Origin of the sequence: Cupriavidus sp. YAF13 (assembly GCF_052113425.1) — a bacterium.
Lineage (GTDB): Bacteria > Pseudomonadota > Gammaproteobacteria > Burkholderiales > Burkholderiaceae > Cupriavidus.
The window spans coordinates 1-54,414 of the sequence record NZ_JBFRDD010000043.1 but is presented as its reverse complement, the minus strand read 5'-3'; the positions used below and the strand labels follow the sequence as shown (position 1 = coordinate 54,414).

60 protein-coding genes and 7 pseudogenes (1 of these 67 only partly in view) are annotated in these 54,414 nt (G+C 63.2%); 25 read left to right on the top strand and 42 right to left on the bottom strand.

The genetic code is table 11. The features are described from left to right. On the top strand, positions 1-179 hold the 3' end of the coding sequence (locus AB4061_RS29075; protein WP_441639689.1) for an MBL fold metallo-hydrolase. The gene continues 739 nt to the left of window position 1, outside the view; only the last 179 of its 918 coding nucleotides appear in the window; the start codon falls outside the window, past its left edge; the stop codon is at positions 177-179. A 237-nt stretch (positions 180-416) separates the two neighbouring features. On the opposite strand, the pseudogene AB4061_RS29070 reads toward AB4061_RS29075, so the two are convergent. The 5 genes and pseudogenes from AB4061_RS29070 to AB4061_RS29050 all read right to left on the bottom strand — a co-directional run. Then, positions 417-720, bottom strand: a pseudogene (locus AB4061_RS29070) (catalase/peroxidase HPI); the annotation flags it as partial. Between the two features lie 591 nt (positions 721-1,311). Next, entirely contained in the window at positions 1,312-1,734 is a 423-nt protein-coding gene (locus AB4061_RS29065) for a GNAT family N-acetyltransferase (protein WP_441639688.1), read from the bottom strand. Positions 1,735-1,837: 103 nt separating this feature from the next. After that, positions 1,838-2,092 carry an H-NS family nucleoid-associated regulatory protein gene (locus AB4061_RS29060; RefSeq protein ID WP_441639687.1) on the bottom strand — a complete coding sequence of 85 codons (255 nt, stop codon included), beginning with the start codon at positions 2,090-2,092 and terminating at the stop codon, positions 1,838-1,840. A gap of 50 nt (positions 2,093-2,142) precedes the next feature. Further along, on the bottom strand, positions 2,143-2,571 hold the full coding sequence (locus tag AB4061_RS29055) for a tyrosine-type recombinase/integrase (RefSeq protein ID WP_441639686.1): 429 nt from the start codon (positions 2,569-2,571) through the stop codon (positions 2,143-2,145). Between the two features lie 262 nt (positions 2,572-2,833). Beyond that, positions 2,834-3,142 carry a DUF3892 domain-containing protein gene (locus AB4061_RS29050; RefSeq protein WP_441639685.1) on the bottom strand — a complete coding sequence of 103 codons (309 nt, stop codon included), beginning with the start codon at positions 3,140-3,142 and terminating at the stop codon, positions 2,834-2,836. Positions 3,143-3,874: 732 nt separating this feature from the next. On the opposite strand from AB4061_RS29050, the gene AB4061_RS29045 reads away from it, so the two are divergent. Continuing rightward, positions 3,875-4,282: a macro domain-containing protein gene (locus tag AB4061_RS29045; RefSeq protein ID WP_441639684.1), complete on the top strand. Its 408-nt coding sequence runs from the start codon at positions 3,875-3,877 to the stop codon at positions 4,280-4,282. Positions 4,283-4,960: 678 nt separating this feature from the next. Beyond that, positions 4,961-5,497 (top strand): dihydrofolate reductase family protein, encoded by a 537-nt coding sequence (locus AB4061_RS29040; RefSeq protein ID WP_441639683.1) that lies wholly within the window; start codon positions 4,961-4,963, stop codon positions 5,495-5,497. Between the two features lie 382 nt (positions 5,498-5,879). Here the strand turns inward: AB4061_RS29040 and AB4061_RS29035 are convergent. From AB4061_RS29035 to AB4061_RS29020, 4 genes and pseudogenes are all read right to left on the bottom strand, one after another. After that, a pseudogene (locus AB4061_RS29035) lies at positions 5,880-6,473 on the bottom strand (type IV toxin-antitoxin system AbiEi family antitoxin). Positions 6,474-6,836: 363 nt separating this feature from the next. Further along, on the bottom strand, positions 6,837-7,103 hold the full coding sequence (locus AB4061_RS29030) for a hypothetical protein (RefSeq protein WP_441639682.1): 267 nt from the start codon (positions 7,101-7,103) through the stop codon (positions 6,837-6,839). A gap of 588 nt (positions 7,104-7,691) precedes the next feature. Continuing rightward, entirely contained in the window at positions 7,692-7,832 is a 141-nt protein-coding gene (locus tag AB4061_RS29025; protein WP_441639681.1) for a hypothetical protein, read from the bottom strand. A 127-nt stretch (positions 7,833-7,959) separates the two neighbouring features. Continuing rightward, positions 7,960-8,148, bottom strand: coding sequence for a DUF1016 N-terminal domain-containing protein (locus AB4061_RS29020; protein WP_441639680.1), 189 nt, complete (start codon positions 8,146-8,148; stop codon positions 7,960-7,962). Between the two features lie 529 nt (positions 8,149-8,677). On the opposite strand from AB4061_RS29020, the gene AB4061_RS29015 reads away from it, so the two are divergent. The 3 genes and pseudogenes from AB4061_RS29015 to AB4061_RS29005 all read left to right on the top strand — a co-directional run. After that, positions 8,678-8,878, top strand: coding sequence for a hypothetical protein (locus AB4061_RS29015; protein WP_045237738.1), 201 nt, complete (start codon positions 8,678-8,680; stop codon positions 8,876-8,878). A 302-nt stretch (positions 8,879-9,180) separates the two neighbouring features. Next, positions 9,181-9,489: an EthD family reductase gene (locus tag AB4061_RS29010; protein ID WP_441639679.1), complete on the top strand. Its 309-nt coding sequence runs from the start codon at positions 9,181-9,183 to the stop codon at positions 9,487-9,489. A gap of 275 nt (positions 9,490-9,764) precedes the next feature. Continuing rightward, positions 9,765-9,983 (top strand): annotated as a pseudogene (locus tag AB4061_RS29005) (transposase); the annotation flags it as partial. 63 nt (positions 9,984-10,046) lie between these two features. On the opposite strand, the gene AB4061_RS29000 reads toward AB4061_RS29005, so the two are convergent. The 3 genes from AB4061_RS29000 to AB4061_RS28990 all read right to left on the bottom strand — a co-directional run bounded on the left by AB4061_RS29000 (position 10,047) and on the right by AB4061_RS28990 (position 12,981). Beyond that, the gene (locus AB4061_RS29000) at positions 10,047-11,207 is read right to left on the bottom strand and encodes a hypothetical protein (protein WP_441639678.1); all 1,161 of its coding nucleotides are present in this window, start codon (positions 11,205-11,207) and stop codon (positions 10,047-10,049) included. A 543-nt stretch (positions 11,208-11,750) separates the two neighbouring features. Then, positions 11,751-12,002: a hypothetical protein gene (locus AB4061_RS28995; protein WP_441639677.1), complete on the bottom strand. Its 252-nt coding sequence runs from the start codon at positions 12,000-12,002 to the stop codon at positions 11,751-11,753. A 247-nt stretch (positions 12,003-12,249) separates the two neighbouring features. Further along, positions 12,250-12,981, bottom strand: a complete 732-nt coding sequence (locus AB4061_RS28990) for an IS6 family transposase (protein WP_441639676.1) — start codon at positions 12,979-12,981, stop codon at positions 12,250-12,252. Between the two features lie 42 nt (positions 12,982-13,023). Between AB4061_RS28990 and AB4061_RS28985 the strand changes: the two are divergent. After that, positions 13,024-13,433, top strand: a pseudogene (locus AB4061_RS28985) (IS6 family transposase); the annotation flags it as partial. 39 nt (positions 13,434-13,472) lie between these two features. Here the strand turns inward: AB4061_RS28985 and AB4061_RS28980 are convergent. The 12 genes and pseudogenes from AB4061_RS28980 to AB4061_RS28925 all read right to left on the bottom strand — a co-directional run bounded on the left by AB4061_RS28980 (position 13,473) and on the right by AB4061_RS28925 (position 22,683). Continuing rightward, the gene (locus AB4061_RS28980) at positions 13,473-13,904 is read right to left on the bottom strand and encodes a hypothetical protein (protein WP_441639675.1); all 432 of its coding nucleotides are present in this window, start codon (positions 13,902-13,904) and stop codon (positions 13,473-13,475) included. Between the two features lie 203 nt (positions 13,905-14,107). After that, on the bottom strand, positions 14,108-14,299 hold the full coding sequence (locus AB4061_RS28975) for a DUF2905 domain-containing protein (RefSeq protein WP_441639705.1): 192 nt from the start codon (positions 14,297-14,299) through the stop codon (positions 14,108-14,110). Between the two features lie 142 nt (positions 14,300-14,441). Then, positions 14,442-14,762: a Rieske (2Fe-2S) protein gene (locus AB4061_RS28970; RefSeq protein WP_441639674.1), complete on the bottom strand. Its 321-nt coding sequence runs from the start codon at positions 14,760-14,762 to the stop codon at positions 14,442-14,444. A gap of 1 nt (position 14,763) precedes the next feature. Next, entirely contained in the window at positions 14,764-15,132 is a 369-nt protein-coding gene (locus AB4061_RS28965) for an SUF system Fe-S cluster assembly protein (RefSeq protein WP_441639673.1), read from the bottom strand. A 4-nt stretch (positions 15,133-15,136) separates the two neighbouring features. Next, positions 15,137-15,586 (bottom strand): Fe-S cluster assembly sulfur transfer protein SufU, encoded by a 450-nt coding sequence (gene sufU, locus AB4061_RS28960; protein WP_441639672.1) that lies wholly within the window; start codon positions 15,584-15,586, stop codon positions 15,137-15,139. Continuing rightward, complete coding sequence (locus AB4061_RS28955; RefSeq protein WP_441639671.1) at positions 15,586-16,854, bottom strand: SufS family cysteine desulfurase; 1,269 nt, start codon at positions 16,852-16,854, stop codon at positions 15,586-15,588. The genes sufU and AB4061_RS28955 overlap by 1 nt, the downstream gene beginning before the upstream one ends. Beyond that, positions 16,851-18,182, bottom strand: a complete 1,332-nt coding sequence (sufD, locus tag AB4061_RS28950) for a Fe-S cluster assembly protein SufD (protein WP_441639670.1) — start codon at positions 18,180-18,182, stop codon at positions 16,851-16,853. The genes AB4061_RS28955 and sufD overlap by 4 nt, the downstream gene beginning before the upstream one ends. Next, positions 18,179-18,949: a Fe-S cluster assembly ATPase SufC gene (gene sufC, locus AB4061_RS28945; protein ID WP_441639669.1), complete on the bottom strand. Its 771-nt coding sequence runs from the start codon at positions 18,947-18,949 to the stop codon at positions 18,179-18,181. The genes sufD and sufC overlap by 4 nt, the downstream gene beginning before the upstream one ends. Positions 18,950-19,027: 78 nt before the next feature. Next, positions 19,028-20,476 (bottom strand): Fe-S cluster assembly protein SufB, encoded by a 1,449-nt coding sequence (gene sufB, locus AB4061_RS28940; RefSeq protein WP_441639668.1) that lies wholly within the window; start codon positions 20,474-20,476, stop codon positions 19,028-19,030. Positions 20,477-20,499: 23 nt separating this feature from the next. After that, a complete protein-coding gene (locus AB4061_RS28935) occupies positions 20,500-20,973 on the bottom strand; it encodes an SUF system Fe-S cluster assembly regulator (RefSeq protein WP_441639667.1) in 474 nt (157 codons plus the stop codon). A gap of 256 nt (positions 20,974-21,229) precedes the next feature. Next, a pseudogene (locus AB4061_RS28930) lies at positions 21,230-22,258 on the bottom strand (IS630 family transposase). Positions 22,259-22,518: 260 nt separating this feature from the next. Beyond that, positions 22,519-22,683: an FmdB family zinc ribbon protein gene (locus AB4061_RS28925; RefSeq protein WP_441639666.1), complete on the bottom strand. Its 165-nt coding sequence runs from the start codon at positions 22,681-22,683 to the stop codon at positions 22,519-22,521. A 272-nt stretch (positions 22,684-22,955) separates the two neighbouring features. Between AB4061_RS28925 and AB4061_RS28920 the strand changes: the two genes are divergently transcribed. From AB4061_RS28920 to AB4061_RS28900, 5 genes are all read left to right on the top strand, one after another. Further along, complete coding sequence (locus tag AB4061_RS28920; RefSeq protein WP_441639665.1) at positions 22,956-23,396, top strand: hypothetical protein; 441 nt, start codon at positions 22,956-22,958, stop codon at positions 23,394-23,396. A gap of 227 nt (positions 23,397-23,623) precedes the next feature. After that, positions 23,624-23,818 (top strand): hypothetical protein, encoded by a 195-nt coding sequence (locus AB4061_RS28915; protein ID WP_441639664.1) that lies wholly within the window; start codon positions 23,624-23,626, stop codon positions 23,816-23,818. Between the two features lie 36 nt (positions 23,819-23,854). Next, positions 23,855-24,202, top strand: a complete 348-nt coding sequence (locus AB4061_RS28910; RefSeq protein ID WP_441639663.1) for an MTH938/NDUFAF3 family protein — start codon at positions 23,855-23,857, stop codon at positions 24,200-24,202. Positions 24,203-24,306: 104 nt separating this feature from the next. After that, positions 24,307-25,017 carry an SDR family oxidoreductase gene (locus tag AB4061_RS28905; protein ID WP_441639662.1) on the top strand — a complete coding sequence of 237 codons (711 nt, stop codon included), beginning with the start codon at positions 24,307-24,309 and terminating at the stop codon, positions 25,015-25,017. 91 nt (positions 25,018-25,108) lie between these two features. Further along, on the top strand, positions 25,109-25,357 hold the full coding sequence (locus AB4061_RS28900) for a hypothetical protein (RefSeq protein WP_441639661.1): 249 nt from the start codon (positions 25,109-25,111) through the stop codon (positions 25,355-25,357). A gap of 219 nt (positions 25,358-25,576) precedes the next feature. Here AB4061_RS28900 and AB4061_RS28895 read toward each other — a convergent pair whose 3' ends face one another. From AB4061_RS28895 to AB4061_RS28885, 3 genes are all read right to left on the bottom strand, one after another. Next, a complete protein-coding gene (locus AB4061_RS28895; protein ID WP_441639660.1) occupies positions 25,577-26,269 on the bottom strand; it encodes an IS6 family transposase in 693 nt (230 codons plus the stop codon). A 138-nt stretch (positions 26,270-26,407) separates the two neighbouring features. Further along, positions 26,408-26,710, bottom strand: a complete 303-nt coding sequence (locus AB4061_RS28890) for a Txe/YoeB family addiction module toxin (RefSeq protein ID WP_441639659.1) — start codon at positions 26,708-26,710, stop codon at positions 26,408-26,410. Then, positions 26,664-26,960: a type II toxin-antitoxin system Phd/YefM family antitoxin gene (locus AB4061_RS28885; RefSeq protein WP_441639658.1), complete on the bottom strand. Its 297-nt coding sequence runs from the start codon at positions 26,958-26,960 to the stop codon at positions 26,664-26,666. The genes AB4061_RS28890 and AB4061_RS28885 overlap by 47 nt, the downstream gene beginning before the upstream one ends. Before the next feature lie 261 nt (positions 26,961-27,221). On the opposite strand from AB4061_RS28885, the gene AB4061_RS28880 reads away from it, so the two are divergent. After that, on the top strand, positions 27,222-27,530 hold the full coding sequence (locus tag AB4061_RS28880) for a hypothetical protein (RefSeq protein WP_441639657.1): 309 nt from the start codon (positions 27,222-27,224) through the stop codon (positions 27,528-27,530). 7 nt (positions 27,531-27,537) lie between these two features. Here the strand turns inward: AB4061_RS28880 and ybgF are convergent, their stop codons facing one another. The 7 genes from ybgF to AB4061_RS28845 all read right to left on the bottom strand — a co-directional run bounded on the left by ybgF (position 27,538) and on the right by AB4061_RS28845 (position 32,709). Further along, positions 27,538-28,122: a tol-pal system protein YbgF gene (ybgF, locus tag AB4061_RS28875; protein WP_441639704.1), complete on the bottom strand. Its 585-nt coding sequence runs from the start codon at positions 28,120-28,122 to the stop codon at positions 27,538-27,540. Between the two features lie 132 nt (positions 28,123-28,254). Next, the gene (locus AB4061_RS28870; RefSeq protein WP_441639656.1) at positions 28,255-28,506 is read right to left on the bottom strand and encodes an H-NS histone family protein; all 252 of its coding nucleotides are present in this window, start codon (positions 28,504-28,506) and stop codon (positions 28,255-28,257) included. 53 nt (positions 28,507-28,559) lie between these two features. Continuing rightward, positions 28,560-28,859, bottom strand: coding sequence for a CocE/NonD family hydrolase (locus tag AB4061_RS28865; RefSeq protein WP_441639655.1), 300 nt, complete (start codon positions 28,857-28,859; stop codon positions 28,560-28,562). After that, the gene (locus tag AB4061_RS28860) at positions 28,856-30,202 is read right to left on the bottom strand and encodes an MFS transporter (protein ID WP_441639654.1); all 1,347 of its coding nucleotides are present in this window, start codon (positions 30,200-30,202) and stop codon (positions 28,856-28,858) included. Before AB4061_RS28860 ends, AB4061_RS28865 begins: the two co-directional genes overlap by 4 nt. Before the next feature lie 10 nt (positions 30,203-30,212). Next, positions 30,213-30,497, bottom strand: coding sequence for a hypothetical protein (locus tag AB4061_RS28855; RefSeq protein WP_441639653.1), 285 nt, complete (start codon positions 30,495-30,497; stop codon positions 30,213-30,215). Between the two features lie 284 nt (positions 30,498-30,781). Next, a complete protein-coding gene (locus AB4061_RS28850) occupies positions 30,782-31,936 on the bottom strand; it encodes an ATP-binding protein (RefSeq protein ID WP_441639652.1) in 1,155 nt (384 codons plus the stop codon). A 347-nt stretch (positions 31,937-32,283) separates the two neighbouring features. Beyond that, positions 32,284-32,709: a hypothetical protein gene (locus AB4061_RS28845; RefSeq protein ID WP_441639651.1), complete on the bottom strand. Its 426-nt coding sequence runs from the start codon at positions 32,707-32,709 to the stop codon at positions 32,284-32,286. A 639-nt stretch (positions 32,710-33,348) separates the two neighbouring features. On the opposite strand from AB4061_RS28845, the gene AB4061_RS28840 reads away from it, so the two are divergent. Continuing rightward, the gene (locus tag AB4061_RS28840) at positions 33,349-33,645 is read left to right on the top strand and encodes a hypothetical protein (protein ID WP_441639650.1); all 297 of its coding nucleotides are present in this window, start codon (positions 33,349-33,351) and stop codon (positions 33,643-33,645) included. Between the two features lie 82 nt (positions 33,646-33,727). On the opposite strand, the pseudogene AB4061_RS28835 reads toward AB4061_RS28840, so the two are convergent. The 4 genes and pseudogenes from AB4061_RS28835 to AB4061_RS28820 form a co-directional block, all read right to left on the bottom strand. Continuing rightward, positions 33,728-33,892: pseudogene (locus tag AB4061_RS28835) on the bottom strand (ISKra4-like element ISBte1 family transposase); the annotation flags it as partial. A gap of 21 nt (positions 33,893-33,913) precedes the next feature. Further along, positions 33,914-34,174 carry an H-NS histone family protein gene (locus AB4061_RS28830; RefSeq protein WP_441639649.1) on the bottom strand — a complete coding sequence of 87 codons (261 nt, stop codon included), beginning with the start codon at positions 34,172-34,174 and terminating at the stop codon, positions 33,914-33,916. A gap of 250 nt (positions 34,175-34,424) precedes the next feature. Continuing rightward, positions 34,425-34,838, bottom strand: a pseudogene (locus AB4061_RS28825) (DNA-binding protein); the annotation flags it as partial. Between the two features lie 12 nt (positions 34,839-34,850). After that, a complete protein-coding gene (locus AB4061_RS28820) occupies positions 34,851-35,264 on the bottom strand; it encodes an IS1096 element passenger TnpR family protein (RefSeq protein WP_441639648.1) in 414 nt (137 codons plus the stop codon). Between the two features lie 712 nt (positions 35,265-35,976). Here AB4061_RS28820 and AB4061_RS28815 point away from each other — a divergent pair. The 4 genes from AB4061_RS28815 (at position 35,977) to AB4061_RS28800 (ending at position 38,739) form a co-directional block, all read left to right on the top strand. Next, entirely contained in the window at positions 35,977-36,597 is a 621-nt protein-coding gene (locus tag AB4061_RS28815) for a type IV toxin-antitoxin system AbiEi family antitoxin domain-containing protein (protein WP_441639647.1), read from the top strand. After that, positions 36,590-37,033 carry a nucleotidyl transferase AbiEii/AbiGii toxin family protein gene (locus tag AB4061_RS28810; RefSeq protein WP_441639646.1) on the top strand — a complete coding sequence of 148 codons (444 nt, stop codon included), beginning with the start codon at positions 36,590-36,592 and terminating at the stop codon, positions 37,031-37,033. The genes AB4061_RS28815 and AB4061_RS28810 overlap by 8 nt, the downstream gene beginning before the upstream one ends. Positions 37,034-37,073: 40 nt before the next feature. After that, a protein-coding gene (locus tag AB4061_RS28805) for an IS6 family transposase (protein WP_441639645.1) occupies positions 37,074-37,768 on the top strand; the annotation gives its coding sequence in 2 pieces (ribosomal slippage) (positions 37,074-37,208 and positions 37,211-37,768; 693 coding nt in all). 254 nt (positions 37,769-38,022) lie between these two features. Then, complete coding sequence (locus tag AB4061_RS28800) at positions 38,023-38,739, top strand: DNA alkylation repair protein (protein ID WP_441639644.1); 717 nt, start codon at positions 38,023-38,025, stop codon at positions 38,737-38,739. Positions 38,740-39,024: 285 nt separating this feature from the next. Here the strand turns inward: AB4061_RS28800 and AB4061_RS28795 are convergent, their stop codons facing one another. From AB4061_RS28795 to AB4061_RS28785, 3 genes are read right to left on the bottom strand one after another with little or no spacing between them, the layout of a single operon-like run. Continuing rightward, positions 39,025-39,273: an H-NS histone family protein gene (locus AB4061_RS28795; protein WP_441639643.1), complete on the bottom strand. Its 249-nt coding sequence runs from the start codon at positions 39,271-39,273 to the stop codon at positions 39,025-39,027. A 50-nt stretch (positions 39,274-39,323) separates the two neighbouring features. After that, on the bottom strand, positions 39,324-39,467 hold the full coding sequence (locus AB4061_RS28790) for a hypothetical protein (RefSeq protein ID WP_441639703.1): 144 nt from the start codon (positions 39,465-39,467) through the stop codon (positions 39,324-39,326). Beyond that, complete coding sequence (locus AB4061_RS28785) at positions 39,440-40,264, bottom strand: hypothetical protein (protein ID WP_441639710.1); 825 nt, start codon at positions 40,262-40,264, stop codon at positions 39,440-39,442. Before AB4061_RS28785 ends, AB4061_RS28790 begins: the two co-directional genes overlap by 28 nt. A 216-nt stretch (positions 40,265-40,480) precedes the next feature. Here AB4061_RS28785 and AB4061_RS28780 point away from each other — a divergent pair, with 216 nt between their 5' ends. Continuing rightward, entirely contained in the window at positions 40,481-40,681 is a 201-nt protein-coding gene (locus AB4061_RS28780; RefSeq protein WP_276268231.1) for a hypothetical protein, read from the top strand. A 321-nt stretch (positions 40,682-41,002) separates the two neighbouring features. Beyond that, on the top strand, positions 41,003-41,311 hold the full coding sequence (locus AB4061_RS28775; RefSeq protein ID WP_441639642.1) for an EthD family reductase: 309 nt from the start codon (positions 41,003-41,005) through the stop codon (positions 41,309-41,311). Positions 41,312-41,545: 234 nt separating this feature from the next. Here the strand turns inward: AB4061_RS28775 and AB4061_RS28770 are convergent, their stop codons facing one another. Beyond that, the gene (locus tag AB4061_RS28770; RefSeq protein ID WP_441639702.1) at positions 41,546-41,785 is read right to left on the bottom strand and encodes an H-NS histone family protein; all 240 of its coding nucleotides are present in this window, start codon (positions 41,783-41,785) and stop codon (positions 41,546-41,548) included. Between the two features lie 976 nt (positions 41,786-42,761). Between AB4061_RS28770 and AB4061_RS28765 the strand changes: the two genes are divergently transcribed. The 5 genes from AB4061_RS28765 to AB4061_RS28745 form a co-directional block, all read left to right on the top strand. Further along, entirely contained in the window at positions 42,762-42,983 is a 222-nt protein-coding gene (locus AB4061_RS28765; protein WP_006160788.1) for an MbtH family protein, read from the top strand. 2 nt (positions 42,984-42,985) lie between these two features. Beyond that, on the top strand, positions 42,986-43,720 hold the full coding sequence (locus tag AB4061_RS28760; protein WP_441639641.1) for a thioesterase II family protein: 735 nt from the start codon (positions 42,986-42,988) through the stop codon (positions 43,718-43,720). A gap of 60 nt (positions 43,721-43,780) precedes the next feature. Then, positions 43,781-48,340: a condensation domain-containing protein gene (locus AB4061_RS28755; RefSeq protein ID WP_441639640.1), complete on the top strand. Its 4,560-nt coding sequence runs from the start codon at positions 43,781-43,783 to the stop codon at positions 48,338-48,340. A gap of 3 nt (positions 48,341-48,343) precedes the next feature. Next, positions 48,344-51,538 (top strand): amino acid adenylation domain-containing protein, encoded by a 3,195-nt coding sequence (locus AB4061_RS28750; protein ID WP_441639639.1) that lies wholly within the window; start codon positions 48,344-48,346, stop codon positions 51,536-51,538. An 84-nt stretch (positions 51,539-51,622) separates the two neighbouring features. After that, positions 51,623-54,414, top strand: a 2,792-nt coding sequence (locus AB4061_RS28745; RefSeq protein ID WP_441639638.1) for an amino acid adenylation domain-containing protein, incomplete at its 3' end; no start/stop codon positions are given.

Here is a 54,414-nt window from a genome sequence, read left to right as displayed (position 1 = left end):
TTGGCGGCACGAAGTTCTGGGCAGCGCGGTGGTTGGTTGATGGTGATATTGAACAAACACAAGATGCTGTGGAGCAGATTCGCGCGCTGATAGACAGACATCCAGATATTGTCGTGGTGCCGGCGCACGATGGGCACGTACAGACGTCACTGGGATACTTTCCAGCCTGGGTTGAATGAGCATTTGCCCGCCGGCGCTCGCGATCGCACCTTCTTGCCCTGAACCTCGTACGGAGCCTGGATTTCGGGACGCTCGGAAGGAGCAGCTAAGGTGCTACTCCAGCCACCGATGCGCCTCCTGGCGGCTCTGTGCTCTGCATCACGCTCGCTGCCAGAACCAGGCAGCGATCACGTCTGTTCAAGCCCGGACGGGCGCCGAACGTGGTGCGGCGCCCAGATTTACCCCTTACTTAACGCTCATTTACGCAGATCGAAGCGGCCGAGGTTCAACACCTTGACCCAGGGCAGCGACGAAGTCCTTGACGAACTTATCCGCCACGTCCTCGCTTGCGTAGACTTCGCACAGGGCCCAGAGCTGAGCATGTGAGCCGAACACCAGATCAACCCGCGATCCGGTCAACTTGACCTGCCCCGACTTACGGTCACGTCCCTCGAACACATCCCGGGCGAGCGCCTTCCATTCCACGCCCATGTCGAGCAGGTTGCGGAAGAAGTCGTTGGTCAGCGTTTCCGGGCGGTCGGTGAAGACGCCGTGCGCATCTTTCCCTGTATGGGGTAGCTTTGATTTCGGTGCAATTTGCGACGGTTCGCAAGCCCAGCATCAGTGCGGGAATGCCACCGTAAGTTATTGATTAATATAGAATTTCTGTTTTTCCATCGATCAACCGCAAACGGCGTCATTGCGAACTCGATTTCAGCACGCAGCGCTTGTTTTGGGTGCAGTTTGTGACGGCAGTAGTTGTCCGACGTAGCGCTCAACCGGGAAGCGAAAGACGGCCCGGAGATCGATGCCCTCTAGCCGTGTTCGGGCGATTGGCCCGAATGACTCGGGTGGCCATTTTTCGCGGAGCGTTTATTATTTCAAATTATTGAAAACGGATAAATATCGGAGATCCAAAAATAGCTGGATTGCAGATGTTTTCCTATTATAGGAATTCTGGCTTCTCGCTCTAGAGTCGAAAAATGAATATCCGACACTATATATAAATCCAAATCCGCTCAATTCTTGTCAAATGGAGCGGAGAGAGTAACGCTTTGCGGTCTGCTGCAGACCGAGTCCGGTCTGCGGAGCAGGCTATCATCTTGTCCAGATGAGAAAGTCACAGATAGTCACGACTGGCAAACTCGTAACTTATGCAGATATAAGAAAGTACGGCCCATCAGGTCCAAGCTCCTCTCGGAGAATTTGCCATCCTTGGGATTTGTAGAACTGCAATGCGTTAGCGTTGGCCTTGAGGCATTTGAGCGTCGGTGTGTTAGAGAAATACTTAGTACAGCTCTTCAGGAGCGCTCGACCTACCCCTTGACGTTGGGCCATTGGATGAACAAATAGATTGTGCAAAAAGCTATCAGCTTCCCAGATTGAAGCAAAGCCAAGAATCTCTATTCCTTCGATGGCTACTAGGATTTTCTCACCGCTAGTATGCACATCAAAATCTATCGTTTGGTGTAACTCGACATGATTCCAAAAGAAAGTGGCGTTCCGAGTGATCACATATAAATGTTGTAATGCCTCTCGATCAGCCTCTTTAAATTCACGTATTAAAATACTCATCCTAAATCGATACTAGGGATAAACGTCTGTTCGTGGCCGGATGCGGGCTCGTACATTCTAACCCGCCGGATGGAGCCGCCACCAGCGAGAAGGCAGAGGGCCGCTACGCGCCGACCCGGAAATGCTCCGCCGACTGCCCCGTATTGATGGCCCACTGCAGCCAGGCCGGCATCTCGCCCTGCCCGTCCCATTTCTGCCCTTCGGCGTCGCGGTAGGTGCGCGTTGGCGCGGGTGCCGGAGGCGCCGCCTTCTCGGCGAAGCAGCCGGCCGCCTGCAGGTCGATCAGGGTCAGGCCGTGCCTGGCCATTTGGACACGGATCCAGACCGTGGCTGCGGCGCGCTCAATCTCAAGAGACATAGGTATAACGTTTTGGGAGTCGGAAAGGTCCAACGATTTGGGCCGCACAATCAATCATCATTGCCGGCATTCCACACGGCCTGCGTCGCCGCCATGCGCCGCGCCGCCTCGGTGGTCACGTAGCGCGTTGTGGTGTCGAGCGAGGCGTGGCCCGCATTCTGTTGCACCACCTCGAGCGGCGCCCCGGCCGCCAGCGCATGGGAAATATGTGTATGCCGCAGCCAGTGTGTGCTAGCGGCATCCAGCCGCGCCGCGCGGGTCAGCCAGCCGCAGCGTACCAGCGCAGGCCGTGAAGAATCCCTTGATCTGCTTGGCGAGCGTGACGGTACCGATGCCGGCGTCGGCATCGACGGGGTTAGTGGCGCGCGCGCCCGCCCGCCCAGGTCGGTAGCATAGCCGAGCAAGGCGACCCCGCCCAGGACCCGGTTGGCACCCGGGTCGGCCGGATATCGTGCGCGGCGCTGGCGGATATCATTCATGCGCGAGTGAACCTGGCCTTCGTTGCCGGCATCTCGAACTGATTTTTGGAGATTCGCCGAAGACAGCTTCCGCCATTGGTTTCGAAGTCCAGCACTGGGTAACCTTCAATCCGGCGCTCATAGACAGCGACATCGTGGATTGTTCCAGTGTTGACGTGTTGGACTTTGAAGGAATCCACTTGCTTTCTTTCAATCATAACGCCCTCGGTGCAATTTACTTGCAAGTCAGATGTTGTTTATGCCGCCCATACTGGGTTTCTCGCTACCGCCCCGGTGGTTCTCTCCAGGGACACTCAGGAAGACTAAGCAGATTTACAGGCTGGAGGCCATCGTTCTCCGTCTTGAGATATTTGTGACCATCGTGAAGAGCGACGATCACATAAGTGGAGTAACCACATTCATCGGTCACGTAAAAATTTAAGGTGCCGCTTTCAATCCCAGCGATGGCCGTAGCAAGACTTAATATCCAAGGGCGCCCGTCCCAATTTACACCGCCGATGCTGAGTATGCGCTCATGCACGCCCTGGCGATCGGCCCTTCTAATGCACCGGATGCGATGTCTGGCGGCCATAGTCGTTTCCCTTTCAATTGGACTGGGATCACTCCTCTTGTTACGCGCTTGCAGCAACGTGGTTGCTTTAGAAAATCACCTACCAACGTCCAGAGGGTCCGGTGGTCGGTTCATTTACGCTTCTCTTCAGCCGTGCAAGGCTATGTTCTTTGCCTCGGTCAGTACGAGCCTAAAAGTTGGGAACTGAGCCGTACGGACTCCTGCTGTTTAGAGTTCCATAATGCACATTGGTCCGTTCATGCAATTCCCCTCCTCGGTGGGGATACCACTTATGTGGGGTAGTAGTGAATTCATGAAGTCGGGCCCTGCCGGGTCAAGTTGACTACGAGGGTGCGATCCGCCCTTAGCAGACCCTTGTGGTCCATTGCGAGGCGACAGGGGATTTCAGAGAGATGCCGGGAGTCGATAAGAGGCGTTATACGGCCGTGTGTGAAATATTGCCTAGGGAATCAGGATGTTACGTCCTCCCCCTTTTCATCATCCACCAAACATCGTGAAATGAAGCGGTACATTTCCGCACACGCTGTGCGATGCCTGCGTCGACAGTGCCTGAAGCCCGATTGGTTACCACCCGGTCGGGCTTTTGCATTTTGAAGTGGTGCTGCGCTTGGCAGACACGCTCGTTGGTGGTGCAACAGAATGACGATCGCGTGCGTTGTTCCCTAAGCGGCGCGTCTTCGAGATTGCGGTTCGCGAGTATCGCGGCATGATGTATTCACACAGCTAGTGGCTATGCGTGTTCTGTTTCGTGATCTGGACCCGGACGTCGCGACAGCGCTGGCGTTGGCATTCGCCACGCAGCCGTTGGTCGACGTGTTGTGTGAAGACATTTTCGCTACCCGCGCGGCCGACGCCATTGTCAGCCCGGCGAACAGCCATGGCTGGATGGATGGCGGGATCAATCTGGCCTACATCCAGCGTTTCGGCGATGATTTGGAGCGGCGGCTGCGGCTGATGATCAGGCAGGACCATGCTGGATTGCTGCCGGTCGGGCATGCGCTGGCGAGTAAGACCGATGCGGTCGACATCCCMTGGATGATCAGCGCCCCGACGATGGAAATGCCGATGGCGGTGCCGCGTAGCCTGAATGCCTACAAGGCATTCAGGCTACGCTGCTGCTGGCACGGCAGCATGGTTTGAAGCCCTGCTGTGCCCGGGCTTCTGCACGCTGACCGGTCGCATGGAGCCGGAAGAGGCTGCCGGCCAGATGCGGTGGGCCTGGGACGAGGTAGCGGCTCAACCGGAATGCTCATAGGCCAAGTGCAAATTCGAATACATGAGAACCGGTTGACGGGGTTTTCATGGCTGGTGATGGCTTTGGGGAGTTTCTAGCATTGAAAGCGCTACAACAACCTCTCGAGACGCCATGAAACATCTTATTTTTTCTCTTGCGGCGGCTGCCCTGACGCTGGGCGCAATCGCCCCGGCAGAGGCGTATGACCACCATCATCATTGTCATAAGGTGAGAGTTCATCACCATTGGGAAACACGCTGTCACTGAATGAAACCGCCGCTTGTCTCTGGCCCCGCCTTGGCGGGGCCTTCTCGTTTACGCAGTCTTCAGGTAGTGGGACTGCCGCTGAATCCGGCGCCGCCCAGGACACCCCGACGGGAGTGTGGGTGCTCGCCTCGAGCATCACGCCCGATTTGCCCTCCGCGAGTCGTGCCGCCGGGATTCTTCTTCCGCCTTCAGCGATAATTGCCATTCGAGCGTCGCAAACTTCATGGATTGTGTCTGGCGGGACCGAAGAGTCCGCGCCTACGGGCCGAGGCGCCGGCTAAAGCTTGAGCGCGATCCGACAGAACAATAGATTGACAATGATCACAGGACACGTCTTTATTGCGACCAGCCTTGACGGCTTTATCGCCCGCCCCGATGGAGACATCGACTGGCTTCTGAAACGGGATGAGTCGACAGAAGACCATGGCTATCTGACCTTCATCGCCGACAAAGACGCGATCGTTATGGGCCGAGGCTGCTACGAAAAAATCCTCACGCTGGGCGAATGGGCTTACGACAAGCCCGTTCTGGTGCTGTCCCGGCAATTGGCTGGCGAGCCCGTGCCGGAGAGGCTGCAGGGAAAGGTGCGGTTCGCGGATAGCACGCCCACGGATGCGATGAAGCAGCTGGAGGCTGCGGGCGCGCGTCGCGTGTACGTCGATGGCGGTCAGTTGGTTCAGTCGTTTCTGCGCGACGGATTGATCGCTGATTTGGTGGTCACCACCGTGCCGGTGTTGATCGGGGCAGGCAGACCATTGTTCGGCGCCCTGCCGCGCGACGTCAGTCTGGCGCTTGAATCGAGCCGGCACTTTCCGTCCGGCCTAGTGCAGTCGACTTATCGCGTGCTGTACTAATTTGTGAAGATGCATGATGAGGCTTGTGATCGGTACTATCTCGGTAGACGAGACCGGAATCGCCGCGGCTTGCGCGTGGCTTTGCAACTCCACGCCCCGACTTTCCGCTCGGCCGCGGTGAAGGGCCGCATGAGGACGTCGCCTGATCCTGCCCGTAGGTACTTTGGCCCTTGGCGGGCGACCTGATAGCAAAGACGGTGTTGGATGTCATCCGATACCCGAAAACCTGCGATCCGACTTAGCTCGTCCCGGATCTCGTCGAAGTGTGTCCAGCTCTCGACTGCAAGTGCGATATCAACACCCTTGGTCGCCCGGGTGGCTCTAAGACCATGCAAATGGGTCAGAAGGATATCTCTTGCCGTGGCTCCCACCCCGAAGTGGGTCAGGTCCCGTGCTTTGGGACACCATCCACCGTGCGGAGAATCGCCACAGTAGTCGAGTCGAGCGGCCTGTCAGAATTGATCGAGTACATGCCGGATTTCTGCTTTGCGGCTTTCGCCGCAACTTCCTGGTTCCGGGAACTGAGGCTTGCCGTGCGATCTGCATAAACCGATACGGCCGGGGCTAGCTCTGGCTGCTTTGCGTTGCTACTTTGATGCTCCCAAGACGCATCGAAGATCTCAATGGGGCCGTTTGTCTGCGGACGGAGTCGATGCGTTTGCACGAAGTCCTTCACGCCTTCTCAACTGTGCTCTGGTACCACATATAGCGTCTGGGTTTCGGGTCTGAGATAGGCCGTCACCATCTCGGCTGCGACTTCCCCGCCCCAGTAGACACTCTTCAATTCCGCGAGCGACATGTCCCGCCACCAATCGGGCTCCGGTGCTGCGAAACGCCGAGCGTCAAGTCGCGGCCGGAGAATCGTCGGATAGTTGGTGACCCATTTGTCGAGCAACCGATCGGGTCCCGTCAGGCGCCGACGTGCCGCCGTAGCCGTCTCCAGCAACCAGCCGCGCTCTGCCCGTTCATTGAACACGGTGTCCAGTGAGCCGAGTGCGATCCTACTTGCTTGGCAATCTATCGATTGGAGGCCTGCAATAGCGAAGGCCGGCAAAGGCTTGTAGGTCCATGTGGACTCAAAAAATGAATAAATCAGCACATTACGGGCTTTGAATCGGAATTAAGCGTTGGCATACAACAACAGATGAATTAGACGTCGCCTATATCAGAATTTAATATGTTTAACTTCTCGCCTCGCAGCGGTAGCTGCTTCACCTTTCGCGCCGCTGCGCAGGATCGGACTGGACGCCCCCGCGCGGTCCGGTCTTTTTTTTTGCGCATGAAATGGGCATGAAAAAGCCACCCGAAGGTGGCTGGTGGTCTATGGCTGCTGACGCGGCTACTCGCCGGCGTCCTCATGAACCGTTGGTTGCTGTGCTGCGGCGTATCCCAAGATCGTCACAGCGTCGTTATCCAGCTTCGTGGATTGCGCGGGCAACTCCACAATTGGCGTTTCCGGATACATATCCGAGATTAGAACTTTCGCCATATCCTCGGACTCGAATGGCCCGAAGTGAATTACACCTGCCCCGCTGACTTCAGCGAAAAACCATTCGCCCGATTCAAGTGGATAGATCACCACCAGAGTGCGCTCATGCGGATACATAGTTGCCTCCAGATCTCGTCATGTGTCCCAAGCATAACTATCGATACTGGCGAGCCCCTCCCCTACTCTCGGGCGCGCGCCGCGCGACAACTGCGCATGGTAATTGTAGAGAATTGGTCGGGCCAGACAAGTATCTTCAGGCCCACACCCTATACGGCGTGGCCAACTCGCACGCGAGCATGAAAAATCCGCCCAAGGTCGGCAGGAATTGGCGAATCAAGATTCAGAGCGCGAGCAGCCGATCTATTTCGGCGATGAAAAGTCGCTTGTACTCTGCGGAAAACAGTGGGGAGCTAGCAGCATCCGACCGTGCTGCTCGGATCTCGTCCTTCTGTGCCTCTCGCCATGGTGACTTCATCGTGGCGAGGCTCCGCTCCCATCCCGCAATCAGACCAATGGCGTGCTCATCCAACATATAAATACCTCTTAAAAGTTGTTAAATGAAGGACATGGCAATTATTGAACAAATTTGACCACACAAACAAAGTAATACAGGCCTGTTCAGGATAATATTGGGTAGAAATAAATGATCGGTGAGCGCTATTTTGTCCCCGCCCCAATGGAATGGAAATCGCCAAAAATGAGTAATTAGGCCCACACCCGATATGGCGAGCCCGGCTCCGGTGCGACGATGATGCTGCCCAGCGCCGCCAGCTCCCCGGCGGTCAACGAGCGCTCAAGCCGCAGATTCACGTGCCACACGGGCACGGCCGCCGGCGCAGTGATCACGTTTTAGGCAACATCCCACTCGCCGCCCACGTAGATCGTGCCTTTGGCCAGTAGTTTGACGCCAGCGGCAGGCACACACCGCAGCTCGCGACACCCGTCGCTGCGCTCAACCAACTCAATTGTCTACTCAGTGCGTAGACAATGTCCTCGCTCGGAAAGCCTCAGCAAAGCGCAGTATGTGCCGCAAATTCTTGGCGCTGAAGCCACGGCCGTGTTCTGCCTCCAACCGCCGCGACAGAGAAACGACGATCTGCTCGCCGTATTCGGCGCGTTCGCCGCCCAGTATTTCCGAGTGGATCACGGTTTGGCGCGGCATTGCGGGGCGCGATCGCAAGAAAGAGGGCTTTAGCGCGACATAGCAGCAGGGGATGTCATCCGGGTACTGGGCGGGCTAGATTGCCTCGATCAATCAACGGGTTGCCAGGGATTTGGCGGGTTTTTCGCGAATCCCGGCCGACCCTCGATTTGGCGCAGTCTGTAGGCATCGAGGGTGTGCGCCGTCATGCAGACAAAGCCGACATGAACAGCGCGGGCCAAGCGGTAAAGGTGGCTGCGCCGAGCGTCGATCAGGACTCGCTCCTTGGAGATGGGAGATGGGCAGCCGATTCAGATTGATACCGTGCTCGCGTCAACCACCTGTCGATACTCTGGCGCCGCTTCACTTTGCGGCATTGCCGCATATATCTGACTTGATGCCGGCGATAAAGAAGTCTATTGTGGCCGTTCGGTGCACGCTCCCTGCTCCTCGCACCGATGACCCGCTGCCGTCGCCACCGTCCACTGTGGAATCGAGCTCGGGGCAGCAGTCGTAGTTCTTTATTCCAACCACGACAAAGGAGGGCGACATGCTAAGCCCGCATGAAATCGCCGCGCTACTGCTACTTGGCGACACGCAGGAGATCGACGACCTCGAGCCCGAGCAATTGGACACCTTGTTGGTTCACAAGCTGGTCACGTTGGAGCATGGTCATGATAGCGGCGATGCCTACCCCCGCCTGACAAGTCAGGGGCATTCCATGCTCGAAGCCGTGCGCCGCATTCGTTAAGAGTCAGTCAGCTTGTGCCCAAGACCAAACGGAGTGCTCTCGGCACAGCGGCCGTAATATCTGTAGCTAGTTGTCCATCGAGGAATGGCGGGGGGCGTGACTCTGTAGCGTTCCACACCGCGAGCCCCAAGCCATGGCCCTGTCGACCCACGCCGGAACCCGCTGCGAACCACAGTTTTGTACCGTTATGCCTCAAGCGCACCGGACGATACGTGTCCTGACAGAAATGGGGTTCACACGCTATGAGAAAGCTACACTGAGCAGGCACAGGCTCTATCTAACTCACGTTTAGAGAAACGACGATGGCAAAGCTAGTGGTGCTATACAAGAAGCCTGCGGACACGGCGGCATTCGATTCATATTACTTCTCGACCCATGTTCCGATCGCCAAGAAGATCGCCGGCCTGCGACGCTACGAGGTCAGCAGCGGCCCGGTTACAAGCCCGGCCGGCGATTCGCCATTTCACCTGGCTGCGGTGCTGAGCTTCGATTCGCTGGCGGCGCTCCAGCAGGCAATGGCTTCGCCTGAGGGCGCCGCCGCAGCAGCTGACGTGGCCAATTTTGCCCAGGCCGGTGTTGACATGCTCATATTCGACACGAAGGAAGTTTAGGCCGGCAGTTCACGACCCATTTTCTGCGCGAGGGGGATGTGCACGCTGTCACAACGGCCATGGCAGGCGCCCGGGAGTTGTGGCCACACCGCGAGGGACGCGTGCATGTGATAGCGGTTTGGGCGAATCTTCGCATGCCCCCAACTTCATGCCATCGGGCATGGACCCCACCGCGGCGTCCCCAATTCTCGACGCCGTCGCATGCCTCGAAACTGGCGGGGTCGTTTTCTTGTGCTACCCGACGCGGAAAAACTCTACCGTCCGCCCCGCATTGAAGGACCGGACGCCCACCATTTCCGATCGGGACGATGTTGCGCGTTCACTTCCTGCAGCAGTGGTTCGGCCTGTCAGATCCGGCCATGGAAGAAGCGCTTCATGATGTGCCGCTCTATCGCGAGTTCGCTGACCTGGACGATGCCATGGCGCGGTTGCCAGACGAAAGCACGATCTTGAGATTTCTTCACTTGCTGGAGCGGCACGACTTGGCCGCCCAGCCGGGTCAGGTCACCAAGTCGTTTCGGTGACCGCTCGCCTGGCGCATCGCATTGCCGCATTCTTCAGGACGTCAGGCCTCTGGCGCGGAGCCAATTCAGCCACGCTTGATCTTCGATCTCGTACGACCCTCGCGACTCTTTCCATACGATCTCGCGCTCACGAAGGGCGTCAATCGCATTTTGAACCGTCCCAGCACTGACGCTCACATGATCCGGCACAAGGGCCTTGTACGCGGAAATGGCGCTCTCTCCGAAGGGAGAGAATTGACCATCCTTGGCAGCCATGACACGCACTACTGCCTGCTGAAGTGGCGACAATGATGTGAAGTCGTTTTCGACGTCATGCCACAAGCGCTCCTGGACGAGCGTCGCGTCATCCTTGAGCCGGGTACTGAGGTTTGGCGATTCGTTCGCCAGTGCGATCGAGCCAATCAGGTGGCGCAGCAACTCCGGGCGATGCCCGACCATCACGAAGGCTTCGTAGACGGCCTCGGGCTCAAACTGATTGCCCGCGGCGAGCGCCCGGTTCACGCTCTTGGTAAATTCGTCGGTAAAGTTTCTATCGAGCAGCGGGAACGGCGTCACCTGGGAGCCGTAGAACGGCATGCGTGAATTCATGACCAGGTGCGCGAGTTTGTCCCGGCTTGAGCCGGTGAAGACCAGCATGAGGTCCGGGGCCTTGCCCGAAACGTTCATCGCGTCGCGCGCCGCCTTCAGTCCGAACATTGCCTCCACGCCCTTCTCCGTGGTCAGAGCATGCTGCGCTTCATCAACGATCAAGAGAACCGGTTGCTTGGCGGCCTTGCGCAGCGCCTCAAGGGTCTGCGTGAGCGTGACGCCCGCAGGCAATCCCGTGGTGGTGAGGTCTAACCCAAGGGTGCCCATGACGGTGACCTTGGTGAGGCCGACGGCCTTTGCGGCTTTGCCCACGACACCGGCGTGATCGGCAATTTTGTGCTTGATGGCGTCGGCGATCAGCTCGCCCGGGTCGTGCGCCTTGTTCGACCATAAGTCGACATACACGGTGACCCAGCCGCGCTGCTCGGCGGCTGGCGTAAGGTCCTCGCGCAGGAACGTGGACTTCCCTACCCGGCGCGGCGCCGCGAGGAACAGGCCCGAGCGGGCATCCTGGATTCCCTCACCGGCCAGGGCTGCGCAGAAGCTTGCCGCCAACGCGGGGCGGCGAAAGGTGTAACGTTCGGAGGCGGCGGACGGCTCGGACATGCGTCTTCCTGGTGCGTTTATCAGCATTTATCCTATACTAATAATTTATCCTTTGCAAATAAATAATGATAAATGCCTGATGAGGCATATGCACTCGGGGAGCGGGGCGTCTTGGCGCCTCCCAGGAATACCCACTTACGCGGTCAGCAGATTACGAAACGCGTTTTGCCGCCGGCATAGCATAGTAATCCGCTGGCCGAGGGGCGCACCTAGCCCAGGCGCCGGGTGGAAGGTCCAATAGCACTGCCTGCCGGCTCAGCGCAACGTGGCCAGTTCGCCGTTACTGCCTTTGCTCGTGGTTCGCCAGATCGTTTTGAGAGCCCCCAACCCGCCGATAGCCAACTGTTCAGTTTGCTACGGTCAATTTCCGACCGGCATCGTCCAGTCCTCCACCGCTAGCCGAGGGACGCGCCGGAACGTCTGGTCATTAGTCACCAGCACCGCGTCAGCCTTGGCGAGTACGTACTCCAGGCTGGCGCGTGCGACAGCCCGCTACCGTCACACTAGGGGGTGAACTGCGGATCGGTTAGGATTGCTGCGAGTTCAGGACGCCATACATCGGGCACGCGGCGCCTCGTCGGCATCCGCAGCGTCTTCGGAAACAGGCTGATTCTGCAGGCGGCTGTGCATGGCCTCGCATCGAATCAACATCATTGCCGCGGGATCCTCTTCACCGCCGGCAATGCCAGCCTCAGCAGCGGCCCGCAGATATACTTGCCGGGAGGCAACGGCGACGATCACAAGGATGGCGCCGACGCCGACTGCTCGGACTCCAATTTGGAGGTATTGCGCCATAGCGAACTTGCACCGTATAACAGGAGGTAATTGGCAATGAGGCTACACGAGGATGTCTCGGGACGATCCATGCCGTTGCGGGATTGACACAATCCGGTTCGCCGCGGCGGGTCGGATCGCGCGTTGCGTGACAGCGGCGGTATCGAAGAGAATGTCCAGGAGGGCGATCAAGGCCTTACCGACCGGCTGCTACGGCTCTGTCAACTTGCCGATAGGAAGACAAGGCTGTGGCGAGCGTGCCCATTGCTCAGGAGGCGATTGATGGATTTTGGGCCACTTCGGTGAATTCGTGCCAGGTAGCGAATCTCACGGCGAGGTGCTTGCGATAAAGCGAAGCGCTAAGCAAATGACGCTTGAGCGCGAAATGCTGGCGGATTGGACCGAAGTTCGAGAGGAAGGCCTGGGTGCGTACCCGGTCGCGGAATCCACGCATGCGCCGCTCCCGCTCACGAGTCGGCTGGTGGCTGTTCTCGGCCCGATTGTTCACGCGGGCGGCGGCCTTCACGAACACGTGCTTGACGTTGGCCAACTCCGGGATGTCGGCCTTTGCGGCCGGGTAGCTGCGCAGTTGATCAGTGACAATCTTGCGCGGCGCCGGGCAGGAACGCAGCACGAACAGGAAGAAACGTTTGGCCGCGGCCTTGTCGCGGCACCTCTGCAGTAGGATGTCGAGTTCGGCGCCATGCTCATCGACCGCGCGCCACAGCAGGTAAGGTTCGCCGCGAAGCATTACGAACATCTCGTCCAGATGCCAGGTGGTGCCCGGCTTGCGGCGCGCAGCTTTGACGCGATGCGCGAAGCCCGCGCCGAACTTGTCGCACCAGCGGCGAATCGTCTCGTAGCTGACGATCACGCCGCGCTCGAACAGCAATTCCTCGATGTCACGCAGGCTGAGATTGAACCGGAAGTACCAGCGTACCGCGTGGCTGATGACTACCGGCGGGAAACGGTGGCCGTGATAGAGCGATTTCTTCCTCATCGCTCTATCTTACGCGACCGGCTTCCCAACGTGACAATGCCGTACCGTGCGGTCGATAAGGCGGGCGACACCGTCGACTTCCTGTTGCGCGCCCAGCGCGACAAGGCTGCGGCACGGCGCTTTTTCGAGAAGGCCTCCGACCAAAATGGTGAGCCCGATTCGGTGATCATCGACGGCAGCCCGGCCAACCTGGCGGCCCTGCACGACATCAATGTCAAACGAGAGGCACCCATCGTCATCCGTCAGATCAAATACCTGAACAATATCGTCGACCAGGATCATCGGGCGGTCAAGCGCATCACCCGCCGATGCTTGGCTTCAAAGCCTTTCGATGCGCGCGCATTGTCCTTGGCGGCATCGAGTTGATGCATATGATCGCCAAGGGGCAGATGCACCGTTCCGGTGGGGCCACCGTGTCCGCTGCACTGCAATTCTATTCCCTGGTCTCATAAGCTAAGCTTCACTGCGGCCTTCTTGGCGACCGATCTCTCTTACTGCGACAGAACCCTCCAGTCCGTCACATAGACCTCATGCACGGGCAGCAGGATTTCCACGACTTCACGCATCAATACCGCATGATGGCCCGCGAGCGGCGCGCACACCAGCACGACCGGCCTCCGTCCCCGCGCGGCAACCGGGTCGTGCGCGAACTGCAGCAGACGACAAAATGGCCGTTCCAGCGCGACCTGCTCGTCCACAGCCACGGTGCGGCCGTCCGCGTCGATCGCAGTCATGCCGAAGGCGGGCTTCCCGTATGTCTTGCCCAGACGGTAGAGCATTTCATAGCCCGCGGCGAAGCAGGACGCCCCCGGAATACGGGCAAGGAGGCAGTCGCGCTCGGTGAACGCATTGGTGGCCTGCGCCGCCCACGCCGTCCATGGCTCAATCAGCGAACGCTGATACTCGATGAACTGGTACAGCATATGGGCTTTCCGGAAGTGCACGCTGGAAGGACTTTCAATATATGTCGGACCAGCGCCGGCACAAGGCCGAACAACAACGCTACAGCCCGCGGATTGGCGGTTCGGCCCTAAGAGAGGCTGGTCTTGCGGGAAGGCCGGTCAACTGTGTGCGGTTCCTGCCGCAATCACGCGCCGACACCCGGGTAACAGACTAGGTGCCCGCTTCACCGACCTATTAACCAAAGAATGAACGATGCCGCCGCACTGACGAGCAGCGAAGTCGTAATCGGAAGGTACAGGTGAAAATTATGACGATGAATAACGATATCCCCGGGCAAGTGACCGAATCCGAGCCCGGACAGCCAGGGCCAGAGCAGTCCTCCAGCTACCACGATCAGGCCAAGGACGATAAGCATGCGCGACATGGCCGACCTCCGCATGTTGGATAGTGCACGGTATCCGCTCTCGCCGACGTCGCGTAGCGTGCGGCTGCCAACCGAAGCTGCTGCCCGGAAAGCTGAAGAGGGATTTGGGATTGGAGATGAAGCACGTTGCCACCTAGTCCCAGCGATCATCCTTGACCTGCACCTTGCCGCCCACGACCCGGACCGGGAAAATCGCCACCGGGTCGTATGCCGGAGGAGACAGCGCCGCCCCCGTGATGAGGGAAAAATGCGCGCCGTGGCGCGGGCAGACGACCTCCTGGCCTTCGACGTCGCCGCCACAGAGAGGCTCCGCCTCGTGGGAACACATGTCCTCGACCGCGTAGTAGTGGCCACCCACATTGAATACCGCGACCTGCAAGCCGTCGACGTCAACCGTGCGGCACGTCCCGGGCGCGAATTCGTCGGCCGCGGCGACATCGATCCATTCGCTCATCTCAGAGCAACCCCAGTTCCAGCCGCGCCACCTCGCTCATCCGCTCTCGCGACCAAGGCGGATCCCATACCAGTTCAACCTCGACCTCATCCACGCCGCCAACTTCCATGACGGCACTCTCGACCACGCCGGGGAAGGTCTGCGCCACCGGGCAGCCCGGCGCGGTCAGCGTCATGCGGATGCCCACCTTGCCGGCGGATTCGTCCACGGACAGACTGTAGACCAGTCCCAGGTCGTAGATATTGACCGGGATCTCCGGGTCATAGACGGTGCGCAGCGCCTCTATCACCCGGCCCTCCATCGTGTCGGGGCCAGGCTCGAGCCTGTCTTCATGCGCCTCGGCCTTGCGCAGCCAATCGATCATGCTCATCGCATCACTCCGTTGAGACCGGCTGGGCGCTGCCTTGCAAGGCGGCTTGCATGGCATGCCAGGCCAGCGTCGCGCACTTCACACGTGCCGGAAACTCCCGTACGCCGCCCAGCACCGCCAGCTTGCCCAGCGGCGCGCCGGCCTGCTCCGCGCCAGATCCGGTCACGAGCGAATGGAAGCCGGAAAACAGCGCCTGCGCCTGCGCCTCGGTCTTACCCTTGAGCGCCTCGGTCATCAGTGACGCCGAGGCGGTGGAGATAGCGCAGCCGGAACCCTCGAAGCTCGCATCCTCGATCACGCCATCGCTGACCTTCAGGTACAGCCTCAGCCGGTCACCGCACAGCGGGTTGAACCCCTCGGCGCTGCGGTTCGCCCCCGTCAGCCGCCTGCAATTGCGGGGCGAGCGGCTGTGGTCGACCACAACTTCCCGGTAAAGATCGAGTAGATCGGACATCAGGCAAATACCTCCTGTGCCTTGCGCACGGCACGGAACAACGCATCCACTTCCTCTCGCGTGTTGTATAGCGCGAAGGATGCCCGCACCGTGGCAGGCACACCGAACCGCTCCATCACGGGCATCGCGCAATGGTGGCCCGCACGGACCGCAACGCCTTCCAGGTCGAGGATGGTGCCGGCATCATGGGGATGCACGCCATCCAGGACGAACGAGAGAATGCTCGCCTTTTCCGCGGCCGTACCGATGATGCGCAGGCCGGCAATCTGCGCCGCCTGCCCGGTGGCGTAGGCGAGCAGCGCGTGCTCGTGGGCCGCGATGGCTTCCAGGCCAACCGCGCTCACATAGTCGATCGCCGCGCCCAGGCCGATCACGCCGGCGATATTGGGCGTGCCGGCCTCGAACTTGAAGGGCAGCTCGTTGTAGCTGGTCTTGCGGAATGTGACCTCGCGAATCATGTCGCCCCCGCCCTGGTAAGGCGGCATGGCATCGAGTAGCGCAGCCTTGCCGTAGAGCACGCCAATGCCGGTGGGGCCGTAGAGTTTGTGCCCCGAGAAGGCGTAGAAATCGCAATCCAGCGCCTGCACGTCAACCTTGAAGTGCGGCACGGCCTGGGCGCCGTCGACCAGCACCGGAATGCCCCTGGCATGTGCCAGTTCAATGAGGTACCGCACCGGGTTGACCGTGCCGAGGGCATTGGAGAGATGGGTCACGGCAACCAGCCTGGTGCGTGGGCCAAGCAGGCGCTCGAATTCTTCCAGCAGCAGTTCGCCCGCATCGTTGATCGGCGCCACCTGCAGGATGGCACCTGTGCGCTCGCACAGCATCTGCCACGGCACGATATTGGAATGGTGCTCCATCGCGCTGATCAGGATCTCGTCGCCGGCCCGCAGGCGCTGTCCGTAGCTCGCCGCCACCAGGTTGATCGCCTCCGTGGTTCCGCGCAGGAACACGATCTCCTCACGCCGGGCCGCATGGATCAAGCCTTGCGTAGCGTCGCGCGCCGCCTCGTAGGCATCGGTTGCTAGTTGGCTCAGGGTATGCACGCCACGATGGATGTTGGCATTGAGCGCGGCGTAGTAATGCGCCTCGCAGTCAATCACGCTCTGTGGCTTCTGGCTGGTGGCGGCGTTGTCCAGATAGACCAGCGGCTTGCCGTTGACCGTCTGCCGCAGGATGGGGAAGTCCCAGCGCAGCCGCATGACGTCCAGGCCAGCGGCCGGTGCCGTACCCCACAGGGCCCTGAGTTCATACGCGACCGTGTTCATGTCAGCACCCTCAGCGGCTCGGGCAAGTGGCCGCGCAGGAGCGTCTCCAGCCGCGCGCGCAAGGAAACCACGCCTAGCCGGTTGACCATCTCTTCGGCGAAGGCGAAGGTCAGCAGCGCCCGCGCCGACGCATCGTCCAACCCGCGCGAGCGCAGGTAGTAAATCTGCTCGGGATCGAGCTGGCCGACGGTGGCGCCGTGGCTGCATTTGACGTCGTCGGCGTAGATCTCCAGCTGTGGCTTGGTGTCGACTTCGGCATGCTCGGACAAGAGCAGGTTGCGGTTGGACTGGTGCGCATCGGTACGCTGGGCATCGGCATGCACCACCACCTTGCCGTTGAACACGGCGCGCGAGGCGCCGGACAGCACGCCTTTATAGAACTCGCGGCTCTTGCCTTCCGGTCTGGCGTGGTCGATGCGGGTGTGGTGGTCGATATGCTGCCGGCCGCCGGTCATGTACAGCCCGTCGAGCGAGCATTCGGCGCGCTCGGCATTCAGCCCGACCTGGATGTCGGCCCGCGCCAGAGCGCCGCCCAGGGCGAACGCACTGGAGGTGAAGTGGCTGCCGTGCCGCTGGTCCATATTCACGCCAGCGATGTGGAACGCCTTGAGGCTCTCTTGCTGCACCTTGTGATGTTCGACGTGCGCGCCACGCGCGGCGACGATGTCGGTAACGCTATTGGTGAAATAAGCGAGGCCGTCCACACCCACGTGGTGCTCCACGATGCACACACGGCTGCCTTCTTCCGCCATCACGAGATTACGCGTATGGGTGACCAGCTCCGGCTCGGTGGCGATGAACAGCAGGTGGATCGGCGCGTCGGCAGCGGTGCCGGCGGCCAGGCGGATATAGGCGCCATCGGCCATGAACGCGGTGTTCAAGGCAGCGAAGCCGGACGGGTAGTCGCTCGCGGGGCGGCAAAGCAGCGCTTCCACAGGCTCCGGTGTGCGCTCCAGCATGGCGGCGACGCTGAGGAGTTCAGCCCCTGCCGGCAGCACACCGATACGCGACCATTGCGGCTGGTGGCGGCCATTGACGAATACCATCAGGTACGCGCCGGGCAAAGCGAGCGTCTCGATCCGCGCAGCCAGGGCGGCGTCCGGCCTGTCGCCAGACTGCGCCGGCCCCGCGGCAAAGCGGCTTCGCTCGATCGCGGCCACGCTGGTGTATTTCCAGTCCTCGTGGCGCAGCGTCGGCAACCCGGCTTGCGCGAAGTGTTCCATTGCCTGCTTGCGCGCGCGCGCAAGCCAGGGCAGCCGCCGGCCGGGCAATGCAGCCTCGACGCGGGCGAATTCGGCAAGATAGTGTTCCACGCCGGTTGCGCTCATGCCGAGGCCTCCACGCCAGCGAAGGCCGGCGCCTCCATCCCCACGTAGCCATGACGCTCCAGTTCGAGCGCCAGCTCGGGCCCGCCGGACCTGGCAATGCGGCCCTGCGCCAGCACGTGCACGCGATCCGGCACGATGTAATTGAGCAGCCGCTGGTAGTGGGTAACCAGTACGATGGCGCGTTGGGGGCCGCGCATGGCGCCGATGCCGCTGGCGACGATCTTGAGCGCATCGATGTCGAGGCCGGAATCGGTCTCGTCGAGAATGGCGAGCCGTGGCTCCAGCACCGCCATTTGCAGGATCTCGTTGCGTTTCTTTTCGCCACCGGAAAAGCCCTCGTTCACGGCGCGGTAAAGCAGGCTTGGGTCCATCTCCATGAGCCTGAGCTTGTCCTTGACCAGCGCGAGAAAGTCCATGGCATCCAGCTCCGGCTCGCCGCGATGCTTGCGGATCGCGTTGAGCCCTGCCTTGAGCAGATAGATGTTCGAGACGCCGGGGATTTCCACCGGATACTGGAAGGCCAGGAAGACACCCGCGCGTGCCCGCTCTTCGGGCGGCATGCCGAGCAGGTTCGCGCCATCGTAGAGGACTTCACCCGCGACGACGACGTAGCGGTCCCGTCCGGCCAGCACATGGGCAAGGGTGCTCTTGCCGGAGCCGTTGGGGCCCATGATGGCGTGCACTTCCCCAGCCTTCACGGTAAGGTCGATGCCGTGCAGGATGGGCTTGTCGTCGACTGAGACGTGCAGGTTGCGGATTTCAAGCATGGCTGGCCTCTTGCTCCAATGTGGCTCCGACACGACGCCAATGCGGCTCCGAGGTAGCGCGTCCCGCGCGCTCCCCTCTTAGCCGATGCTTCCCTCCAGGCTGACGCCCAGCAGCTTCTGCGCTTCCACCGCGAACTCCATCGGCAGTTCCTTGAATACTTCCTTGCAAAAGCCGTTCACGATCATCGATACCGCGTCTTCGGGGCCGATGCCGCGGCTTTGGCAATAGAACAGCTGGTCCTCGCCGATGCGCGAGGTGGAGGCCTCGTGTTCGACGCGCGCGGTGGCGTTCTTCACCTCGATATAGGGAAAGGTGTGGGCCGCACACTTGTCACCCAGCAACAGCGAGTCGCACCGCGAGTAGTTGCGCGCGCCGCCGGCGTTCTTTGCCACCTTCACCAGCCCGCGATAGGCGTTCTGGCCGTGGCCGGCCGAAATGCCCTTGGAGAGAATCGTGCTCCGGGTATTCCTGCCGAGGTGGGTCATCTTGGTACCGGTGTCGGCCTGCTGGTAGTGGTTGGTCAGCGCCACGGAATAGAACTCCCCGACCGAGTCGTCGCCCTGCAGGATCACGCTTGGATACTTCCACGTGATGGCCGATCCGGTCTCGACCTGGGTCCACGAGATCTTCGAGCAGGCACCGCGGCAGTCACCGCGCTTGGTCACGAAGTTATAGATGCCGCCCTTGCCATCCTTGTCGCCCGGATACCAGTTCTGCACCGTCGCGTACCGGATCTGCGCACCTTCCAGCGCGATCAGTTCCACCACCGCGGCATGCAGCTGGTTTTCGTCGCGCATCGGCGCGGTGCAGCCTTCCAGATAGCTGACATAGGCGCCCTCGTCGGCAATGATCAGGGTGCGCTCGAACTGGCCGGTCTTCTGGGCATTGATGCGAAAGTAAGTGGACAACTCCATCGGGCAGCGTACTCCTGGCGGGATATAGCAGAACGACCCGTCGCTGAACACCGCCGAGTTGAGCGTGGCGAAGTAGTTGTCGGTGTAAGGCACTACCGTGCCGAGGTACTGCCGCACCAGCTCGGGATGCTCCCGCACCGCCTCCGAGAACGAACAGAAAACAATGCCGAGCTCGCCCAGTTTCGCCTTGAAGGTGGTTGCGACCGAGACGCTGTCGAATACCGCATCCACGGCGACGCCCGCGAGCAACTCGCGCTCCCGCAAGGGCACGCCCAGCTTCTCGTAGGTGCGCAGCAACTCCGGATCGACCTCGTCCAGCGTCTTGGGCCCGGCTTTTTGGGAGCTTGGCGCGGAATAGTAAGCAATTGCCTGATAGTCGATGGGCGGGTGCCTGACCGTCGCCCAGTGCGGCTCGGACACCGTCAGCCAATGACGATAGGCCTTCAGGCGCCACTCAAGCATGAACTCCGGCTCGTCCTTCATGGCCGAGATCATGCGGATCACGTCCTCGTTCAACCCGCACGGCACCGTGTCCGTTGCCACGGACGTGTAGAAGCCGTGCTGATAGCCTTGGCTGATCAGTTCGTCGAGCTTGTGTGCGGGGGTTGCCATGTTCTGCCTTCGGTCGCCTTGCGTCACTCGAACGCCTGCTTACTACGGCCGGCCGCCTTCCAGGCGTGCAGCGCGCCGATATCCACCGGATGCAACGTCGGTTGCGTCATGTCCGCCAGCGTTACGCCATCCAGGGCATGAAAGATCGCCAGGCTGATTCGCTGCCAGTTCGCACGGACGGAACACATTCCTTCCTGGGCGCACAAGCCGGCCGCAATGCTGCATTCGGTCATGCCGGCAGGGCCTTCCATGGCGTCAATCACCTGCGCGATCGAGATCTCCTGCGGCGGCCGCGCCAGCAGGTAACCGCCCTTCGCGCCGCGCAGCGAATGCAGCAGCTTTTGCCGCGCAAGCATCTTGAGGATTTTGCTCGCGGTGGGCATCGACACGCCAATCTCGGCCGCAACCTCGGCGGCACTGCAGATCCGGCCCGGATCGCGCGCCATGTGCGTCATGATCACCGTGCCATAGTCGGTCAGTTTGCTTAGTCTGAGCATCTTTACCCCAAGCTACTCCCTGCCAATTAGAACTGATATGGTCCTGTATAGTTCCTATGAAGGGTTCCGCCGCAATGCGACCTCCAATCCCCCGCTTATCGAATCCGGCAAGTCACGCGTGACTCGGCCGGCAGTCAGAGCATGTCGGGTTCAGCGTATTGGCGCAGAGCCTGATTCGGATGGTCGCCGCCTATGTGGACCCAATGGTGATGAAGGAGACCTCTGTCGGTGGCACAGCCTGCGAGCCGGCATGAACCTAGTGTAGTGTTGCATTCTGTTTGGAACTTAAGCGGCGGTTGGCGCGAATGACCTTCTGCAGGATGTCGCGAGCGCTCTTGGTCGAGATGAACGGCTTGGGGTTGGTGTTGTGGTGAGCGATGTACCCATTGATGGCGGCGATCAGTTCCGGCACGCTGGTGAATACGCCGCGACGAAGTCGCTCGGTCGTGATATCGCGGAAGAACCGCTCGACCATGTTCAGCCATGACGCCGAGGTAGGCGTGAAGTGCATGTTGAATCGCGGATGCTTTGCCAGCCAGTCCTGCACCGCAGGATGCTTGTGCGTGGCGTAGTTGTCGGCGATCAGATGCAGCGTTTTGTCCTTGGGCGTCTCACGGTCGATCTTGCGCAGGAACTTCAACCACTCGGTATGGCGGTGGGGCTGCTGGCACTGGGCAATGACCTGGCCATCGAGCACGTTGAGCGCGGCAAACAGCGTGGTCGTGCCATTGCGCTTGTAGTCGTGGGTCATGGTTGCCGCGCGCCCATTCTTCAGGGGCAGCCCGGGCAGTGTGCGGTCCAGCACCTGCACCTGACTCTTCTCGYCGCAGCACAGCACAAGCGCGTGCTCGGGTGGCGACATGTACAGGCCCACGATATCTTCAAGCTTCTCGACAAACTTCGGATCGCGCGAGACCTTGAAACCGCGCACAACATGGGGTTTCAGGCCGTTGGCACGCCAGTGCCGTGAGACGCTGGCCGCGCAAACACCCAACTCGACAGCCATCTTGCGAGTGCTCCAGTGCGTGGCCGCTTCGGGCTTGCTCTGGGTGGTCAGCTCCACGAGGCGAGAGACGTCCACCTTTACCGGCGGCGCTCCACGTGGAAGGTCACGCTCAATGCCCGAGAGTCGCGACTGGGCATAGCGCTCGCGCTAGCGCGAGGCCTGCACCCGGCCCACGCTCAGTTGCTCGGCAATGTCCTTGCTCTGCATCCCCTCAGCCGCAAGCAGCACGATACGCGCACGCTGCACCAGCCTCACGCTGGTAAGCGTCGAACGAACCAGCCTCGTCGGTCAGCACAATTTCAGGGGCAACTCGCATTCGCGCTCTCCACTCTGCTCCGAAGTTGAACATTGGAGGCATGCGAGCATCGTAAGTTCATTCAAGAATGCAACACTACACTAGCACAACACCCAGCCGGGCAACATGGCAAGGTAGGCCAGGCAGCCCGCGAACATGGCGGCCAGCAGCGGAATCCCGGTTGCTACGGCATCCGTCCCCTAACCGTCACGATTTCGCCCTCGCCATCAAGGCTGGGCAGACCTCAGCTCTTTCTCGCCGTCTTCGCAACAAACGGCGTCGGCATGTGCTGTACCGTTTTACTGCCGCACTTGGGGCAAGATGGGTGGGCGATTTCATGTTCGGCGAGATGTTCCGCGCGGTCGAAAACCTCACCGCATTTCTCACAACGGTACTGATAGGTGGGCATGACGCGCCTCCAGCCTGCTTGGTGCACGGACTCGCTGCATCTTGCGATGCCAGCGACTTCCGGCAGTTCGGCACTCCATTCTAGGATACCGTCTCGGGCAGCAAAGGCGATAACGGAATATCTTTTCCATGGCGTTCCCGGGTTTCCGTCCTGGCGGATCTCCTGGCAGTCTCGCATGCCCGGTACCACCCCGGTACCACATCAGGCACCTACGCTTCACAGCGCGCTCTTTGCGTGCTTATTATTGAAACATACGCGTGCTTGCACAAAGCATGGCCACGATCGTCGGTCAGGAGTTGACGATGAAAAAGCCGCACAAGGTGGACTCTGGCAAGACGCGGCGAACCGGTGATCCGGTTCGGCCGCGCACGGATCGCACCATTCCCAGCATCCTGGATTCCACTGAACTGGAAGACGTGTGGGAGAACATCGAGGAGGCCGTTGACGAATTCACCGAACGGGCGGCGGAGCCGATCGATTTCCCCCATGGCCATGACCCAAACGAGGATGACGCGCCAGAAGAAAGCATGAACGAGATCACGCGCGCCGCCGAGAGTATTCCCGCGGATACCCCCGCGGACCGGGCGGACCGGAGCGCGGAGCGCGAAGAGCACCCGCCTGCGCCGCCCAACATCGATGACGTGCTGGACAAGGACCTGATTCCCGATCCTGCCGACGATGCGCCACGCGCCGGGAAGCATCGCAAGCGTTAGGACACGCGATCCATGGCCGCTGCCCGCGCCCGCTCCAGCGGGGAACGGTCTGCCCCAGCTTGCAGGGTGCGCGGCCAGGTGTGCCCCCTATACTCAAAGCGTAACAGGCAATACCTCGCGTGACGGCGGCGCAGAACATGAAGGGCAATCGCGGCGTCATGCCAAGCGAGAACGCGGCAGCATGGCAGCCTGGAGCAGGCTTCGCTGCCAGCCGATAAGGATGCACCATGAGCAATCATCGGTACGTGGTCATCATTGACCAACCCAAGGACGTCTCGGACGAGCAGATGGCCGAATACATCAAGCTTGCCATCAGCGCCTGGGGCGCGGGATTGCCACCGCCGCCCCAGGACAGCCCATTCTTCGACCTGGACGTGGTTGCTGTAACCAGCACCGGCAAGCTACACAAGAACGAATCATGAGCCACTGTCACCGCCCGCGTCCCAGTGGAGGTACGTATGCGCTTCGAAGCATTTTCCTTTGGGTCCGTCTGTATTGACGGCGTGACTTATCAGCATGACGTGGTCATCGATCAGGGTGAGGTTCGCAAGCGAAAGAAGAGGCCATCCAGGCAATTCCGCGAAGCCTTCGGGCACACACCGCTATCAGTCAGGGAAGACATACCCTGGAATTGCAGCCAACTGGTTATCGGCACCGGCACCGGTGCATTGCCGGTGATGGAAGATGTGAAGCGAGAGGCCAGGCATCGCCACGTCAAACTGGTCATTCTTCCAACCGCCGAAGCCATCGCAAGGCTGGCGGAGCACCCCCGCGGCGCCAATGCGATCCTGCACCTCACCTGCTAGACACAATGTATTGACGCCAGCATCGAACTGGCCGCTTGCTTCATGCGCCGGGTGGCCATGATGTCCGACGCCGATGCCGCCCTCGCCGATAAGGAGGCGCCAGCATGGACAGCCAACCGATCACCGTCATCACCGGCGCGAGTCGCGGCCTGGGCCGCGCAGCCGCGAGCCATCTGGCCACCGTGGAAGGCCACCTGGTCGTTGCCACGGCGCGCAAGCCGGCGGACCTTGATGCGTTGCGAGCCCGGCTCGCGCTTACCGGCCACTCGCTCGCATGCCGGCCGCTCGATGTCACCGACACGCATTCGGTGGCCGCGCTGGCCAAGTGGCTGGCCGAACGCTTCGGCCGCGTGAACGTGCTGATCAATAACGCCGGCGTCTTGCTCGATCACGACAGCGCCAACTTGCTCGAACTGCCGCTCGAGACCTTGCGCACCACCCTGGAGACAAATCTCTTCGGCGTGCTGCGGGTCACACAGGCATTGGCGCCCCTGCTGCGCGCCAGCCGCGCCGGCCGGGTGGTCAATCTGGCTTCCGACATGGGCCAGCTCGCGGAGATGACCCGCGGCGTGCCGGCCTACCGTATCTCAAAGACGGCGCTGAATGCCGTCACGCGCATCCTCGCCGCCGAGATGGCCAACAGCGGCGTCAAGGTCAACTCGGTGTGCCCTGGCTGGTGCCGGACCGACCTGGGTGGCCCCGATGCACCGCGTTCTCCCGAGCATGGCATCGACACCGTCGTCTGGCTCGCGACGCTGCCTGAAGCCGGACCCAGCGGTGGCTTTTTTCGCGATCGCCAGCCGATTCCGTGGTAGCGTGGCGCGCCCGAACGCGCGCCTTGCCACTGCAGCGTTGACGCTTGTGCTATCTTGGAAAAGTCGAGCGTTCAATATCGGGGGACGCCAAATGTCAGTGATCGCACCGGACGAAAAAGCGGATTTCGTCGCTATCTTGCATCGTCACCAGCTTGCCGAAGCCGACTTTTTGCTTCAGGAAACCGACACGCCCGACGTCGTCGACGAGGTCTACCCTCTCCAGGGCTATGTCACCATCATCCGCAAGTCGACGCTCAAGGAAAGGGAATACCGAATCGGACATGGCACCGCTTGGACCATCGAATTTGAAAAAGATCTGGCGCGAGGTACGTTCGGCTGAACGGGATCGGAATCGGGAGTGGCCAAATCCGGGGGCGCTTTTTGTGCAGCATGGCCCCCGCACTTGAGATGGGCGGCCCTTTCGCTCGTCGTTGCTGATCGTTGATCGATCTGGAGCGGGGCCGATGGACCGCGCAGAGGCAGGCGTCGGGGAGACGCCGTCACGGTTCTGTCGCAGTAAGAGAGATCAGTCGCCAAGAAGGCCGCAGTGAATCTTGGCTTATGAGGCCAGGGAATAGAATTGCTGTGCAGCGGACACGGTGGCCCCACCGGAACGGTGCATCTGCCCCTTGGCGATCATATGCATCAACTCGATGCCGCCAAGGACAATGCGCGCGCATCGAAAGGCTTTGAAGCCAAGCATCGGTCGGGTGATGCGCTTGATCGCCCGATGGTCCTGCTCGACGATGTTGTTCAGGCGCTTGACCTGTCGAATGGCGATGGGCGTTTCCCGTTCGGCGTTGATGTCGTGCAGGGCCGCCAAGTTGGCCGGGCTGCCGTCGACGGTGACCGTGTCGGGCTGGCCGTGCTGTGCGATGGCCTTCTCGAAGAACCGCCGAGCAGCTGCCTTGTCTCGCTGGACGCGCAGTAGAAAATCGATGGTATGGCCGGCCTTGTCGACCGCCCGGTACAGGTATTTCCACTGGCCGCGCACCAGGATGTAGGTTTCATCCATGCGCCAGCTTTTGCCCACCGGGCGCTTGTGAGAGCGAAAGATCCTGTTCAACGCCGGCAGCAACTTCAGTGCCCAGCGGTGCACGGTCGAATGGTCCACCGAGACGCCACGCTCGGCCATCATCTCGTCGAGATCTCGCAGGCTCAGCGGATAGGCCACGTACCAGCGCACGCAGGTCAGCATCACTTCCAGCGGGTAATGCAAACGCTTCAAGACCTTCGCCACTTCCGGATTCATGGCCGCCACCAACACTCGCTGAGTCTGACACCAGCACATTCTATCGAAGGCTTACTGCGACAGAACCCCCTGGTGCGACGCCGCCGGGCCGTTTCCACAGGGAGATATGAAAAAGGGGCGCCGAAGCGCCCCCAAGGTTCAGTAGTGCTGGCGACACTGCATCACGTAAATGGTGCCGTCCTGAACGATGTAGACCAGGCGGTCAGCCTTCGTGATGCGGCGGGACCAGAAACCCGTCAAATCCCCCTTCAGTGGCTCCGGCTTGCCGGTGCCGGTGAAGGGGTTGCGGGCGATCTCTTCAATGAGACCGTTAATCTCGTCGACGATGCGCTGGTCGATCTTCTGCCAGTACAGGTAATCGTCCCAGGCATGGGTGGTCCATGCGACCTTGCAGTTATTTTCGGCGGCGGCCTTGTTTTTCGCCTTCTGTTTCTGGCTCATTTCTCACCAATTCCTTGATGGAGGACTTGCCAGCTCGAAACTCAGCGATGGATTCCCGCAGGCGCTGCGCATTCTTCTCGGACCCCAGCAGGTGCAGCGTTTCTTGCATGCTGTTGTAATCCTCGAGTGAGAGCAGCACTACGTGCTCGCCCCGCTGCCTGGTGATGACAGTGGGCTCATGGTCCTTGCAAACCGAATCCAACGCCTGCTTGAAGCTGGCTCGCGCCTCGCTAAAAGTCAGGATATTCATCGATACACCTCAACTTGCACCCCAAGCTGCGCGGCGTATTGGCGCTACAGCCCAGGCATTTCTGCCTGCCCTGATCCCGTAACAAGGTATGGGGGTCGGGACGTTCCGAAAAGTCGGTCCTGCTCTACTGCGAACATCCAACTACGAACATTGTACAAAACGTGGTACGACTGCGCAAGCACAATCCAACCCGGCGCGAATTCTCCTAATACTGTATATTTGTACAGTGTGACCCTCCAACCTCTGCAAACGCCGGCCGCAATGACCGCCGACCAAGCGTTTGCGTTCGCCTGGGCGAAGGCACAGGGGGTCGCGCAGCACCACGATGACCCCATCGTGGGCGTGCAAATGACGGTTAATGTGCTGTCCGACAGCGTGATCGCGGCCGTTATCGGCGGATTGCCCATCAGCGCATCTAAGCCGGTCGCCGGGGCGGAAGTCCCGGCGTACAGGTTTTCCGGAAATTGTCACCATAGTGATAAGAAGTGCTATTTCCTGCAGACCAAGGGCGACCGCCACTACCAGGGCACCACCTTCTGGGCGCCGGCCTCAACGGCCAGCGCGAACTGACCCGCACTTACTTCAGCGTCTTCAACCGGTTGTTCGCCGCACGCGCGCCTTCGGTACCTGGATACTTGGCCAGCACCTGTTCCAGCGTTTTGCGCGCGGCATCCTTCTGGCCGGACTCGAACTGATTATTGGCCACCGCGATCATGGCGTCCGGCACCTTGGGATGCGTCGGGTTGGCATGGATCATTTTCTGCAGCACCCAGGTGGACCCCTTGTAGTCGCGCTGCGCGTAGAGCGAGTCGCCGAGCCAGTACTGCGCCAGCGGCAGGTAGGGGCTCTGCGGATACTTCTTGATAAACGACGAGAACGAATTCCCGGCGCTCTTGAAATCGCCCGCCTGGAAATGCTTGAGCGCGGCGTCGTATTCGGGCTTCTCGCCCGGCTGCGACGTGCCTTCGCGGTCTTCGACCGAAGTGTGCTGCGGCTCGAACTTCTTCAGGCGCGCATCCAGGTCGGTGTAATAGTCCTTCTGCTCAATGCGCTGGGTCGCCGTGGCCTGGAAGCTGTTGAACTGGTCGCGCAGGTTGATGACCGTTTTGCGCGCCTGCTCATCGTCGAACACGCCGGCGTGTGCCGGCGTGGGTGGCAGCATGCCGCCGCTAACGGTTGCGCGCGCGTGCGAATAGATTTCGAGCACAGGGGTTCGCGCCGATTCGCTTGCACGGGAAAGCGTTTAGCTTGAAATTCTACAAGGTTTGCCTACGCACATTGATAACCGACATCACTACCCGACCCGGTAAAACTCTTTACTCTGCCCCGCATTGACCGCCCGCTGCAGCCAGTCGGGCATGTCGCCCTGCCCGTCCCAACTCTGCCCCGCGGCGTTGCGGTAGCAGACCGCCGGCGGCGGAGGTGGCGGAGGCGACGGCGGATCGAAGCATCCCGCCGCTTCCAGCTCCTCCATGGTCAGCCCATAGTCCGCCATCTGATCCTGGATCCAGCGAATCGCCTCCGCCCGCTCATTGTTCGCTGTCACTGCTGTCGCTGCCGTCATCCGGGTTCGAGGCGGCCGTCGGCGCGCCCTGCTTTTCATCTTGCTGTTCGCCCTGCTTGTCGCTCGGCTTCTCGGTCGACCTCCCACGCCTGGTAGAGGTTCGACGAGGCCTCCAGCGCATCGGGATACCGTGCGGCCATCAGGTCCCAGGGCGTCTTGTAGCCCTCCTGGAAGGACAGGCCCTTGCCGTAGGGGCCGTAGGTCATGATGACCGGGTACTCGCCCGGCGCGATGGGCCTGTAGACGTCGGCCCGCAGCACGATGCCATCGTCCATCTCGATCGGCACGTCCCAATCGATGGCCATGTTGGCGCTAATTTCCGCTGCTTGTGTCATAGCGCGGATACTCCTTGAACTTGATATTGAAGCCTCGGCCTCCGGGCGGCGAAGATCATGACGATGGCCGCGGCGGCATAGAGCGCGACCACCATGAGCAGGCTGGACGTGTTGCTGCCCGTCGAGGTCCGCAGCCAGGTGCTGATGGAGGGCGTCACCATCGGCGCGATGTTGGCGAGCGAACTCACCAGCGCGAGGCCGCTGGCCGCCTGTTCCTTCGGCAGGTACTCGCTGACGAAGGAGAAGAAAATCGGCGTTGTGGAAGCCGTGCCGATGGTCGCGAGCGAGAGCAGTGCGATCGACACGGCCACGCCGCCGTTCAGGCAAGCGATGCCGAGCAGGCCGGTCGCGATCAACGCCACGCCGGCCACGAAGTGCCAGCGCCGTTCGTTGTATCGGTCGGAGCTGCGGCTCATGAGCATCATGCCGACGGCGCCGACGACGTTCGGGATGGCTTGCAGCATGCCGATGTGTAAGACGTCTTTCACGCCCCAGCTTTGGATCAACGTCGGTACCCAAAACACCAGCACGTAGACCGCGCCGAGGTACAGGAAACAGATGAACGAGAGCACATAGACCTTGGGATCGCGCAGCAGGGCTCCGAGAGCGCCGTGGCGACTGCCTCCCCCGGTCCGACCATCCCTAGCGAGTCGATCGGCCAGCAGCCTCTTCTGCTCGAGGGTGAGCCATTTGGCCTCAGCCGGGCTGTTACTCAGGCAGGTGTAGCAGAGAAAGCCGATCAGCAGGCAGGGCACACCATTGACGATGAACATCCATTGCCAGCCCTGGTAGCCAAGAAAGTCGTTGCCGAACTTTATCAGCGCACCATTGATCGGGCCGATGAGGATGCCGGAGATGACCGCAGAGGTCATGAACATTGCGATGGCCCGGCCGCGCCGGGCCGGCGGGTACCAGTAGGTAAAGTAGAGGACGACGCCGGGGAAGAAGCCCGCCTCGAAGGCGCCGAGCAGGAAGCGCAGCATGTAGAACTGCCAGGGTGTTGTGACCCAGGCCATGCCAGTGGCGCAGGCACCCCAAAGCACCATGAAGCGCAGGATGGTCTTGCGCGCGCCGATCTTCTCCAGGAGCAGGTTGCTCGGCACCTCGAACAGCAGATAGCCGACGAAGAACATGCCCGCGCCGAGGGCGAAGACCTGATCGCTGAAATGCAACTCATGCTTCATCTGAAGCTGAGCGAAGCCGATGTTCACCCGGTCGATGAAGGCAAAGCAGTAGGCAACCAACAGCAAGGGCAGGATGTGCCAGTTGATCTTGGAGAAGAGCATTTTTTCCTCGGGGTTCTCCACCACAACGCCATCTTCAGGAAAGGAAAGTGCGGTCATATACTCCCCGTCAGGCGTTGGCGCCCGGTTTCTTGTTCGATGAACCGCCAAGTTGATCGGCTGCGAACTCCGCCGCCAGGGTGCCAGCGATTGTCAAGTCGTTCTGCTTGGAGTACAGGCTCATGTGCGAGACGTTGGGCAGCACCGCCACGCCCTTCTTCACGATCTCCTTGACGTAGCACCAGCCACCGCCCATGACCAGCAGAGGGAACGGGCCCTCGCCTTCCGGCAACACAAGATCGCCGCGGACCTTGATGCCCTGGCTCAGGAATTCAACTTCGCGCTGAGTACTCATCTTTGTCTCCAATGTTCGATAGGTGGCGCGCTACCCCGCGCAGCGGCCAGAAATTACCGAAAAGTAAGACGGCTCGAAAACCTCCGTAGACCGGAGGCCACATCGGATTGAGGGTCGGCCGGGATTCGGAATCACCCGAATATGAGACGCGGACGAAGCGGGGCAACGCGGCTCGCTGCGCTAGAGCGAGCGCTCGAGCGGCCGACCCGTCGCGCACATAAAAGTCGCGTTCTTTATTACTTCCAGCCTTATGTGTCATTTCCGGCTTTATCCCGGCATGCCCCCTATGCCGCCGGCACTGGCGTCAGCATTCCCGCCTGCTGCATCAGACTCGCCAATCCGGTCTCCTCGAGCGCGTAGACGCCGCGCGCTGCCCGCCATACAAGCGCTTTGTCCTGGAGCGCAGAAAGCGCCTGCTGGGCATTCGAAACATCGACTCTCGCGTCGGCGCCCGGGTCAATCGCCTTCAAGACGGCGTCATACGCCTCCATGGTGGCTGCCTCGAACGGCGCGTAATTGCTCCCCCGAACGGCCATGACTCGAAGAACTGTGGATTGAAGCGGCGTCAGACTGTGAACCACACGCATCTGTTCGGTGTTGCTGACCGCGATCTGCTCTTCAACCGCGGCCGCAAATCTCGCGGGGATGTCTCCTGCCGGAAGTCCGAATTCAAACCGAAGCGCATCAGCCGCGGCACCCAACAGTTCCGGGCGGAAAGCGGCTCGCTTGAACAGCTCGAACACCTCTGCCGGGTCGAGTTTGGCTCCCAAGTCAAGTCGATCACAGAACCATTGGACATAGGCCATGTCCAGCGCCGGGAAGTTGACGAGGGGAGCTCCGTAGAACGCCTGGTCTCGGCTATTGCGAAGCATGGCCAGCTTGTCACGATTGGAGCCCGTCGCGACGATTCGCAGACCCTTATGTCTGCTGCTATTCAGTTCATCCCGCGCGGCCTTTAACGCGAACAGGGCGTCGTTCCCCTTCTCACTGACAATCGCTTGCTGCGCTTCGTCGATTACCAGCACAATGGGCTTGCCCGCTTCATCGGATAGGGCGGCAAGTGCCGCCGACAGGGAAATCCCTTCGCCAAGGCCAACCCGATCAAGGGAGAACGACATCCCGCCAACCGCGACTTTCTCCATTCCGGCAGAGCGAGCGAGTCGCTTAATGACGCCTTCATGGCTCGCGAGCTCGGCCCGCACGGCCCCGACAATGACCTCTCCTGGGTCAGCTCGGCGGTCTTCCCACAGATCGGCATAGACTACAAGGGCACCGAGGTTCTCCAACGCCGGCCGCAGATCCTCCCTTAAGAAGGTCGACTTGCCGGTTCGTCTTGGCGCCGCCAGAAAAAGGCCGGAACTGGACGCGGAAGTTGGTGAGACCGTCAGAATTTTGGTGGCCAACTCTGTTGCTAGTGCCTCTCGTTTGAAGACTTCCATCCGCGCGGTCCCTAGAATATGTTCGATTAGACCAAACTATAGTCGATTATAGTCAAGGTCGCCAATTTGTGGAGTTTGGGCCGCATCTGTACGGTTTCGCCACTCATTATGTATATCTTGCAGCACATGCTAGAGGGCGAAGCGAGTCTGTCGCGATGGAGCGCTGACGTGGCGGGCGCTGGGTATATCCCAGGGCTCCTTGGGGGAGCACGGCGGCAGTCGGGAACGCCACATTTCCTCGTAAGGAAGGCCGCGCCCAGTTTGGCCGCCGTCCCCGCGCGGCTTGTCCACAGGCTTGTCTCCTTGCGCGGTGGATAAATCCCATCCGACACCRCTGGCGCCCCCCCTCAGGCCGGCCCCGGCTTGAACTTGGTGCGCGCCGCCGGCGCCCGACGCCGGGCCGGCGCCAGGCGGCGCGTCGCGGCCGCTTCCGCATCGGCCCGCTCGGCGCGCCGGACTGCCATCTCCAGTTCCGCCCGCAGCGCATCCTGCGCCGCCTGCCCATCCGCCAGCGCCTGTTGCGCCTGTGCCAGTTGCAGGCGGAGCGTGTCGCGCTCGGCGTGCTGCCTTGCCCGTGCCTCAGCACTGGCCACGGCGGCGTCCTGCGCCCGCACCTGCACCGCCGCCTGCTCGGCCTTCTGGCGCAGCGTGCGCTCCTGGTCGATCTCGCGCAGCGCGCGGCGCTCGGTGGCGCTGGCGCGCTCCTGCGCGACGGCGACCTGCTCGCGGGTGCGTTCCAGCTCCGTCGAGAACTGGGTACGCAGCTCCAGCAACTGCCGCTCRAGCGCCTCGACCTGACGCACGCCCTCCTCGGGGTAATCCCGAGGCCGTACAGCACTTGGTCGCCGATCATCCGTCGACAAACGCTGCCAGCGCTATCCCGGGAATCGGCCGCCGGGCATCGTACTCGACAAGCGTTCACTAGGAGACAACAGGATGTTCGACCTTACCCGAATCAGTGTGATGAGGGGCGCCCCACAGCACCAGTGCCACAACCAATCCGATGGGAACAGAAGCATCGTAAGCGCTCAATAAACGACACGCTGCCCAGGGATCCATCACCGCTCTCGTCGATGGCCAGATTTGGCGGTAGGACGGAACGAACCGGCACACCTTCGTACAGATGACCGGAGGAACCAGGAGGTCACTCATAGCCCTCAATTCCCTCGCCCGCTGGCGGACAGACGGAAATTCTCCGGAAATCATTGGCATTTTTTCTATTCGCCGCCAAAGTTGTTCCTGATGGGGGGCCGAATGCAAATCAGCTCCTATGTAAAGTAGCCTTCTGGCATCTACTGGCCAACATGAATCGGGGCGTAGAACAACCTCTTGGCCGCATTGACTATTGACTAAGGGTTCCACCCAGCACCGTATTCGCGCCAACTCCAGGGCATCAAAGTGAGTGATATATCATGCACACTGCAATAAGAGCATATTCGGGAGCAGGCGCTAAGGAACTCTTCGATTTGTTGGAGAGGCGCACTCCTGAGATCGAATCGCTGATGCGTTCGGTCCAAGGCTTTGTCAGCTACACACTGGCCCGAAGCGAGGATGGTGAATTTGGCTTCTCAGTTACCGTTTGCAATGACAAGACTGGGGTTGATGAAAGCAGCCAAAAGGCTAAGGATTGGATCGCACAGAACGCTGCAGGCAACGGCGCAAGTGCCCCAACGATCTCAGAGGGACTCGTGATCCTGCACGTTAAGTAGCGGCAATACGTGCTGACCCGATCGAGCGCAGAGTTGGAGGCCGTCATCGGGGTGATCGAATGGAAGGGACTTCCCCTGCCCACATGGCGATGTGGAACCAATCGAGAACGTACTCACCGCGGTCACCAAAGCCGAGCTGGGCAAACCGTACGGTATCCCCGCCGTCCGACAGGAAGGTCACCGGTTGACTAGGTTGCACACCTTCACGTCGAAGGAAATTCAACATACGATCGGCCGGCCGGGACTCCGGCGCTGCGACAGTGATCAGCTATGGCTGCGTCGCGGTTACCCGGAAATGTTCCATCGTCTGCCCGGCGTGGATCGCCCGCTGCAGCCAGTCCGGCATGGCGCCGCGGCCGTCCCAGCCCTGCCCGTGCGCATTGCGGTAGCGCGCCGCTCCTGGCGTTGGGGTCGGCGGCGGCTCGGCAAAGCAGCCGGCGGCCTGCAAGTCAGCCAGGCTCAGCCCATGCTGGGCCAACTGGATGCGGATCCAGGTAATCGCTTGCGCGCGCTCGATTTCGATCGACATGGTGTAGGTGAATAGATTTGGGGCAGCGCCGGATCTGGCGTCTTGCCGTCGCCTGACAGCGTTGGACGTCAGGGTTGATGGGGGATGGCTGTGGCGAGAATCGGTGGCGGCGGGAGGACATGGCTGCGCTCGCTGCTTAAATTTTAGTCAACTCCGCTGACGCCGCCGGCACTCGGCCCCCGCGCGGCTTGTCCACAGGCTTGTTCCCTCGCGCGGTGGACAAATCCCCGCCCTCGGGCACCACCACCGCCGCGCGCGCCTGGTCGCGTTGCGCCTCCGCCTCGCTCGCCTGCAGCCGCGCTTCGGCCCGCAAGGCGGCCAGTTCGCCGGTGGCGGCCGCGTTGGCGGCCTGCCAGATCGATTGCACGGCATTGGCGGCGATCGCCTTGAGCGCCTCCGGCAGCCCGGGGTGGTCGATGGTCACGCGCATCTTGCCGCGCAGGTCCGCCCAGAACTGCGCCAGCACCTCGGTGGGCGTGCCCATGCTGCCCTTGTGCACCAGGCCGTAGAGCTTGTTGGCGGTGGGGGTGATGCCATAGCGGAAGAACAACAGGGCGCAGACCTCGCGGTAGAGCGCGCGGGTCTCGGGGAACTGCGCACGCAGTGCGGCCACGTCGGCGGCGAGCGTGGCCTGCAGAGCGGCGTCGGAAGGAGTCCGCGCCAAACCGGGGGCTGACTAAGCGGCAAGGCGATGGTTTCCTTCGCCGGCGATGGAGGGATACCATCGTTCAACGTAAGACCGGAGTTGGTCATTGAGCACGGCCGTCCGGATTTGCAGCAGGTTGTGCGCGTGCCGAGGCCGCCAGGCCATCTGCTGCCGCTTGACGAACCGCTTGCTGACCACCTGATTGACCGCAGATTCGACGAAGCCTGATGCAATGGGATCCCCATGCCGATAGCGATCACCGTAGTTCACGATGAACTGCCGGTTGTTGTCTAGGTAGCCCATGACTACCTGGATGACATTGTGCAATTGTGGGAACGTCAAATGCTCGGGAACGAGGACGCGTCGCCAAACCGGCGGGCTTAGGCCGCGCAGAGCAATTCGAAGTTGAAGGATGGAGGTCGCCGCCCCAGGATCGGAAGCCATGCGCGCATTGTAGGTGCCTCATTGGCCTCTCGGCGGTGGTCCGGTCGTTCGCCCCCGTTTTGGCGCGGTCTCCTTTTACAAGGACGGCGAAGAAGTCTGGGCGTGCAATGCCATATATGCCGCCGCGCATTTCGACTTTGCTGCCGTGTCGAGCGCCTGCGCGTCGACGGCCGACTGAGGTGCCGGCGGCGCCGACAGACGTCCGCCCCTCCCCCATTCAACATAACCTCCCAGCAACCAGCCAAATTTCGGGGTACGGGCGTTATGTCAATGCATTCGCGAGGGCGCCTGCTCAAGGTGTTTTCCCGGAACAGACGCAAGACCCTATCGTTCGCTGGCAGGGGTGATCGAATGGAGGGACTTTCCCGTCCCGAGACTGCGGCGCAAGCCGCCAGTTGGCATCGAAGTGCCATGATGGCTGCAACACAACCAGAAGGGAGGCGCGGAAGGCTCTGCGCCTGCGCATCCTGGAAACGATCTCGGTGAGGTATCCCGACTTGCGTAGGGCGTGTGAGGCGCGAGCGCTACTGGAGACGGGGGCGGCCAATGGGCAGCCGTTCCAGAACCAGCCGTCTGGCGAATAGCGGTGTATCCGAAGGTTAGAAGCGCCTTGCAAAGCACGTGCGCTGTCGGAGACCGGAGGATGACGGCTAGCTTGCCATGATACAAAACCTCGGATAATATTGGAAACCATCCGAGGTTTTGTATCAAAATGTCAACGTCCTCATCCTCTCAGCGAGAGCGCGCAGTAGCTCAACTTCGAGCCAGAGGGCTGGTGCGAGCAAGCGAGATGCGCGAGATCGGCGTTACAGCGACGACGATCGCCCGCCTTGAGCGCGACGGTGTTGCAGTTCGCCTGGCCCGGGGCGTTTACCAACTCGCGGATGCTCCTCTGGGCCTACAGCATACCCTGGCGCTGGCGTCAAAACTTGTGCCCAGCGGAGTCATCTGCCTCACTTCGGCGTTGGCTTTCCATGAGCTAACTGACCAGATCCCAGCCAAGGTTTGGATGGCTATTGGCCAGAAGGACTGGAAGCCAAGCTTCGACTATCCTCCGGTCCGATTCATCCGATCTCCTGCCCCCCGTGATGACCCGGACACGGAGCGGCATGCGATCGACAACGTATCGGTTCCGGTCTTTAGCGTTGCCAGGACGATTGCTGACCTGTTCCGGTACCGGAAGAAAGTCGGCTTAAATACCGCGCTAGAAGGGCTCCGCGAAGCCCTGATGCAGAAAAAAGCGACTCCGGCAGAAATTGCCCAGCATGCAGCAGATGCCGGTGTCTGGAAGATTCTAGAACCGTACTTAACAGCAATGGTTTCCCATGCCTGAGCAAAAGCCGCTTCGCGACATTGGTGCGTCAGTTCGCGCCCGACTTCTGACTCTCGCGCGCCAGCGAGGCCAGCAGTTCGATTTGCTTCTCACTCGCTATGCGATAGAGCGCCTCTTGTTCCGACTGGGCATCTCCGTACACCGCGACCGCTTTGTGCTAAAAGGCGCGATGCTCATGACAAGCTGGTTCGAGGATCCGCATCGACCAACTCGTGACGTCGACTTCCTTGGCTTCGGCGAGTCCGAAGCCGACCACCTGTTAGCGACCTTCGCCGAAGTGTGCGCGCTAGCTGCGGACGACGGCATCTCGTTCGACGCTGCGGGCCTGAGAGCAGAGGCGATTCGCGAGGACACTGACTATGGAGGTCTGAGGTTGCGTACCACCGCACAGCTCGCCGGTCGTCACGGAGGTTCTGTCGCAGTAAGCCTTCGATAGAATATGCTGGTGTCGGACTCAGCAAGCGTTGGTGGCAGTCATGAACCCGGAAGTGGCGAAGGTCTTGAAGCGTTTGCATAACCCGCTGGAGGTGATGCTGACCTGCGTGCGCTGGTACGTGGCCTATCCGCTGAGCCTGCGACATCTCGAAGAGATGATGGCCGAGCGTGGCGTCTCAGTGTGTACCATTCGACCGTGCACCGCTGGGCACTGAAGTTGCTGCCGGCGTTGAGCAAGATCTTTCGCTCTCGAAAGCGCCCGGCGGGCAAAAGCTGGCGCATGGATGAACCCTACATCCTGGTGCGCGGCCAGTGGAAATACCTGTACCGAGCGGTGGATAAGGCCGGCCATACCATCGACTTCCTGCTGCGCACCCAGCGAGACAAGGCCGCGGCGCGGCGCTTTTTCGAGAAGGCCATCGCGCACAACGGCCAGCACGATTCAGTGACCATCGACGGCAGCCCGGTCAACCTGGCGGCCTTGCGCGACATCAACGCCGAGCAGGAAGCTCCCATCGCCATTCGACAGGTCAAATATCTGAACAACATCGTCGAGCGGGACCATCGGGCCATCAAGCGCCAGACTCGACCAATGCTTGGCTTCAAGGACTTTCGCTGCGCGCGCACCTTGCTGGGCGGCATCGAGCTCATGCATATGATCGCCAAGGGCCAGATGCAGTGCCACGAAGGGAGCAATCCGTCGGCCGCTGACCAATTCTATGCCTTAGCCGCCTGAGCGAATCCCAACGCCCCCACTTCGCTCGTCGCCGCGTCCTTATCGCGACAGAGCCCCTTGGCGGGTACTTTCGTGCGAAGCCTTGATGATATACGGCGAGTGACCGCTTCGCGCTGACAAAGTAGAGCGAACGCTGATGGCCGACATCTGCCTGACGGAGGCAGTGTTCACAACGTCGTCGTAGCTGTTCACCCCCATACCGCGACGGATGTTCATACCATTCGTGCTATGCACAAGCATCGGAGCCAACAGGCATGACGGCAGAACGGCCAACTCCCCCCACTGACATCACTCCCGAGACCTACGTCGGGCACATCCGCCGCGCGCTGCAGCCGCTGGCCGATCCGGCCGCCGCTGCCCAAATGCGCGCCTACATGCGCGATCAGTTTCCGTTTCTCGGCATTCCCACGCCGGCCCGCCGGCGAGCGCTGCGCGCCCTGCCGAAGGTGCCGTGGCGCGACCGTGAATGGGTGGCCGTCGCGCAACTGCTGTGGCGCGAACCCGAGCGCGAGTACCGCTATGCAGCCGCGGATCTGCTGCGCAAATGCGCTGCCCGGTTCGATGCCATGCGGATCGCGCCGATCCTCGCGCTCGCCCAGTCCGAGCCATGGTGGGACACAGTCGACAGCCTCGCCGTTACGATCGGCACCGTGATCGCGCGCGAGCGAAAAACCGATGCCGACGCGCAGGCCTGCGCTGATGCTTGGCTCGGGCATGACTCGCCGTGGGTGCGGCGCGTCGCGATGCTCCACCAACTGGGCTGGCGGCTAGAGACGGACGAGGCGCGGCTCTTCCGCTACGCGCGAACGTTGGCGCCGGAGACCGACTTCTTCATCCGTAAGGCGATCGGCTGGGCCCTGCGCGACTACGCGAACTGGAATCCGGATGCAGTGTCAGCATTCCTCGCCGCCCATCGCTACAGCCTTTCCGCGTTGACGCTTCGCGAGGCTGGGAGGCACCTGCAAGCTTGACGACAGACGTCTCGCGGATGCATGGTGGCGAAAGGCGGAAGGGCTCAGTCGCCCAGCCGTACGACCGCGATCGTCGCCGGGATGTGGCCGAGCACCGGACTCAGATGGCAGCTCGTCTGCGTCGGAGTTTACGGTTCCGTTTGCACGAAGGCGCTGTACGTTGCCGTTCATTTTGGTGATTCTTCTTTGCGCCCCGTCAATGCGGCGATTGGCGGCGCGAAGCGCGAGTTCTTCGCGTGATAGGTCATCCATCGCCCTTTAGCCGGAGATTGGAGCACGGCACAACTAGACCCGGAAGAATTCGGGCGACTGCCCCGCGTTGACCGCCCGCTGCAACCAGGCTGGCATCTCGCCCTGCCCGTCCCATTTTTGCCCTTCGGCGTTGCGGTAGGTGCGCGCCGGCTCGGGAACCGGCGGCGGTGCCTTCTCGGCGAAGCAGCCGGCCGCCTGCAGGTCGGTCAAGGTCAGGCCGTGCCTGGCCATCTGCACACGGATCCACACCGTGGCTGCGGCGCGCTCAATCTCAAGAGACATAGGTATAGCGTTTTGGTAGTCGGAAAGGTGCAACGATTTGGGCCGCACAATCAATCATCATTGCCGGCATCCCACACGGCCTGCATCGCTTCCATGCGCCGCGCGTCCTCGGTCGTCACGTAGCGGCTGGTCGTCGCCAGCGAGCCATGGCCGGCATTCTGCTGCATCACCTCGATCGGCACGCCGGCCGCCAGCGCATGCGAAATGTGTGTATGCCGCAGCCAGTGCGTGCTGGCGGCCTCCAGCCGATCCGCGCGGCGCGGATCGGCGAGACGCAGCGTGCCGGCACAGTCATCAGGAACCTCTTGATCTGCTTGGCGAGCGTGACGGCGCTGATCTCGGCTGCGGAACCGACGGGGTTGGCGGCGGTGTGCGCACCGGCCCACGGCGCCCGCTCGCCCAGGTCGGTGGTGTGGCCGAGCAGCGTGACGCCACCCGGGACCCGGTTGGCTCCCCGGTCGGCCGGATGGCCGCGCGCCACCAGATACGCCCCCAGCCGCGCGATCGCCCCCGGCGGCACCGGCACGCGGCGCAGCTTGTTGCCCTTGCCCACCACTTCCAGACACCGGCCCTCGATCCGCTTCTTGGTGCCGGCGCGGTGGCCAGCACCGGGCAGGTTGACCCACTCCAGATGGCCGGTGGCGGCAGCGACCACTTCCGACAAGCGCAGGCGGGTGGCGTGCCGCAGCGGCAAGGCGACCTGCAGGCGCTGGTGGGCCGAGATGGGCGGCAGTGCATCGAGCTGGGCCAGCTCGAACGTCCATTGGTCCTCGGTCAGGCTGCGCCCCACGTCCAGTGCCGGCCGGGCCTTGCGCGGCACGTGGATGCCGTGCCAGGAATCGCCCATCAGGTAGTTCCGGTCGGCAAGGAAGCGGTAGAGGTTGTTGAGCACCCCGAGCGCGTAGCCCTGCGCGCGCGACGACAGCGGGCCCTCAAAGGGCCTCCAGACCTGGATCCACCGCTCGCGCGAACGCGGGGCGTACCAATCCACCGTCGGCGGTGACAGGCTCTGGCGCTGCTTCACTTTGCGGCGTTGCCGCATATATCTGACTTGATGCCGGCGATAAAGAAGTCTATTGTGGCCGTTCGGTGCACGCTCCCAGTTCCTCGCACCGATGACCCACTGCCGTCGCCACCGTCCACTGTGGAATCGAGCTCGGGGAAGCAGTCGTAGTTCGTTTTTCCAACCGCGACAAAGGAGGCCGAGATGCTAAGTCCGCATGAAATCGCCGCGCTACTGCTGCTTGGCGACACGCAGGAGATCGACGACCTCGAGCCCGAGCAATTGGACACCTTGTTGGTTCACAAGCTGGTCACGTTGGAGCATGGTCATGATACCGGCGATGCCTACCCCCGCCTGACAAGTCAGGGGCATTCCATGCTCGAAGCCGTGCGCCGCATTCGTTAAGAGTCAGTCAGCTTGTACCGAAGACCAAACGGAGCGCTCTCGGCACAGCGGCCGTAATAGCTGAAGCTAGTTGTCCATCAAGCTCCCGACCCCGAAGGATGGAATGGCGGGGGGGCGTGACTCCGTAACGTTCCACAGCGCGTGCCCCAAGCCATGCCCCTGTCGACCCACGCCGGAACCCGCTGCGAACCACAGTTTTGTACCGTTATGCATCAAGCGCACCGGACAATACGTGCCCTGACGGAAATGGGGTTCACGCGCTATAGGAAAGCTACATAAGCAAACTCAGGCTCTATCTAACTCACGTTTGGAGAAACCACGATGGCAAAGCTAGTGGTGCTATACAAGAAGCCTGCGGACACGGCGGCGTTCGATTCCTATTACTTCTCGACCCATGTTCCGATCGCCAAGAAGATCGCCGGCCTGCGACGCTACGAGGTCAGCAGCGGCTCGGTTGCAAGCCCGGCCGGCGATTCGCCATTTCACCTGGCTGCGGTGCTGAGCTTTGATTCGCTGGCGGCGCTCCAGCAGGCAATGGCTTCGCCTGAGGGCGCCGCCGCAGCAGCTGACGTGGCCAATTTTGCCCAGGCCGGCGTTGACATGCTCATATTCGACACGAAGGAAGTTTAGGCCGGCAGTTCACGGCTCATTTTTTGCGAGAAGGGGATGTGCCCGCTATCACAAGGGCCATGGCAGGCGCCCGGGAGTTGTCGCCACACCGCGAGGGACGCGCGCATGTGATAGCGGTTTGGGCGAATCTTGGGATGCCCTCAACCTCACGCCACCGAGCATGAACCCCACCTCGGCGTGCCCAATTCTCGGCGCCGTCGCAGGCCTCGAAACTAGCAGGGTCGCTTTCTTGTGCTACTCGAGGCGGAAAAACTCTACCGTCTGCCCGGCATTGACCGCCCGCCGCAGCCAGTCCGGCATCTCGCCCGCCCCGTCCCAACTCAGCCCCTCTGCATTGCGGTAGCAGACAGGGCTCGGGCTCGGCGGCGRCGCAAAGCACCCGGCCGCCTCCAACTCTTCCATCGTCAGCCCATACTCGAGCATCTGCGCCCGGATCCAGCGGATCGCGTCCGCCCGATCAATTTCCATTGCCATCGTTACCGTCATGCGGGTTGAGGGGGAGCGCCGGCGCACCCGGTTCTTCATTCGTGATCGGCCCTTGGCCACCGGCCTTCCGCCACGGGCCCGTTCCTGTTCGGTCGAGAATTGGGTACGTAGCTCCACCAGCGGACGGCCAGCTGCCTCCAACTCCGCCCGCCAGGCCTCCAGCCGCGCCAGGGTTGCAGCATGCGCTTGCCGCTCGGCATGACGCGCCTCTGATGTTCACCTTGTCGCCCCGCAGCGGTAAGCCCCCTTGGGGGGGGATATTCGCAAAGGCTGGGCGCGTGCGAGGGGCGCTTGCGGGGAGGTCCCGGCCCAGCCGCATGCCGGCCACATACGCGCCGCCGTGATTCCGGAGTCAGATCGAACCAGGGCCGGCGCGCGGGACGGCCCATTAGCGTCACACAAGGAGCGTGAACTGAAGACTGCTTAGATTTGCTGCGAATTCAGGACTCCATACACCGGGCACGCGGCGCCTCGTCAGCATCTGCAGTGTCTTCGGAAACAGGCCGATTCTGCAGGCGGCTGTGCATGGCCTCGCATCGGATCAACATCATTGCTGCAGGATCCTCTTCACCGCCGGCACTACCAGCCTCAGCAGCGACCCGCAGATATACTTGCCGAGAGGCAACGGCGACGATCACAAGGATGGCGCCGACGCCGAAGGCTCGGACTGCAATTTGGAGGTATTGCCCCATGGCTAAATTGAACCGTGTAGCAGGAGGTGACGGGTAGGGAGACTACACGAGGATCTCTCGGGACGGTGCCATGCCGTTGCAGGATTGACATAATAGGTTTCGCCGCAGCCGTTTATTATGTGAAATACGATAACCACCTAAACCCCCATCCACCCCCACACCCCAGCCCCAAAACCACCCCCCCTAAATACTTGCTTCCCCGTTTCGTCCAACAAGGTGACGGGCGCCATATCGGTGGCGCCGGATGATCCAGTACCGAACGGGAGCTTTCCATGAGTTTCGATCGCGACGACGCCACATTCCTGGTTCTCGTCAATCACGAAGAGCAGTATTCGATCTGGCCTGACTACAAGGCCATTCCGGGCGGATGGCGCGCGGCGGGCTTTAGCGGTGGCAAGCAGGCCTGCCTGGACTATATCGAGCGCACGTGGACCGACATGCGTCCGCTGAGCCTGCGCCGCTTCATGGAGGATCCAACGCGGACGAACGCCTGACCATGGCCGCGTTGCAGCTGTTCTGCCTGCCGCACGCGGGGGCCAGTGCCACGACGTATCTGCGCTGGCGCCGCCTGTTGCCGGCCGATATCGCGCTGGTTCCGCTGGAGCCGCCCGGCCGTGGCGCGCGTCTCGACGAGCCGCTGCTGCGGGATTTCGAGGCCCTTGCCAGCGCGATGACCGATGCCCTGTGCCGGCATCGCGCGCATGCCGGCATGCCGTATGCGCTCTTCGGCCACAGCATGGGCGGCTTGCTTGCCTGGCGCGTCTGCCATCTGCTGCGCGAGCGTGGCTATGGCTTGCCGCGTGGCCTGGTCGTTTCCGGCTGCGCCGCACCCACCCGACGGGATTCCCGGCGCCTGGCCGCCCTGCGCGGCGACGCGGCGCTGGCCGAAGACCTTCGCAAGCACGGCGGCACGCCCGAGGCCGTCTTTGCCGATCCCGAGCTGCTGCGCATGACGCTGGACGTGCTCGATGCCGACTATCGCGTCTGCGAGAGCTTCCAGCGTGCCGACGTCCCACCGCTGCCGATGCCGCTGCATGTCTTCGCGGGCCACGACGATCCGATCTTGCCCGCCGACCTCCATGCCTGGGCCATCGAATCCCAGGTCGGCCACACGCTGGACTGGTTTGCCGGCGGGCATTTCTTCCTGCACGACGATCCGGCCGCAGTGGTTCGCCGCCTCGTGACCCATCTGGAGGCGCCTCAGGCATCCACCATGCCCGCGTTTGCGTGACGCCCGCCGCGTCGCCCAAGCATCCAAGCCAACCGTCTACCTGAAAAGTCGATCCCAAGTATGCAGTCCGCTCCAAACGTCCCGGCCACGCTGGTGGCCCACCTCGGCCAACTGGCCGTGCACCGCGCCGGCGATACGGCACTGATCACCATCGACGCCGCCGGCGATACCCGCTACGACTACGCCTCGCTCGATGCCCGCGTGCGCGCCCTCGCCTCCCATCTGGCGTCGCGCGCCGCGCCCGGCGACCGCGCGATGCTGCTGCTCGACAGCGGGATCGACTATATGACCGCGTTTTTCGCCTGCCTCTACGGGGGATTGATCGCCGTGCCCGCCTTCGAGCCCGGCGCGGTCCGCTCGGCGCAGGTCGCGCGATTGCGCGCCATGGCCTGCGATGCGGACCCCGCGCTGCTGCTGACCAGCACGGCGCAGGCCACCGCGCACCACGATGCGCTGGCCGCCATCGCACCGCGTGCCGCCGTGATCCTGGCCGATGATCCGCAGCCGCCCACGCGGGACGACTGGCATCCCTACCCTGCCGGCCCGGACACGCTGGCCTTCCTGCAATACACGTCGGGGTCCACGGCTTCGCCGAAGGGCGTCATGGTCAGCCATGGCAATGTCATTGCGAACGAGGTGGCGATCGCGACCGGCATGGGCGTGCGGCCCGGCGACACGATGGTCAGCTGGCTGCCGCTGTATCACGACATGGGCCTGATCGGCGGCCTGCTGCAGCCCATCCACAGCGGCGTGCCCGTGGCGATGATGTCGCCGCAGTTCTTCCTGGAGCGGCCGGCACGCTGGCTGCAGGCCATCAGCCGGCATCGCGGCACGCTGTCGGGCGGCCCCGATTTCGCCTATCGGCTTTGTGTCGAACGCGTGCGCGACAGCCATTTCGAAGGGCTCGACCTGTCGAGCTGGGACGTCGCATTCTCGGGCGCGGAGCCCGTGCGCGCCGACACGCTGCGTGCCTTCGTCGACCGCTTCGCACCGGCCGGCTTCCGCAAGCAGGCGCTGTATCCGTGCTACGGCCTCGCCGAGGCTACGCTGTTCGCCACTGGCGGCAAGCGTGGCACGGGCATGCTGAGCGAGCGTTTCGACCCTGCCGCCCTGGCACAGGGCCTGGGGAAGACGGCGAATGCCACCGACAGCGGCATGGAACTGGTCGCTTGCGGATTCCCCCGCGCCGACCATACCGTGCGCATTGCCGATCGGGATGGCCGGGCAGTCGCGGATGGGCACGTTGGCGAGATCGAAATCGCGGGCCCGAGCGTGGCCCACGGCTACTGGCGCAATGCCAGCGCCACGGCGGCCACGTTCACTGGCGACGCCGGTGCCGAACGCCGGCTGCGCACCGGCGATGTCGGCCTGATGCGCGACGGCCAGCTCTACATCGCGGGCCGGCGCAAGGACCTGATCATCGTACGCGGCCAGAACCTCTATCCGCAGGATATCGAGCAGGCTGTGGAAGCGAAGGTCACCGCCGCGCGCCGTGGCCGCGTGGCGGCGTTTCCCGTGCAGGGCCCCAATGGCGAGGCGATTGGCATTGCCGTCGAGATCTCGCGGCCGGACCAGAAGCGCATCGGACATGTGGCGCTGGTCCAGGCGCTCGCGGAAGCGGTCGGCAATGCCTGTGGCGAAACGCTGGCCGTGGCGCTGCTGCTGAACCCCGGTGGCCTGCCCAAGACCACCAGCGGCAAGCTCCAACGCAGCGCGTGTCGGCAGGGTTGGCTCGACGACGGCCTGGACGCCTGCGCCGTGTGGTCGCATGGCGCCTTCTCGCGCGGCGGAATCTCCGCCAACGGCCAGGCCCCGGCCGCCGGTGAGCCCCCTCGCGGCGAAGCCGAGATTGCCCTTGCCGCGTTGTGGCAAGAGCTGCTGGGCGCGGCGCCCGCCGACCGGCAGGCTCATTTCTTTGCGGCCGGCGGCAGTTCGCTGACGGCCGCGCGCCTTGTGGCACGCCTGCGTGAGCGATTCGGCGCGGCGGTGCCCATGCGTCTGCCGTTCGAGCACCCTACGCTCGCCGCCTGCGCGGCCGCGCTGGAGTCGCTCCAAGTCGGCGGCAACGATGGCGCCGACGCGCCGATTGCGCGCGCACCGCGTACCGGCGAGATGCCGCTGGCGCCCGCGCAGCAGCGCATGTGGCTGACGGACCGCATTGCCGCGCCCGCTGACCGCTGGATCTACAACATGGCCGGCGGCCTGCGCCTTGCCGGCCCGCTCGACGCGCAGGCCATGCGCGCCAGCCTGAACGCGCTCGTCGAACGCCACGAGATCCTGCGTACGTCCTATCCGGCCGACGCGAACGGTGCGCCCACCGCGCGCATCGCGTCCGCGCTGACGATCGATCTGCCATACCACGACCTGTCGTCGCTGGACGCATCCCAGCGCGCGGCGGCCCTGCACGAACTGGCCGAGGCCCAGGCGCGCGAACCGTTCGATCTGTCCAGTGCCCCGCTGCTGCGCGCGCGGCTCGTGCGGCTGGCCGACGACGATCACGCGCTGCTGCTCACGCTGCACCATATCGTCGGCGATGGCTGGTCCATCGACATCCTGCTCGATACGCTCGCGGCCGGCTACAACGCCGCCATCGCGGGCACCGCGCTCGATCTGCCGCCGCTGCCGATCCAGTACGCGGATTACGCCGTCCATCAGCATGGCGCGGACGGCGCGCGGTCCCAGCCATCCGAGGCCTCGTTCTGGCGCGATGCGCTGCAAGGCGCGCCGCGCCTTACGATGATCCCGTCGCCAAACCGTCGCCCGCCCGTGGCTTCGACCACCGGCGCCGCTTGCCACAGCGAGCTTCCCGATGCGCTGCTGGCGCGCGTCGATGCGCTGGCCCGTGCCCACGGCGCCACGCGCTACATGGTGCTGCTGGCAGCCTTCCACGCGCTGCTGCACAGGCTGGGCGGTGCCGAAGACCAGTTGGTCGGCATCGACGTGGCCGGCCGCACGCGGCGCGAGTTGGAGGAACTGATCGGCTTCTTCGTCAACGTGCTGCCGCTGCGCGCGCGGCCCCATGCCACGCTGACGTTCGCTGCCCTGCTGGCCCAGTTGCGCGATGCCATGCTGGCCGCTTTCGATCATCAGGCTCTTCCCTTCGAGCGCATTGTCGAAGTGGCCGGCGTGCCGCGCGAGCGCGCGTGGCACCCGCTGGTCCAGATGCTGTTCGTGCTGCAGAACACGCCTGCCGACGCGCGCCAGTTCGCGGGCCTGCGTGCCGAACGCCTGCCGACGCCTGTCCACGCCGCCAAGTTCGACCTCGCCGTGTTCCTCGACCCCCACGCCGATGGCCTGCGCGCCGAATGGGTCTACGCGACGGCCCTGTTCGCGCGCGCCACCGCGCACCGCATTGCCGATGCCTACGGCGCCGTGCTGGCCCAGGCCGTGTCGAACCCCGCCCTTCCGTTGTCCGGCCTCGTTGTGCCGGCCAGCCTTTGCGAACCCGCTACCGATATGCCCGCCATGACTTCCAGCCAGATTTCCAGTCCCGGCAAGCTCGACAAGCTCGACAAGCTCGCCAAGCTCAACAAACTCGGCAAGGTCGCCGGGCTCCCGAAAACGGCGGCAGAAGCGGCTCCGGCCGCGCTGCTCGTGCGGACGTCGTTCCTGTCGCCGGGCCAGACCTTCCCCATCGTGATCGAACCGACCACGCCGGACCTGGACCCCGTGGCATGGGCGCTGGCCCATCGGCAGGACATCGAGGCCACGCTGTGCCGCCACGGCGGCATCCTGCTGCGCGGCTTCGGCCTGCGCACGCCGCAGGAGTTCGAACGGTTCGCGGAATCGATCGAGCCGGGGCTCTATGGGTCGTATGGCGATCTGCCGAAGAAGGAAGGCGGCCGCAACACGTATCGCTCCACGCCGTATCCGGAGCGCGAGATGATCCTGTACCACAATGAAAGCGCGCATCTGTCGCGCTGGCCGCGCAAGCAGTGGTTCTTCTGTGAGCTGCCCTCGCCCGTCGGCGGTGCCACGCCGATTGTCGACTGCCGCGAGATGTATCGCCGGCTGCCGCACGAATTGGCCGCCCGCTTCGAAAGCAAGGGGCTGCGCTACGTGCGCACGTTCAACGACAAGCTCGATGTGAGCTGGCGCGACTTCTTCAAGACGGACTCGCGCGACGAGGTGGAGGCCCGGCTGCGCGCCTCGGGCACCGATTTCGCATGGCTGGACGCCGATACGCTGCAGACCCGCGAGCAATGTCCCGCCGTGATTGCCCACCCGGTCACCGGCGAGCGCAGCTTCTTCAATCAGGTGCAGCTGCACCACACGGCCTGCCTGGACCCCGAGGGGCGACGCGACCTGCTGGAGATCGTCGGCCCGCAGCGGATGCCACGGCAGGTGCTGTTTGGCGACGGCAGCCCGATCGGCGACGACGTGATGGCGCTGATCGGCGAACTGTATGAAGCCTGCGCCGTGCGCTTCCAGTGGCGCCAGGGCGACGTGGTCATGCTCGACAACATGCTGGCCGCCCACGCGCGCGATCCGTTCGAGGGGCCGCGCAAGATCGTCGTGGCGATGGGCGACATGTTCGAGCGCCGCGACCTGCTGGCATTGGCGGGCCGTCCCGCTACGGCGGACAGCGCTGAAGTGGCCCTCGCCACGCTGGAGGGCTGAACGATGAATGCCATCGTCCATCCGTTCGGCACCGGAAGCGATTTCCCGGGCCACGCCCAGGCCCTTGGCCGCGAACAGCGGGCATTCGAAGCACACGCGGACGTTCCGCTCACGCTGACGGCCACCCTCGACGGCACGCTCGATTCCGAGCGCCTGCAGCGGGCACTGGCGCACGTCGCCGCGCGCCATCCGGCTGCGCGCCTGGCATTCGGACGCGTCGACGGCCTGCGCGGACTGCGCCAGCATTTCGAAGGCCCGGCGCCCGTCATGACGCTGTCGGCGCCTGCAGCCCGTGGTGATGTGCCGGCCTTGCAGGCAAGCGTCCAGCGCCTTCGCGAACCGGGCGGCGCCGAACGTACGTACGTATCGCTGGCCGCCAATCCGCTCGCCATCGATGGCCCGAGCCTGGTCACGCTGATGCGCGAACTCGCGCAGGCGTACGCCGACGACGCCGTGCCGGCCGGGGAAGCCCCGCTGTCCTATGCCGATTACCTCGAGTGGACCGCCGGTCTCGCGCAGGACAACGTCGAGGCCGGGCAAGCCTACTGGCAGGCCGTGCGCGACCGTCTTGCCGGGCTCGACGCCCCGCGCCTGCCGTGGCGGCAGGCGGGCACGGCGCCCATTGGCGCGCTGCGCACGCTATCGGCACCACTGCCGGAGGCAGATGCCGCTGCGCTCGCCGGCCTGGCCAGCCAGCTCGACCTGCCGCTCGTGCATGTGCTGCAGGCGGCATGGTGGCTGCTACTCGCCCGACTCGATCCCACGGGCCGATTCTGCGCGGGCTGGTGGCAAGATAGCCGCGACGATTTCGAGGCGCTGGCCGGCGCCGTCGGCCGCTACGAGTCCGTGCTCCCCGTCACGGTAGAGCCCGACGCGGAACGCAGCGTCGCCGATTGGCTCGGCCAGTTCAGCGCCCAGCTTCAGCAGCACGCGGGCTGGCGCGAGCACGCCACGGCCGATGCCGCGTCCGGCACGCCGACGCGTATCGGCTTCGCCACCACCGGCCCTGCCCTGCTCCGCGCGCATCACGGCGATATCGCATGGCGCATCGCTGCGCCGCAGGCACCGACGCCGGGCGTCGAGCTGGCGCTGCACGTCCATGCCGGCGATGCTGGTTTGCCGGGCGAATTGGCGCTGCACTATTGGGCTGAGCACTATCGCGCCGACGCGATGGCCTGCCTGCTCGACCAGTACCTGACCCTGCTGCGGACCCTGCCGACGCAGTCGGGGACCACCGTCTCGGCGCTGCCGCTGGCCACGGCCGCGGATCAGGCTCGTATCGCGGCGATGCACGGTCCGGCGCTGCACGTCGGCACCCAGATGCTGCCGCAGCGGCTGGCACACTGGGCCGCCGAACGGCCACTGGCCGCCGCGCTATCCGCCGGTGGTCGCCAGTGGGGGTATGCGGAACTGTCCGCCGCCGTCGATGCGCTGGCGAGCCATCTGCCGTCACTGGGTTGGCGCCCGGGCCAGCCGGTGGGCCTGCTGCTGCCACGTTCCGGCGAACTCGTGATCGCGCTGCTGGCGGTGATGCGTGCCGGTGGCGCCTATCTGCCGCTGGACCCCGCATGGCCGCCGCAGCGGCGCGCGCGGATCCTGGCGGACGCCGGCGCCACGCTGGTGCTGACCGACGCCGCGCACCTCGCGGACGCAGCCGGTCCGACACCGCACGCGGATGTCGTCGCGTGGCGGGCGTCTTCGTCCGGCGTCACGTCCGGGGCGTCGCTGCCCGATATCGAAGCGGACCAGACGGCCTACGTGCTCTACACGTCGGGCTCCACGGGCACGCCAAAGGGGGTGCCGATCTCGCACGCCCAGTTGCTTAACTATGCGGCGGCCTCCGGCCAGGCGCTGCGGCTCGATCGCTGCGAGCGCTTTGCGCTGACGTCCACCGTGGCGGCCGATCTCGGCAACACCACGCTGTTCGGCGCATTGTGGCATGGCGGCTGCCTCTGTGTGGCGGACGATGCCGATATGCAGGATGCCGCCAGCTTTGCCCGCTTCCTTGCCCGCGAACAGGTGGACTGCCTGAAGATCGTCCCGTCCCATCTCGATGCGCTGCTCGACGGCGATGCGGCGCCGCTGGCGCTGCCGCCGCACGCCACGGTGGTGGTGGGCGGCGAAGCGGCCTCGCCGGCATTGCTGGCGCGCCTGCGCAAGCGTGCACCCGATGTCCGCCTCTGCAATCACTACGGCCCCACGGAGACCACCGTGGGCATCCTGGTCCACGAAGCGGGCCGTGCCGCCGACCTGCCGGAAGCGCCCCTGCCGCTGACGCGTGTCCTGGCGAACTGCGAGGCTCATGTCCGCACTGTGGCGGGGCAGCCGGCGACGGTCGGTGAAACGGGCGAACTCTATCTGGGCGGCGCCCAGCTTGGCGCCGGCTATCTCGGTGGCGTGGCCAGTGACGCCTTCGTCCCGCATCCCGAGCACGCTGGCCGGCGGCTTTACCGCAGCGGCGACCTTGCACGCTATCTGCCCGAAGGCGGTATCGAGCTGATTGGCCGCGCCGACAGCCAGATCAAGATTCGCGGATTCCGCATCGAGTGCGGCGAGATCGAACAGGCGTTGGAAGCACTGCCCGGCGTCCGTCAGGCGGTCGTGCTGCCGGTGACAGCCGACGACGGTACGACACGTCTGGCCACGTGGCTCGTGCCCGAGGCGGAAGCGGATGGCGCGCTGACAGCCGCGCGACGCAATGCACTGCGCCAGGTGCTGGCGGAGCGCCTGCCCGATCCGATGATTCCCGCGCAGTGGTTTGCCCTCGCGGCGCTGCCGCGCCTGCGCAACGGCAAGATCGATCGCCGGGCACTCGCTGCTTCGGTCCTTGCCGAGCCGGCCGGGGCGTCCGTCCGGTCCCGCGAGCCGGACAGCGCGCTGGAAGCGCTGCTGCTCGACCAACTGCGCGATCTGCTTGGCGCGCCCACGCTGGCGGTCCATGACGATCTGTTCGAGGCCGGCGGCCATTCGCTGCTGGTCATCAAGCTGGTGGCGCGGATTCGCAAGCTGCTCAAGCTGGAAATCGCGCCTGCGGTGGTGTTCGACGCCCCGAGTGCCGCCGCGTTGGCCGGCGCCCTGCGCGCCACGGCTACGGACCCCGATGGCCTGGAGACGCTCGCCGGCCTGCAACGCCAGTTGGCGGCGATGACTCCGGAGGCCCTTGCCGCCCTGCGCGCATCGGCCGGCGCCACGGCATGACGACAGCCCCGGCGCGATGGACGCGCCGGGGCGTCGACCGATCGGGATACCGGGAAAACAGGCTACTTCTTCAGGACCGCATTCATGATGCAATCTTCCAACGCTGCTCAGCAGGCAGCGCTGCTGGCGCTTCTGCTGGAGCAGGACGCCGAATCCGCAACGCACGCGGCCGCCCAGTTGCCTGCTGGCGTGGATGCCGACGCCATGGCGTCCACCGGGCCAGCCGATGGCGGCGACGCCCCGCTGTCGTTCTCGCAGCAGCGGCTGTGGTTCCTGCTGCAATACGAGCCGGGCAGCACTGCCTACAACCAGACGCGCGCCTATGTGCTGCGCGGGGCGCTGGACCGCGCCGCGCTGGATGCCGCGCTGCGCGCCGTGATGGCGCGGCATCCGGCGCTGCGCACGCGCTTCGTCGCCGATGCGGCCACGCCGGGCGCGCTGCCGCGACAGGTGGTGGAGCCCTCGCCGGCGTTTGCGCTGGCAGAGGCCCCGCTGGCGATGGGCGCTGACGCGTTGCACGCCCGCATCGACGCCGAAGCCGCGCGGCCGTTCGACCTGGGCCAGGCGCCGCTGCTGAGGGCGACGCTGCTGATGCGCGCCCCCGACGACCACGTGCTGCTGCTGTCGCTGCACCACATCGTCTCGGACTTCGTCTCGAATGCCGTGATTGCGCGCGATCTCGCGCAAGCCTACGGTCAAGCCTTGGGGGGCGACGCCGTGCGCCTTGCGACACCGGGTGCGACCTTTGCCGCCCATGCCAGCCGCCAGCGCGATGCCCTGGCAAGCGGCGCGCTCGATACGCAGCGCGACTGGTGGCAACGCCTGCTGGGTAGCCATGTGCCCGCGCTGCAGCTCCCCACGGACCGCCCGCATGGCGCCGACGCGACGCGTATCGCCCGCCGCGTCAACGCTGCCTTGCCCGCTCGGCTCGCCCGCACATTGCGCGCGTTCTGCGTCGCGCAGCGCTGCACCCCGTTCGTGGCGCTGCTGGCGGCGTGGCAGGCGCTGCTGAGCCGCCATGCGGGGCAGGATGACTTTGCCGTGGGCGTGCCGCACACCGGCCGCGACGGCGATGGGCTCGACGATGTGGTCGGCTTCTTCGCCAATACCCACGTCTACCGCTCGCGCGTCTTGCCCGGCGTGACCGGCCGCGCGCTCTGCGAAAGCCTGCGCGCCGATGCGCTGGGCGCGCTGGGCCATGCGGCACTGCCGTTCGAAGTGCTGCTCGACCGCATGCACGTGCCGCGCGATGCGGGCCGGCCGCCGCTGTTCCAGGTGATGTTCAACCTGCGCACCGCCACGGCAGGTGCCGGGCTGTCGCTGCCGGGCCTGACCGTGGAGGCTGTGGAGGCCAGCGAGACGGGCGCCAAGTTCGACCTGATTCTCGATGCGGAAACCGGCGCCGAGGATGTCACGCTCCATCTGGAGTACGACTGCGCGCTGTTCGACGCCGCCAGCGCCGAGCGCCTGCTGCGCTACTACGTGACGCAGTTGTCGGGCCTGATGCATCAACCGGACCTGCCGCTGACGGCGACGCCGCTGCTCGACGCGTACGATGGCGCGGTGCTTGCGCACCAGCTTGCCGCCGGCCGCCCGCTGCGGCGCGCCGCTGCCATCGAGCCCGCGCATCGCCAGATCCAGCGCCACGCGGTGCGTTCCGCCGATGCCGTCGCCCTGCGCCATGGCGACACCACGGTCAGCTACGGAGACCTCGAACGGCGCGCCAACCGGCTCGCGCACCGGCTGATCGCACTCGGCGTGGGGCCCGAGGTGCGCGTCGGCATCGCCATGGAACGCTCGCCCGAGATGATCGTCGGGCTGCTGGCGATCCTGAAGGCCGGCGGCGCCTATGTGCCGTTCGATCCGGCCTATCCGGCCGAGCGGCTGGCCTATCTGTTCGAGGACAGCGGCATTGCGGCGCTGCTGACGCAACCGGCGCTGCGCGACCTGCTGCCGCCGCGCGATGGCCTGCCGGTGCTGATGCCGGATGCCGACGCCGACGATCTCGTGTGGCCCGACACGGCGCCCGATGTCGACGTGCGGCCGGAACATCTGGCCTACGTGATCTATACGTCGGGCTCCACGGGGCGGCCGAAAGGGGCGCAACTGCAGCACGGCAACCTGTCGCGGCTGCTGGCGTCCACGCAGCATTGGTTCGGCTTCAACGCGGACGACGTCTGGACGCTGTTCCACTCGTATGCATTCGATTTCTCGGTGTGGGAGATCTTCGGCGCGCTGTGCCACGGCGGCCAGCTTGTGATCGTTCCCTTCCACGTGAGCCGCGCCCCGCAGGAATTCATCGCGCTGCTGCGGCGCGAGCGCGTCACGGTGCTGAACCAGACGCCATCGGCCTTCCGCGCCTTGCTGGCGCAACCCGAGCTTTACGGGGCGCCGCTGGCGCTGCGCTACGTCATTTTCGGGGGCGAAGCGCTCGATCCGCAGGCGCTGCGGCCGTGGATCGACCATGCCGGTGATGCCGCGCCGCAGCTGATCAATATGTACGGCATTACCGAGACCACGGTCCACGTGACGTACCGGCCGATTAGGTGTGCCGACCTGGACCCCGCCACGCGCGCACGCAGCCCCATCGGGGAGCGCATCCCCGACCTCGGCATCCGCGTGCTCGATCCGGGTTTGCATCCGGTGGCGCCGGGTGTGGCCGGGGAACTGTTTATCGCGGGAGATGGCCTGGCCCGTGGCTACCTGAACCGCGCGGCACTCACCGCCGAGCGCTTTATTCCCGATCCGTTTGCCGATGACGGTGCGCGGCTCTACCGCACGGGTGATCTGGCGCGCTGGCTGCCTGACGGGCAACTGGAGTACCTGGGCCGGATCGACCAGCARCTGAAGATTCGCGGCTTCCGGATCGAACCGGG

Coding starts and splice junctions, on each gene's coding strand:
- AB4061_RS29065 (WP_441639688.1), bottom strand. CDS start 1,734: ATGAGTATTTTAATACGTGAATTTAAAGAGGCTGATCGAGAGGCATTA.
- AB4061_RS29060 (WP_441639687.1), bottom strand. CDS start 2,092: ATGTCTCTTGAGATTGAGCGCGCCGCAGCCACGGTCTGGATCCGTGTC.
- AB4061_RS29055 (WP_441639686.1), bottom strand. CDS start 2,571: ATGAATGATATCCGCCAGCGCCGCGCACGATATCCGGCCGACCCGGGT.
- AB4061_RS29050 (WP_441639685.1), bottom strand. CDS start 3,142: ATGGCCGCCAGACATCGCATCCGGTGCATTAGAAGGGCCGATCGCCAG.
- AB4061_RS29040 (WP_441639683.1), top strand. CDS start 4,961: ATGATCACAGGACACGTCTTTATTGCGACCAGCCTTGACGGCTTTATC.
- AB4061_RS29030 (WP_441639682.1), bottom strand. CDS start 7,103: ATGTATCCGCATGAGCGCACTCTGGTGGTGATCTATCCACTTGAATCG.
- AB4061_RS29020 (WP_441639680.1), bottom strand. CDS start 8,148: ATGCCGCGCCAAACCGTGATCCACTCGGAAATACTGGGCGGCGAACGC.
- AB4061_RS29015 (WP_045237738.1), top strand. CDS start 8,678: ATGCTAAGCCCGCATGAAATCGCCGCGCTACTGCTACTTGGCGACACG.
- AB4061_RS29010 (WP_441639679.1), top strand. CDS start 9,181: ATGGCAAAGCTAGTGGTGCTATACAAGAAGCCTGCGGACACGGCGGCA.
- AB4061_RS29000 (WP_441639678.1), bottom strand. CDS start 11,207: ATGTCCGAGCCGTCCGCCGCCTCCGAACGTTACACCTTTCGCCGCCCC.
- AB4061_RS28995 (WP_441639677.1), bottom strand. CDS start 12,002: ATGGCGCAATACCTCCAAATTGGAGTCCGAGCAGTCGGCGTCGGCGCC.
- AB4061_RS28990 (WP_441639676.1), bottom strand. CDS start 12,981: ATGAGGAAGAAATCGCTCTATCACGGCCACCGTTTCCCGCCGGTAGTC.
- AB4061_RS28980 (WP_441639675.1), bottom strand. CDS start 13,904: ATGCTGTACCAGTTCATCGAGTATCAGCGTTCGCTGATTGAGCCATGG.
- AB4061_RS28975 (WP_441639705.1), bottom strand. CDS start 14,299: ATGCTTATCGTCCTTGGCCTGATCGTGGTAGCTGGAGGACTGCTCTGG.
- AB4061_RS28970 (WP_441639674.1), bottom strand. CDS start 14,762: ATGAGCGAATGGATCGATGTCGCCGCGGCCGACGAATTCGCGCCCGGG.
- AB4061_RS28965 (WP_441639673.1), bottom strand. CDS start 15,132: ATGAGCATGATCGATTGGCTGCGCAAGGCCGAGGCGCATGAAGACAGG.
- sufU (WP_441639672.1), bottom strand. CDS start 15,586: ATGTCCGATCTACTCGATCTTTACCGGGAAGTTGTGGTCGACCACAGC.
- AB4061_RS28955 (WP_441639671.1), bottom strand. CDS start 16,854: ATGAACACGGTCGCGTATGAACTCAGGGCCCTGTGGGGTACGGCACCG.
- sufD (WP_441639670.1), bottom strand. CDS start 18,182: ATGAGCGCAACCGGCGTGGAACACTATCTTGCCGAATTCGCCCGCGTC.
- sufC (WP_441639669.1), bottom strand. CDS start 18,949: ATGCTTGAAATCCGCAACCTGCACGTCTCAGTCGACGACAAGCCCATC.
- sufB (WP_441639668.1), bottom strand. CDS start 20,476: ATGGCAACCCCCGCACACAAGCTCGACGAACTGATCAGCCAAGGCTAT.
- AB4061_RS28935 (WP_441639667.1), bottom strand. CDS start 20,973: ATGCTCAGACTAAGCAAACTGACCGACTATGGCACGGTGATCATGACG.
- AB4061_RS28925 (WP_441639666.1), bottom strand. CDS start 22,683: ATGCCCACCTATCAGTACCGTTGTGAGAAATGCGGTGAGGTTTTCGAC.
- AB4061_RS28920 (WP_441639665.1), top strand. CDS start 22,956: ATGGCCACGATCGTCGGTCAGGAGTTGACGATGAAAAAGCCGCACAAG.
- AB4061_RS28915 (WP_441639664.1), top strand. CDS start 23,624: ATGAGCAATCATCGGTACGTGGTCATCATTGACCAACCCAAGGACGTC.
- AB4061_RS28910 (WP_441639663.1), top strand. CDS start 23,855: ATGCGCTTCGAAGCATTTTCCTTTGGGTCCGTCTGTATTGACGGCGTG.
- AB4061_RS28905 (WP_441639662.1), top strand. CDS start 24,307: ATGGACAGCCAACCGATCACCGTCATCACCGGCGCGAGTCGCGGCCTG.
- AB4061_RS28900 (WP_441639661.1), top strand. CDS start 25,109: ATGTCAGTGATCGCACCGGACGAAAAAGCGGATTTCGTCGCTATCTTG.
- AB4061_RS28895 (WP_441639660.1), bottom strand. CDS start 26,269: ATGAATCCGGAAGTGGCGAAGGTCTTGAAGCGTTTGCATTACCCGCTG.
- AB4061_RS28890 (WP_441639659.1), bottom strand. CDS start 26,710: ATGAGCCAGAAACAGAAGGCGAAAAACAAGGCCGCCGCCGAAAATAAC.
- AB4061_RS28885 (WP_441639658.1), bottom strand. CDS start 26,960: ATGAATATCCTGACTTTTAGCGAGGCGCGAGCCAGCTTCAAGCAGGCG.
- AB4061_RS28880 (WP_441639657.1), top strand. CDS start 27,222: ATGACCGCCGACCAAGCGTTTGCGTTCGCCTGGGCGAAGGCACAGGGG.
- ybgF (WP_441639704.1), bottom strand. CDS start 28,122: ATGCTGCCACCCACGCCGGCACACGCCGGCGTGTTCGACGATGAGCAG.
- AB4061_RS28865 (WP_441639655.1), bottom strand. CDS start 28,859: ATGACACAAGCAGCGGAAATTAGCGCCAACATGGCCATCGATTGGGAC.
- AB4061_RS28860 (WP_441639654.1), bottom strand. CDS start 30,202: ATGACCGCACTTTCCTTTCCTGAAGATGGCGTTGTGGTGGAGAACCCC.
- AB4061_RS28855 (WP_441639653.1), bottom strand. CDS start 30,497: ATGAGTACTCAGCGCGAAGTTGAATTCCTGAGCCAGGGCATCAAGGTC.
- AB4061_RS28850 (WP_441639652.1), bottom strand. CDS start 31,936: ATGGAAGTCTTCAAACGAGAGGCACTAGCAACAGAGTTGGCCACCAAA.
- AB4061_RS28840 (WP_441639650.1), top strand. CDS start 33,349: ATGCACACTGCAATAAGAGCATATTCGGGAGCAGGCGCTAAGGAACTC.
- AB4061_RS28830 (WP_441639649.1), bottom strand. CDS start 34,174: ATGTCGATCGAAATCGAGCGCGCGCAAGCGATTACCTGGATCCGCATC.
- AB4061_RS28820 (WP_441639648.1), bottom strand. CDS start 35,264: ATGGCTTCCGATCCTGGGGCGGCGACCTCCATCCTTCAACTTCGAATT.
- AB4061_RS28815 (WP_441639647.1), top strand. CDS start 35,977: ATGTCAACGTCCTCATCCTCTCAGCGAGAGCGCGCAGTAGCTCAACTT.
- AB4061_RS28810 (WP_441639646.1), top strand. CDS start 36,590: ATGCCTGAGCAAAAGCCGCTTCGCGACATTGGTGCGTCAGTTCGCGCC.
- AB4061_RS28800 (WP_441639644.1), top strand. CDS start 38,023: ATGACGGCAGAACGGCCAACTCCCCCCACTGACATCACTCCCGAGACC.
- AB4061_RS28795 (WP_441639643.1), bottom strand. CDS start 39,273: ATGTCTCTTGAGATTGAGCGCGCCGCAGCCACGGTGTGGATCCGTGTG.
- AB4061_RS28780 (WP_276268231.1), top strand. CDS start 40,481: ATGCTAAGTCCGCATGAAATCGCCGCGCTACTGCTGCTTGGCGACACG.
- AB4061_RS28775 (WP_441639642.1), top strand. CDS start 41,003: ATGGCAAAGCTAGTGGTGCTATACAAGAAGCCTGCGGACACGGCGGCG.
- AB4061_RS28765 (WP_006160788.1), top strand. CDS start 42,762: ATGAGTTTCGATCGCGACGACGCCACATTCCTGGTTCTCGTCAATCAC.
- AB4061_RS28760 (WP_441639641.1), top strand. CDS start 42,986: ATGGCCGCGTTGCAGCTGTTCTGCCTGCCGCACGCGGGGGCCAGTGCC.
- AB4061_RS28755 (WP_441639640.1), top strand. CDS start 43,781: ATGCAGTCCGCTCCAAACGTCCCGGCCACGCTGGTGGCCCACCTCGGC.
- AB4061_RS28750 (WP_441639639.1), top strand. CDS start 48,344: ATGAATGCCATCGTCCATCCGTTCGGCACCGGAAGCGATTTCCCGGGC.